This window comes from Staphylococcus sp. FSL W8-0305 (assembly GCF_037966415.1).
Taxonomy (GTDB): domain Bacteria; phylum Bacillota; class Bacilli; order Staphylococcales; family Staphylococcaceae; genus Staphylococcus; species Staphylococcus aureus.
Window position 1 is genome coordinate 1,268,772 of sequence record NZ_CP150198.1, and the last position, 57,671, is coordinate 1,326,442.

Annotated in this window: 54 protein-coding genes and 3 pseudogenes (2 of these 57 cut by a window edge); 21 read left to right on the top strand and 36 right to left on the bottom strand. The window is 32.1% G+C overall.

The features are described from left to right. From hisC to NST10_RS06320, 12 genes and pseudogenes are all read right to left on the bottom strand, one after another. On the bottom strand, window positions 1-955 hold the 5' portion of the coding sequence (gene hisC, locus NST10_RS06265) for a histidinol-phosphate transaminase (protein ID WP_000663016.1). 104 nt of this gene lie to the left of the window's left edge; only the first 955 of its 1,059 coding nucleotides appear in the window; it begins with the start codon at window positions 953-955; its stop codon lies beyond the left edge, outside the window. Between the two features lie 239 nt (window positions 956-1,194). After that, window positions 1,195-2,709, bottom strand: coding sequence for an ABC transporter permease/substrate-binding protein (locus NST10_RS06270; RefSeq protein ID WP_000180987.1), 1,515 nt, complete (start codon window positions 2,707-2,709; stop codon window positions 1,195-1,197). Further along, the gene (locus NST10_RS06275) at window positions 2,702-3,679 is read right to left on the bottom strand and encodes an ABC transporter ATP-binding protein (protein ID WP_000589241.1); all 978 of its coding nucleotides are present in this window, start codon (window positions 3,677-3,679) and stop codon (window positions 2,702-2,704) included. The genes NST10_RS06270 and NST10_RS06275 overlap by 8 nt, the downstream gene beginning before the upstream one ends. Before the next feature lie 220 nt (window positions 3,680-3,899). After that, complete coding sequence (gene recQ / locus NST10_RS06280) at window positions 3,900-5,681, bottom strand: DNA helicase RecQ (protein WP_000983677.1); 1,782 nt, start codon at window positions 5,679-5,681, stop codon at window positions 3,900-3,902. A gap of 11 nt (window positions 5,682-5,692) precedes the next feature. Further along, the gene (locus NST10_RS06285; RefSeq protein ID WP_000525101.1) at window positions 5,693-7,576 is read right to left on the bottom strand and encodes an ABC-F family ATP-binding cassette domain-containing protein; all 1,884 of its coding nucleotides are present in this window, start codon (window positions 7,574-7,576) and stop codon (window positions 5,693-5,695) included. Window positions 7,577-7,847: 271 nt separating this feature from the next. After that, complete coding sequence (ltaS, locus tag NST10_RS06290) at window positions 7,848-9,788, bottom strand: polyglycerol-phosphate lipoteichoic acid synthase LtaS (RefSeq protein ID WP_000098285.1); 1,941 nt, start codon at window positions 9,786-9,788, stop codon at window positions 7,848-7,850. Between the two features lie 473 nt (window positions 9,789-10,261). Continuing rightward, a complete protein-coding gene (locus NST10_RS06295) occupies window positions 10,262-11,266 on the bottom strand; it encodes a biotin-dependent carboxyltransferase family protein (RefSeq protein WP_000022329.1) in 1,005 nt (334 codons plus the stop codon). After that, window positions 11,250-11,959: pseudogene (locus tag NST10_RS06300) on the bottom strand (allophanate hydrolase subunit 1). The gene NST10_RS06295 and the pseudogene NST10_RS06300 overlap by 17 nt, the downstream one beginning before the upstream one ends. An 87-nt stretch (window positions 11,960-12,046) precedes the next feature. Continuing rightward, window positions 12,047-12,253 carry a hypothetical protein gene (locus NST10_RS06305; protein ID WP_001793677.1) on the bottom strand — a complete coding sequence of 69 codons (207 nt, stop codon included), beginning with the start codon at window positions 12,251-12,253 and terminating at the stop codon, window positions 12,047-12,049. 65 nt (window positions 12,254-12,318) lie between these two features. Beyond that, window positions 12,319-12,927, bottom strand: coding sequence for an aminotransferase class IV (locus tag NST10_RS06310; RefSeq protein WP_339211923.1), 609 nt, complete (start codon window positions 12,925-12,927; stop codon window positions 12,319-12,321). Beyond that, window positions 12,927-14,078: an anthranilate synthase component I family protein gene (locus NST10_RS06315; RefSeq protein WP_001217804.1), complete on the bottom strand. Its 1,152-nt coding sequence runs from the start codon at window positions 14,076-14,078 to the stop codon at window positions 12,927-12,929. The genes NST10_RS06310 and NST10_RS06315 overlap by 1 nt, the downstream gene beginning before the upstream one ends. Continuing rightward, window positions 14,062-14,655, bottom strand: a complete 594-nt coding sequence (locus NST10_RS06320) for an aminodeoxychorismate/anthranilate synthase component II (RefSeq protein ID WP_000604508.1) — start codon at window positions 14,653-14,655, stop codon at window positions 14,062-14,064. Before NST10_RS06320 ends, NST10_RS06315 begins: the two co-directional genes overlap by 17 nt. A gap of 350 nt (window positions 14,656-15,005) precedes the next feature. On the opposite strand from NST10_RS06320, the gene queC reads away from it, so the two are divergent. The 8 genes from queC to saeS all read left to right on the top strand — a co-directional run bounded on the left by queC (window position 15,006) and on the right by saeS (window position 20,746). Next, a complete protein-coding gene (gene queC / locus NST10_RS06325; protein WP_000446724.1) occupies window positions 15,006-15,674 on the top strand; it encodes a 7-cyano-7-deazaguanine synthase QueC in 669 nt (222 codons plus the stop codon). A gap of 1 nt (window position 15,675) precedes the next feature. Further along, the gene (queD, locus tag NST10_RS06330; protein WP_000941336.1) at window positions 15,676-16,095 is read left to right on the top strand and encodes a 6-carboxytetrahydropterin synthase QueD; all 420 of its coding nucleotides are present in this window, start codon (window positions 15,676-15,678) and stop codon (window positions 16,093-16,095) included. A gap of 3 nt (window positions 16,096-16,098) precedes the next feature. Then, the gene (queE, locus tag NST10_RS06335) at window positions 16,099-16,812 is read left to right on the top strand and encodes a 7-carboxy-7-deazaguanine synthase QueE (protein ID WP_339211932.1); all 714 of its coding nucleotides are present in this window, start codon (window positions 16,099-16,101) and stop codon (window positions 16,810-16,812) included. Window positions 16,813-16,910: 98 nt separating this feature from the next. After that, entirely contained in the window at window positions 16,911-17,495 is a 585-nt protein-coding gene (locus tag NST10_RS06340; RefSeq protein ID WP_000637686.1) for a hypothetical protein, read from the top strand. A gap of 279 nt (window positions 17,496-17,774) precedes the next feature. Beyond that, on the top strand, window positions 17,775-18,215 hold the full coding sequence (locus tag NST10_RS06345; RefSeq protein WP_001093552.1) for a DM13 domain-containing protein: 441 nt from the start codon (window positions 17,775-17,777) through the stop codon (window positions 18,213-18,215). Window positions 18,216-18,556: 341 nt separating this feature from the next. Further along, window positions 18,557-19,030 (top strand): DoxX family protein, encoded by a 474-nt coding sequence (locus tag NST10_RS06350; RefSeq protein ID WP_001037807.1) that lies wholly within the window; start codon window positions 18,557-18,559, stop codon window positions 19,028-19,030. Then, window positions 19,005-19,691 (top strand): response regulator transcription factor SaeR, encoded by a 687-nt coding sequence (gene saeR / locus NST10_RS06355; RefSeq protein WP_000149344.1) that lies wholly within the window; start codon window positions 19,005-19,007, stop codon window positions 19,689-19,691. Before NST10_RS06350 ends, saeR begins: the two co-directional genes overlap by 26 nt. Next, the gene (gene saeS / locus NST10_RS06360; protein ID WP_000244416.1) at window positions 19,691-20,746 is read left to right on the top strand and encodes a two-component system sensor histidine kinase SaeS; all 1,056 of its coding nucleotides are present in this window, start codon (window positions 19,691-19,693) and stop codon (window positions 20,744-20,746) included. The genes saeR and saeS overlap by 1 nt, the downstream gene beginning before the upstream one ends. A 71-nt stretch (window positions 20,747-20,817) precedes the next feature. Here saeS and csbB read toward each other — a convergent pair whose 3' ends face one another. The 10 genes from csbB to norA form a co-directional block, all read right to left on the bottom strand. Further along, window positions 20,818-21,801 carry a lipoteichoic acid-specific glycosylation protein CsbB gene (gene csbB / locus NST10_RS06365; protein ID WP_000702776.1) on the bottom strand — a complete coding sequence of 328 codons (984 nt, stop codon included), beginning with the start codon at window positions 21,799-21,801 and terminating at the stop codon, window positions 20,818-20,820. A gap of 131 nt (window positions 21,802-21,932) precedes the next feature. Continuing rightward, window positions 21,933-22,772, bottom strand: coding sequence for an aldo/keto reductase (locus NST10_RS06370; protein WP_000931237.1), 840 nt, complete (start codon window positions 22,770-22,772; stop codon window positions 21,933-21,935). Between the two features lie 213 nt (window positions 22,773-22,985). Beyond that, window positions 22,986-24,335 carry a hemolysin family protein gene (locus NST10_RS06375; RefSeq protein WP_000450253.1) on the bottom strand — a complete coding sequence of 450 codons (1,350 nt, stop codon included), beginning with the start codon at window positions 24,333-24,335 and terminating at the stop codon, window positions 22,986-22,988. A 220-nt stretch (window positions 24,336-24,555) separates the two neighbouring features. Next, window positions 24,556-25,737, bottom strand: coding sequence for an N-acetylglucosamine-6-phosphate deacetylase (nagA, locus tag NST10_RS06380; RefSeq protein ID WP_001292237.1), 1,182 nt, complete (start codon window positions 25,735-25,737; stop codon window positions 24,556-24,558). Between the two features lie 302 nt (window positions 25,738-26,039). Continuing rightward, window positions 26,040-27,998, bottom strand: coding sequence for a fructose-specific PTS transporter subunit EIIC (locus tag NST10_RS06385; RefSeq protein WP_001266540.1), 1,959 nt, complete (start codon window positions 27,996-27,998; stop codon window positions 26,040-26,042). Between the two features lie 5 nt (window positions 27,999-28,003). Further along, complete coding sequence (gene pfkB / locus NST10_RS06390; RefSeq protein WP_000640738.1) at window positions 28,004-28,924, bottom strand: 1-phosphofructokinase; 921 nt, start codon at window positions 28,922-28,924, stop codon at window positions 28,004-28,006. Then, on the bottom strand, window positions 28,921-29,685 hold the full coding sequence (locus NST10_RS06395) for a DeoR/GlpR family DNA-binding transcription regulator (protein WP_001574605.1): 765 nt from the start codon (window positions 29,683-29,685) through the stop codon (window positions 28,921-28,923). Before NST10_RS06395 ends, pfkB begins: the two co-directional genes overlap by 4 nt. 249 nt (window positions 29,686-29,934) lie before the next feature. Then, a complete protein-coding gene (gene ybaK, locus NST10_RS06400) occupies window positions 29,935-30,417 on the bottom strand; it encodes a Cys-tRNA(Pro) deacylase (RefSeq protein WP_001107240.1) in 483 nt (160 codons plus the stop codon). Window positions 30,418-30,590: 173 nt separating this feature from the next. Continuing rightward, on the bottom strand, window positions 30,591-31,043 hold the full coding sequence (locus NST10_RS06405) for a hypothetical protein (protein WP_000216727.1): 453 nt from the start codon (window positions 31,041-31,043) through the stop codon (window positions 30,591-30,593). A 296-nt stretch (window positions 31,044-31,339) separates the two neighbouring features. Continuing rightward, window positions 31,340-32,506, bottom strand: coding sequence for a multidrug efflux MFS transporter NorA (gene norA / locus NST10_RS06410; RefSeq protein ID WP_001041284.1), 1,167 nt, complete (start codon window positions 32,504-32,506; stop codon window positions 31,340-31,342). A gap of 209 nt (window positions 32,507-32,715) precedes the next feature. Between norA and NST10_RS06415 the strand changes: the two genes are divergently transcribed. From NST10_RS06415 to NST10_RS06425, 3 genes are all read left to right on the top strand, one after another. Beyond that, window positions 32,716-33,138 (top strand): PPC domain-containing DNA-binding protein, encoded by a 423-nt coding sequence (locus tag NST10_RS06415; protein ID WP_000776010.1) that lies wholly within the window; start codon window positions 32,716-32,718, stop codon window positions 33,136-33,138. A 186-nt stretch (window positions 33,139-33,324) separates the two neighbouring features. Then, entirely contained in the window at window positions 33,325-33,942 is a 618-nt protein-coding gene (locus NST10_RS06420; protein ID WP_001191871.1) for a DUF1361 domain-containing protein, read from the top strand. After that, window positions 33,939-34,223 (top strand): hypothetical protein, encoded by a 285-nt coding sequence (locus NST10_RS06425; RefSeq protein WP_000154465.1) that lies wholly within the window; start codon window positions 33,939-33,941, stop codon window positions 34,221-34,223. The genes NST10_RS06420 and NST10_RS06425 overlap by 4 nt, the downstream gene beginning before the upstream one ends. Before the next feature lie 154 nt (window positions 34,224-34,377). Here NST10_RS06425 and NST10_RS06430 read toward each other — a convergent pair whose 3' ends face one another. From NST10_RS06430 to NST10_RS06450, 5 genes are all read right to left on the bottom strand, one after another. Next, complete coding sequence (locus tag NST10_RS06430; protein ID WP_000952030.1) at window positions 34,378-35,751, bottom strand: deoxyribodipyrimidine photo-lyase; 1,374 nt, start codon at window positions 35,749-35,751, stop codon at window positions 34,378-34,380. A gap of 85 nt (window positions 35,752-35,836) precedes the next feature. Further along, window positions 35,837-37,390 (bottom strand): DASS family sodium-coupled anion symporter, encoded by a 1,554-nt coding sequence (locus tag NST10_RS06435; protein ID WP_000005632.1) that lies wholly within the window; start codon window positions 37,388-37,390, stop codon window positions 35,837-35,839. A 282-nt stretch (window positions 37,391-37,672) separates the two neighbouring features. Continuing rightward, window positions 37,673-37,960: a hypothetical protein gene (locus NST10_RS06440; RefSeq protein WP_000180420.1), complete on the bottom strand. Its 288-nt coding sequence runs from the start codon at window positions 37,958-37,960 to the stop codon at window positions 37,673-37,675. A gap of 34 nt (window positions 37,961-37,994) precedes the next feature. Continuing rightward, window positions 37,995-38,903 carry an aldo/keto reductase family oxidoreductase gene (locus NST10_RS06445; protein ID WP_000435104.1) on the bottom strand — a complete coding sequence of 303 codons (909 nt, stop codon included), beginning with the start codon at window positions 38,901-38,903 and terminating at the stop codon, window positions 37,995-37,997. Between the two features lie 102 nt (window positions 38,904-39,005). After that, window positions 39,006-39,932 carry a GTP-binding protein gene (locus tag NST10_RS06450; protein WP_000794424.1) on the bottom strand — a complete coding sequence of 309 codons (927 nt, stop codon included), beginning with the start codon at window positions 39,930-39,932 and terminating at the stop codon, window positions 39,006-39,008. A 226-nt stretch (window positions 39,933-40,158) separates the two neighbouring features. Between NST10_RS06450 and mgrA the strand changes: the two genes are divergently transcribed. Continuing rightward, window positions 40,159-40,602 (top strand): HTH-type transcriptional regulator MgrA, encoded by a 444-nt coding sequence (gene mgrA / locus NST10_RS06455; RefSeq protein ID WP_001283444.1) that lies wholly within the window; start codon window positions 40,159-40,161, stop codon window positions 40,600-40,602. Between the two features lie 126 nt (window positions 40,603-40,728). Here mgrA and NST10_RS06460 read toward each other — a convergent pair whose 3' ends face one another. Both NST10_RS06460 and NST10_RS06465 read right to left on the bottom strand, forming a co-directional pair. Beyond that, window positions 40,729-42,402: an amino acid ABC transporter ATP-binding/permease protein gene (locus NST10_RS06460; protein ID WP_000857616.1), complete on the bottom strand. Its 1,674-nt coding sequence runs from the start codon at window positions 42,400-42,402 to the stop codon at window positions 40,729-40,731. Next, window positions 42,399-44,030 (bottom strand): ABC transporter ATP-binding protein/permease, encoded by a 1,632-nt coding sequence (locus NST10_RS06465; protein ID WP_000737163.1) that lies wholly within the window; start codon window positions 44,028-44,030, stop codon window positions 42,399-42,401. Before NST10_RS06465 ends, NST10_RS06460 begins: the two co-directional genes overlap by 4 nt. 218 nt (window positions 44,031-44,248) lie before the next feature. On the opposite strand from NST10_RS06465, the gene NST10_RS06470 reads away from it, so the two are divergent. The 4 genes and pseudogenes from NST10_RS06470 (at window position 44,249) to NST10_RS06485 (ending at window position 47,007) form a co-directional block, all read left to right on the top strand. After that, window positions 44,249-45,124, top strand: coding sequence for an undecaprenyl-diphosphate phosphatase (locus NST10_RS06470; protein ID WP_000469883.1), 876 nt, complete (start codon window positions 44,249-44,251; stop codon window positions 45,122-45,124). Between the two features lie 171 nt (window positions 45,125-45,295). Continuing rightward, window positions 45,296-45,978 (top strand): annotated as a pseudogene (locus NST10_RS06475) (hypothetical protein). Between the two features lie 2 nt (window positions 45,979-45,980). Beyond that, window positions 45,981-46,439: a YaiI/YqxD family protein gene (locus tag NST10_RS06480; RefSeq protein WP_000148821.1), complete on the top strand. Its 459-nt coding sequence runs from the start codon at window positions 45,981-45,983 to the stop codon at window positions 46,437-46,439. Between the two features lies 1 nt (window position 46,440). Next, window positions 46,441-47,007: a TIGR00730 family Rossman fold protein gene (locus tag NST10_RS06485; RefSeq protein WP_339211955.1), complete on the top strand. Its 567-nt coding sequence runs from the start codon at window positions 46,441-46,443 to the stop codon at window positions 47,005-47,007. 94 nt (window positions 47,008-47,101) lie between these two features. Here NST10_RS06485 and NST10_RS06490 read toward each other — a convergent pair whose 3' ends face one another. The 4 genes from NST10_RS06490 to NST10_RS06505 all read right to left on the bottom strand — a co-directional run bounded on the left by NST10_RS06490 (window position 47,102) and on the right by NST10_RS06505 (window position 49,060). Continuing rightward, the gene (locus tag NST10_RS06490; RefSeq protein WP_000638614.1) at window positions 47,102-47,644 is read right to left on the bottom strand and encodes a GNAT family N-acetyltransferase; all 543 of its coding nucleotides are present in this window, start codon (window positions 47,642-47,644) and stop codon (window positions 47,102-47,104) included. A gap of 79 nt (window positions 47,645-47,723) precedes the next feature. Then, window positions 47,724-48,023, bottom strand: coding sequence for a hypothetical protein (locus NST10_RS06495; RefSeq protein ID WP_000545116.1), 300 nt, complete (start codon window positions 48,021-48,023; stop codon window positions 47,724-47,726). 137 nt (window positions 48,024-48,160) lie between these two features. Next, entirely contained in the window at window positions 48,161-48,550 is a 390-nt protein-coding gene (locus tag NST10_RS06500) for a hypothetical protein (protein ID WP_000733427.1), read from the bottom strand. Window positions 48,551-48,616: 66 nt separating this feature from the next. Continuing rightward, complete coding sequence (locus tag NST10_RS06505; protein ID WP_001259673.1) at window positions 48,617-49,060, bottom strand: GNAT family N-acetyltransferase; 444 nt, start codon at window positions 49,058-49,060, stop codon at window positions 48,617-48,619. A 126-nt stretch (window positions 49,061-49,186) separates the two neighbouring features. Here NST10_RS06505 and NST10_RS06510 point away from each other — a divergent pair, with 126 nt between their 5' ends. Further along, entirely contained in the window at window positions 49,187-49,876 is a 690-nt protein-coding gene (locus tag NST10_RS06510; protein ID WP_000842865.1) for a DUF1129 family protein, read from the top strand. Between the two features lie 154 nt (window positions 49,877-50,030). On the opposite strand, the pseudogene NST10_RS06515 reads toward NST10_RS06510, so the two are convergent. Next, window positions 50,031-50,477, bottom strand: a pseudogene (locus NST10_RS06515) (transposase); the annotation flags it as partial. Window positions 50,478-50,538: 61 nt separating this feature from the next. Next, window positions 50,539-51,213 carry an IS6-like element ISSau6 family transposase gene (locus tag NST10_RS06520; protein ID WP_001105942.1) on the bottom strand — a complete coding sequence of 225 codons (675 nt, stop codon included), beginning with the start codon at window positions 51,211-51,213 and terminating at the stop codon, window positions 50,539-50,541. 94 nt (window positions 51,214-51,307) lie between these two features. On the opposite strand from NST10_RS06520, the gene NST10_RS06525 reads away from it, so the two are divergent. The 4 genes from NST10_RS06525 (at window position 51,308) to NST10_RS06540 (ending at window position 56,470) form a co-directional block, all read left to right on the top strand. Beyond that, complete coding sequence (locus NST10_RS06525) at window positions 51,308-51,685, top strand: DUF6262 family protein (protein ID WP_000361064.1); 378 nt, start codon at window positions 51,308-51,310, stop codon at window positions 51,683-51,685. Between the two features lie 237 nt (window positions 51,686-51,922). Continuing rightward, entirely contained in the window at window positions 51,923-52,288 is a 366-nt protein-coding gene (locus tag NST10_RS06530; RefSeq protein WP_000159128.1) for a metalloregulator ArsR/SmtB family transcription factor, read from the top strand. Next, the gene (gene cadA / locus NST10_RS06535) at window positions 52,281-54,461 is read left to right on the top strand and encodes a cadmium-translocating P-type ATPase CadA (protein ID WP_160199962.1); all 2,181 of its coding nucleotides are present in this window, start codon (window positions 52,281-52,283) and stop codon (window positions 54,459-54,461) included. The genes NST10_RS06530 and cadA overlap by 8 nt, the downstream gene beginning before the upstream one ends. Before the next feature lie 362 nt (window positions 54,462-54,823). Further along, window positions 54,824-56,470, top strand: a complete 1,647-nt coding sequence (locus NST10_RS06540; RefSeq protein ID WP_061641398.1) for an IS1182-like element ISSau3 family transposase — start codon at window positions 54,824-54,826, stop codon at window positions 56,468-56,470. A gap of 66 nt (window positions 56,471-56,536) precedes the next feature. On the opposite strand, the gene mco is transcribed toward NST10_RS06540, so the two are convergent. Further along, on the bottom strand, window positions 56,537-57,671 hold the 3' portion of the coding sequence (gene mco / locus NST10_RS06545; protein ID WP_000277154.1) for a multi-copper oxidase Mco. It continues 299 nt past the right edge of the window; only the last 1,135 of its 1,434 coding nucleotides appear in the window; the start codon falls outside the window, past its right edge; it ends in the stop codon at window positions 56,537-56,539.

Consider the following 57,671-nt stretch of genomic DNA (forward strand, 5'->3'; position numbering starts at 1 on the left):
CTACATTTAAAAGTGCTTCATAAAGTTCATTTACCCGCTTTGTTTTTACAAATATAAAATTCGTTTGACTTGGTAAGAAATGCTCACTTTGAGGTAATTGATAAAATCTTTCACGTTCAACACTATTTTTATGTGTTACCTCTTTTAAATATTGTTGATCTTCAAGTGCTGCAACTGCTGCGTATTCAGATATACGTGTCACATTAAATGGTGGTCTAATGATGTTCCATTTTTCAATCGCATGTTCGCTTGCTACCACATATCCTACACGTAAACCCGCTAATCCATACGCCTTTGAAAATGTACGTAATAAGAATGCATTGTCATATTTTTGTTGCAAAGCAAGTGTATCCGGGTAGTCCTCTGCTGTCACAAATTCAAAATAAGCTTCATCTATGAGTACCGGAACATGTGATGGTACTTGAGATAAAAACGAATCTAAGCTCTCATGATTAAAATACGTACCTGTAGGATTATTTGGATTACATAACCATACCAATGACGTGTCATCATTAACTTCTTTTAAAATGCCATCTAAGTCGAAGCCACCATCTTTTAAAGGTACCTGTATCACATTAGCTGATTCAACAATCGCATTGTGATAATATTGACCGAATGTCGCTTCACTTGTAACAATAGTGTCCCCTGGCGTTAATACTGCTCTAGAAATCATTAATATAACTTCATCTAATCCCGCACCAAATAAAATGCGTGATTGATCTACATTTAAATGTTTACTAATCGCCGCTTTTAATGTCGGTGATCCTGTTTCAGGATAATAATATAACTCATCTAAGTGTGCTGATATCGCTTCTTTAACTTTAGGCGATGGTCCATACAAATTTTCATTTGATGCAAGTTTATATAAATCTCCTTCAATGCCATACTTTTCTTTCAATGCCCTTGGTGATAAACCAGGCTGATATGCTGATAGTTGATTAAGTTGTTCTTTCATAATAAAAACAACCTCCTTAGAATTAACTGAAATTTTAAAAAACTTATATTCATTATATCGCTCTATGTTTCTAAAATGCAATGCTACTATTTTCACACATTACTAGCTTACATTGTGTTTAACATGTCATATTTTTTAATCAGTATTGCATGTTTAAATTGAACATAAACATAGATGTAAATATAGCAACGCCACATAAGATATAATGGCGTGCCCCTCATCTTATGTGGCGTTGGTCGTTATTTGATTAACCCTTTTGCTTTTAAATAATCTTTCGCAACTGTATATGGGTCTTCATTTTTAACTGTTACTTTATAGTTCATCATTTGCATATCTTCATCAGATATTTTGTTTTCTAGTTTGTTTAACGGTTTCTTAATTTCTGGATGTTTCTTTAAAAAGCTTTCTTTAAATAATGGTGCTCCTTGATATGGTGGAAATACGTGCTTATCATCTTTTAACACAACCATATCATATTGTTTTAATTCAGCGTCAGTTGAATATGCATCAATTAAATTAATATTACCTTTATTAATCGCTTGATATCTCAACTTAGGTTCCATTGTACGTATGTTATCTAAATTTAAATTATAAGCCTTTTGAACAGCTTTGTACCCATCTGGACGATCATTAAATTCCAATGTAAATCCTGGTTTAAGTTGATCTTTAATCTTATTTAAATCACCAATTGTACGTATATTATGTTGTTTAGCAAAATCACGTTTTACAGCTAAAGCATACGTATTGTTATATTTCATTGGTTTTAACATAGTCATTTGATATTTCTTTTCAAGACTTTGCTTAGCTTGATCATATACTTTTTTCTCTTCTTTTGACTTCAATGGTTCTTTTGTTAATTCACCTAAAACTGTTCCAGTAAACTCTAAATACCCATCTATATCGTCAGATTTTAAAGCATTAAATAAAAATGCTGTTTTGCCCATACCATCTTTCACTTCTACAGTATTTTTGGTCTCTTCTTCTATTAAAATTTTATACATATTTGTAATAATCGAAGGCTCGGAGCCAAGCTTTCCAGCTAACGTAATTTTATCACCTTTTTGTGCAAACATAGGAATAGCGATGGCCAGTATAATAATCATCACTATAACACCTAACGTCATCAATAACTTTTTATAAGATAATTTAGCCATAAATCTTAAAATTAAATCAAATATAATTGCCAATAAGGCTGCTGGAATTGCACCTAATAATATCAATGATGCATTGTTACGGTCTATACCTAATAAAATTAAATCTCCTAGTCCGCCTGCACCAATTAATGCTGCTAGTGTTGCTGTACCTATAATTAATACCATAGCCGTTCTTACACCAGCCATTATAACAGGCATTGCTATTGGAAGTTCAACTTTAGTTAAACGTCTAAATGGCTTCATACCTATACCTTTAGCCGCTTCAATGAGCGATGGATCAACTTCTTTAATTCCAGTATACGTATTCCTTAAAATTGGTAACAATGCATACACTACAAGTGCGATAATTGCTGGCACACGACCGATACCAAATAAAGGAATCATTAAACCTAATAATGCCAACGATGGTATGGTTTGAAGAATTGCCGCAATATTCATTACGATTTCAGATATCGTTTTAGTCTTCGTCAATAAAATACCTAATGGTACCGCAATAGCAGTTGCAATCAATAATGCGATAAATGATATTTGAATATGTTCTATCATTGTCGAAAATAGTTGCCCCTTACGCTCACTCAATATGTCGAAAAAGTTAGTCATGTTGAGCTACCTCCTTTTTCTGGGACAAATATTTGAAGATATCTTTCCTATCAATAACATATTGACCTACGCCATCTTCTTGCATGACAATGACACGCTCGCTCTCTGATAAATGTTGATACAATACTTCAATTTGTTGATTGTCATAAACAATTGGATAAGCGCTCATAGATGTAACCTCATCGATTGGTTTCATAATATCCAAGTCACGGATAATCGCATTCTCTTCAACACATGGCGCATCATCTTCTAAATGACTACCCATAAATTGTTTAACAAATTCACTTTGAGGATTATTTTTAAATCCTTCTGGTGTGTCAATTTGTTCAATATGACCTTCATTCAAAAGACAAATCTTATCACCAAGTTTCATCGCCTCTTGAATATCATGTGTAACAAATATGATTGTCTTCTTAATTTTAGTTTGTAATTCAATTAAATCATCTTGAAGTTTTTCTCGGCTGATTGGGTCTAATGCACTAAACGGTTCATCCATTAAAATAACTGGTGGATCAGCTGCTAACGCACGTATAACTCCTACACGTTGTCGTTGTCCCCCTGACAATTCATCAGGTTTTCTGTTTTTATATTTTTCAGGTTCTAATCCAACCATTTCAAGTAATTCATCTACTCTTTTATCTATATCTTTTTCTTTCCACTTTTTCATTTGTGGCACTTGTGCAATATTTTCTTTGATTGTCATATGTGGGAATAATGCAATCTGCTGCAATACGTATCCAATATCCCAACGCATTTCGTATACTGGATAATCACTTATTGGTTTATCTTTAAAATAAATATAACCTTCACTTAAGTGAATGAGTCGATTAATCATTTTTAATGTCGTAGTTTTTCCACAACCTGAAGGTCCAATTAGTACAAAGAATTCACCCTCATTAATATCGAAACTAATGTTATCGACAGCAACATGTTTGTCATAACGCTTAGTTACATTTTTAAACTTAATCACTTTGCCACCTCTTTTTTTCTCATAGCATAAAACCGAGATTATATGTATGTATTCCCTATTTAACCACGTTTATTACAATTTTCAAATTTAAATGATTTATCCTTGAACTTTTTTAACAAAATAATGAATAATAGGTAATCTCAAGTTAAGAAATAGTGTTATTTTACTTTAAATTCAAAAAACACCCAGTAAAACAAGGAATGTTTACTAGGTGCCTTCATTATACTTTGGCTTTATAATTTTGAATCGTTTCTAAAAATGCTGGACAATAATGTTTTAATTTATAACTACCTACGCCATCAATATTAATCATATCTTGTTTCGAAGCAGGCTTACGTTTAGCAAATTCCTCCAACGTGTAATCAGAAAATATACTTACAGGTGCTATCGTTAATTTGTCACTTAACTTTTTACGAACTTCTACCAATTGACTGAATAATACTCGGTCAACCCCTTCAACCGTATTTATAAATACTTTTTCAGTCGCTTTTTGCTTAAATGGTGTTGTGAATACTTCTACTTCATTACTGAGTAATTTTTTAATTGAAGTATCACACATTAATATTTCATCATTTTCATTTAAGAACCCTTTGAATCTTAATTCATCTATTAAGTGACTTAATTCTGATGTTGTGTAGCCTTTCATTAAACCATGGGTTGAAATTTGATCATAACCTTTATACTTAATATAATCTGTTGACTCTCCTCTTAGCACTTGAATGATAACACTATAACTCTCTTGTTGTTTCATACGAGCGATGCAACTAATAATCATCTTAGCTTCTTGTGTCATATTATATGATTTATCTTGTTGAACACAATTACTACATTGTTCACATTCTTCTAATTTTTCATTCGGTTCAAAATAATGGACAATTGTTGCTTCTAAACATTTTTTTGTTTTTGTATATTGAATCATTTTAGTTAACTTTTCGCCCATTTTATCTTTATAGTCATCATCAGCTTGAGAGACTGTTATAAAATACTCGTGTAAATTGATATCGCGTTCACTAAATAACAAAATACATTCACTTTTCAACCCATCACGACCTGCACGACCCGCTTCTTGATAATAAGATTCTAAATCTCCAGGCATATTATAATGAATAACAAAACGTACATTGGATTTATCAATACCCATGCCAAAAGCATTTGTAGCAACGACTACTTTAACACGATCAAATAAGAAATCATTCTGCGCTTCTTCTCTTTCTTTATTGCTCAAACCTGCATGATATATAACACTTTCAATTTTCTGGCTTTCTAAGGCTTCTTGAAGCTCTTCAACTTGCTTACGTGTAGAACAATAAATAATGCCTGCATCTTCATCGTGTGTTTTAATATAATCCAATATAAATTTTTGACGTTGATAAGTAGGATTTACTTTAAAAATTAAGTTTCTACGCTTAGTACTCGTTTTAATTTGATCAGTTTGAGCGATATTTAACTTTTCTCTAATATCTTGCTGTACTTCAACCGTGGCAGTTGCTGTCAACGCTATTATTGTAAAATCTTGAGGTAACGTAAATACTTTAGAAATAACGTTTTGATAACTCGGTCTAAAATCATGTCCCCATTTAGATATACAATGCGCTTCATCAAACGCGACTAAATGAATCTTTATACGCTGAAGCATATTTAAAAAATATCGGTTTTCAAATCGTTCTGGTGCAACATACAAAAATTGAATTTCTCCATTTGATAATGCTTTTTCAATACGTTGTTGCTCTTTTTGAGTCAAACTACTATTTAAAAAAGCAGCTTGAATTCCCATCGCTTTTAATTGATCCACTTGATCTTTCATTAATGATATTAGTGGACTTATTACAATTGTTGTACCACCTAACAATAAACCTGGTACTTGATAGCATATAGACTTACCTCCACCAGTTGGTAAGACACCAAGCACATTACGATGGTCTAATACTTTGCTAATAATTTCTTCTTGTCCTGGTCGAAACGTTTCATACCCAAAGTAATGCGATAATGTTTGTTGCATCATAAATTGACCCCTTATTGTTGTTCTTTAATTTCTTCTAACTCACTCCATCTTGTGATGTCTAAATCATATTGAATTTCAAGTTGTTCTTTTTCTTCGTTTAATTCTTTAATTTTCCCATAATCTGCACTTGCCTCAATCATGAGCACATCAATTTCTTCCATTCTTACTTCCGCTTGTTCTATGCGTTTCATCAATTGTTCATATTCTAATTTTTCTTTATATGATAAACCATTTTTCTTACGTACAGTTGTAGAAGATTTAGAGTGTTGCTTCAATGTGGATTTATTTTTATCTAATGATTTTTTATAACTTTCATAATCTTCAAAAGTTCCGATAATCTTTTCCATCTGACCATCATGAATAAACCAATATGACTGTGCAACTTTATTTAAGAAGTAGCGATCATGGCTTACGGTAATCACTGTACCACCGAAAGTATGAATATAATCTTCAAGTATTGTTAAAGTCTCAGTATCTAAATCATTTGTCGGTTCATCTAACAACAGAACATTTGGCTGGTGTACGAGTAGACGTAATAAATACAAACGCTTTTGCTCTCCACCAGATAATTTATAAACTTTTTTACCATGAGTTGCACTTGGAAATAAAAATCGTTCAAGAAGTTGTGTAATAGATACCGAGGTTCCATCTTTTTCTTTTGCAATCTCACTTTCTTCTCTTAAATAATCAATCATACGAATATCTCTATCCAGGGTCTCATCTGTTTGCTTAAAATAAGCTACTTTAACCGTCTGCCCAGTCTTCAATTTACCTTCGAATTGTTGGTCTTCTCCACTCAAAATATTTAAGAGTGTTGTTTTACCAGCTCCATTTGGCCCAACAACACCAATACGCTCACCTTTTTGAATAATTTCCGTCAGATGTTCAAATAATACTTTATCATTAATAGCCTTTGATAAGTCTTCTAATTCGAACACTTGCTTACCTAATCTTGAATAAGCAAGATTCAATTCACCTTTATCGTCTTTATATTGCTGGTTAACTTCATTTTCTAGGTCATTAAATCGATTAATTCTAGCTTGTTGCTTTGTAGTACGTGCCTTAGCTCCAGCCCTCATCCAAGCAAGTTCTTCCTTATATAAAGCTCGTTGCTTTTGTTGTTGCTTTTGAAGTGTTAGTTCTCTTTCAGCGCGCATTTCAATATAAGATTCATAGTTACCAGGATATGACGCTAACTTACCTCTGTTTAGTTCAATAATTCTAGTGGAAACTTCATTTAAAAAATATCGATCATGGGTTACGAATAAAACTGTATGAGGATATTGCTTCACATAATTGATCAACCAGCTGATTGATTCGAAGTCTAAATGGTTCGTAGGTTCATCTAATAACAATAAATCTGGTTGTTCTATTAATGTTTTAGCAAGTACAACACGTTTTTGTTGTCCGCCGGATAATTCTTTAATGTATTTAGTAGTATCATGTATACCTAGTTTTGAGAGGATCGTTTTAATTTCAGCGTTATAGTCCCAAGCATCATGTTGATCCATAGCATCTTGCGCATCCATCATTCGCTTGAACAATTTATCACTTTGATCATCCGCATAAGCTTGTACTGCCTGTTCATATTGCTTGATGATGCGTAAAGTTGTTGTATCAGAACTTAATACTGCATCAAAAACAGTCATATCTTCATTAAGATCCTGTTTCTGAGACGAATAACGAATTCGATATTGATTTGGATGCATAACATTGGCTGTAAAATCATCATCAATACCACCAATTACTTTTAACAACGTACTTTTCCCTGTACCATTTATGCCTACTAAACCTATTTTTTCACCTTCTGAAATTGATAAATCTAGATTATCGAATATAATCTTATCGGCATAAGATTTATTTAAATGTTCAATTTTATATGCTTCCATACCCATCTTCCTTCTTCTGTTGAAATCTCTACGTACTTAAATCAGTTCTATACATTATACACCTTTTTGAAATCAAAAGAAATCGATACTGTTAAGTGTCATAATTTAATATATTGTTGCTTCAACTCTAAATAAAACTTGATAAGGCTTTGATGACTATGCTAATGATTTTTATAATATACCTTTTTATCAACACATATAATGTAAAACATAATATAAAAGAACATAAATAAAAACCCGGATTGATATTTTATCAATCCGGGTTCATGTTTAAATATTATTTTTTAGAGTTTGCTTTAGGTCCTGTTTCATATTTATACTTCGAAGGATTTACCTTTTTGAAGTCTGGATTTTTGTAGAATCTAAATAAATCACCATTAAGCACGTTGTCACTCATTTCGAGATCCTTTTCAACTTGCTTTTTATTCTTTTCGAAATCAGCTGGTTGAGTAGTTATGAGTTCATTATTTTTATTAGAATAAATCTTACCATTAACATATTTATAATCTTTTGTTATAAAGTCACCATTTCTGAATGGAACTACTTGATTATGACCTTTAGAGAATAAATCAGTACCGAACATTAAATAGTTCTTCGTATCTATACCAGCCAAATGTAAAATTGTTGGCATTACATCGACTTGACCAGCATATTCATTATTGATACCACCAGATTTACCAGGGATTTTAATCCAGAAACCAGTTCTGTTTAAATCTGTAAATTTAGCTGGTGTGATTTTTTCACCTAATAGTTTTTCCATGGCATTGTTATGGTTTTCAGAGATACCATAGTGGTCACCATAAATCATAATCACTGAATTGTCATATAATCCTTTTTTCTTCAAGTCATTAATATATTCTTCTAATGCTTCGTCTAAATAACGTGCTGTTTGAATATAACCATCAACTGTTGCATCACCTGTGTTTGACTTCTCAATAGTTGCATCCTTTTCATCTAATGTGAATGGATAGTGGTTAGTCAATGTAATTAAATGAGAATAGAATGGTGATTTCATCTTAGCTTGATAATTAGCAGAATCTTTAAAGAAAATTTTGTCTTTCAAGCCTAAGTTTACAACGTTTTTATCTGACATGTCATAGTATGTTGCATCATAGAATTTATCGATACCAAAGTGTTTATATACTTGGTCTCTGTTCCAGAATGTTTTATAGTCACCGTGCATGACATCAGATTTGTAGCCTTGCTTTTGATCTAAAATTGCTGGTAATGACTGATACGTATTATCTCCTTTTAATGAAAAGGCAGAACCTTGCGGTAAACCGTATAAACTGTTATCCATTGTAAATTCAGAGTCAGATGTTTTACCTTGACCTGTTTGATGGAAAAAGTTAGGGAAGTATGTGAATTGCTCTTTCCCACTTGATAATTTGTTTAAAAACGGTGTTACTTCTTTACCATTAACCTTTTTATTAATTAAGAAGGTTTGGAAACTTTCTAAGTGAATCTTAATAATATTTTTCTTCTTTGCTACCCCATAATATTCTGGGTTAGGCTCTGTTTGACGTTGTTTCGTATAATTTAATACTTTTGTTAAGTCATCTTCAGATGCTAACGCTTTTTGTTGATTATTTTCGATAGTTTTAACACCATCGTATACTGTAAAGTTATACGGTCCTAAATATTTCACTAAATATTTATGGTCAAATGTACGTGTTAATAATTCTGGTCTGTCAGTTTCAGCAAAAGCTAAGTTTAAGAAGAATAATGCTACTGAAGCCGCCATTACGACAGGAACAAATTTCTTACTAAATGCTTTTGTGTCTAACCATTTTGTTTTAAATATTAAAATGAATAAGTAAACTAACGTATCAATGAAATAAACAAAGTCATACCATTTGAATGATGCACTAACCGCACCACCCATAGATTCTACGTTACCTACTTGGTTTAAAGTACTAAACGTTAAAAAATCCGAGAAGAATCTAAAGTACACAACATTGGCATATAATAGGAACGTCAATAAGAAGCCGCCTATGAACATAAACCAAAATGCTTTTTTGCCTTTAAAGAATAGGAACACACTTAAAACCAGTGCTACTAAACTATAAGGATTCATCAATAATATTAAGTTTTGTACTAAACCTTTAACACCTAAAGAAAAATCAACATAATAAGAAAAATACGTCTTCAAGGTAATCGTTATTACGGTTAATAAGAAGAACGCAAAAAGACTAATTTTCTTTTTTTGTGAACTCATGATTCTTTCCCCCGTTATTTAGATAATAAATCTTGCGAAAGTACTTGAATAAATTAGATATTAACATTATGTAGTTAATTAATAAGTGCGTTTAAAAGTTAACATTGTCATAATTATAGTAATTACTTTCAGATTCAAGTTTATAATTTTCATTATTTGTAGCTTTCAACTTTGATTTAACAAGTATTTTGGGCTACAACTCATATTTGCTTGTGTAAGTTTCTTTATTTAATATTATCATTCAATTAACAAATTTAAAATTTGTAATCAAATTGTAATAATAAGCATAGCTCAATTAATAAATATAGAGTAATTTTAGTCAAAATTCAAGTAAAAACACACTTTATCTTTTCATTTTACTGTGAAACGAATTAGAATATAATACATTTCGCAGATAAAACACAGTATTATTTCATTATACATTAGGAGGAAATTATTTGCATCGGACTCTAGTATGAGCTACGTACCAAATATTATTTCATCATTTCTAATTGCATTCTATATTCTATTCCATGGAATAATTGGTTTAACCAGTTACTATACTTAACGAGGTTCTTTTCAGCCGTTAAAATATCTATAAATTGAAATTTCAAACGTGATCCTTGCGGTTTTTGTGCTAATTTCGTTAAATGATAACTTGCGATTGTACCGATTTGCGGGTAGCTACCTAACGTGTAATGATCATTTAATAAGATAATAGGTGTGCCATCACGCTTAATTTGTATCGTTCCTTTTTTGACAGTCTGATACGGTGGCATATCTTCATAAAAAGCTTTGATTTTTTCACCTTCAAGCATCATCCCCATGCGATTTGCTTTGCTCGTTACTTTATAATCATGTTTCACAAATCTTTGAATGGCATCTTCTTTAAAATCTTCCGTACCTTTATTTTTAACGACATGAAATACATCAGACATATAATTAAATGACAAGGCGTACCCATCAATACCCCAATCTGTTTGTTTCGTGTGAGCAAGGTTTTCAAATAACTTATGATGACGAGCTGTATAATCTCTCTTAAGCTTTATTTCATCGCCATCTTGTAATGTTCTTCCTTTAAAACCACCAATTTTTACATTAAAGTCGGTTGAATTAGATCCTAACCATGCATCTAATTCAAATCCACCTCCCACAGCTAAATACACTCGCGATGTATAACTTGTTTCTCTAAACTTTAAAACATCGCCTTTATCTAACAAATACAATTTATATGGAGATATAGTCATTTGCTCAGTGTAAGCTTTGACATTACCCCCTGCTAATGCAATCAGCGTAGGTTCTGTAAAACGAATCGTTGCCATTTTATTAGTCATTTCCAAAGTTGCTTCATTCTTGTCATTTGCAACTAATCGATTAGCAATTTCATGTGCTAAAGTATCAAGTGCACCACATGGAATTACACCATCATGTTCATATCCCCTTCTACCAAAGTCCTGAAAGCTACTGAATAAGCCACTTTTTTCAATTATGATTGACATCTTTAAACGCTCCTACTTCTAATTCATTTTCATTGATAGGTCTAAATTTAATATTATCGCCTAACTTTAAGCGTGCGAAATCTGATTCTTTCGGATTAAAAAGTGATAATGGTGTATAACCAATAACTAACCAATCATTAATTGTATCCGTAGTTACAATACCGCATTTTTCCCTTCAAGTACTACAGAACCAGCTGGAATGAATTTTTTCTGTTTACTCGTGTGATTAATATACAATTTCTTATTTAATCCAGTTAAATAAGGAAACCCAGGTGAATATCCCATCATCGAAACAAAATATTGCGCCTTAGAATGTAATTCAATAAATGTTTCTAGCTTGATTTTGTAATGTTTTAAAAGTGATTCTAAATCCGGACCATATTTCGAACCATACACAATTGGTATTTCAATCAAATCTTGCTGGTTAAAATCATGTTTTATGTTTAAATGAATCGATTCTATTAGTGCTTTCATGTATAAAAAAGGTGATTGTATATTATGGTGTTTAATCATATCCCTTGCGTCGTAGACAATCATCATGTCTGATTCTGATGGCACAATTTCTATAATAAATGGATAATTTTGTTCAATTAAATATGAGCGAAGTGTTAATAAATCTTCGGTTAAACTTTTAGATACTTCTTTTTCAATTGCTACTACAATGGCTTGGTCACCTTGACTATATATTTTCATTTGTACACCTCTTCAATATTTGGTTACTTTACTTTGATTTTTAATTATAGAATCGATTGAATAGTTCATTTTACCTACTCATTAAATTTACTGGTGATACAATAAATCCATTGCTCGCACAACAAAAGGCATGAGTTCGTGAATTAATGCGTATACAAGGATAAAGCTTATAACAGTAGTAATTGTTGCTATCAAACGAACAACATATATTCTATTTTCAGATAGCAATCGATTCACTAATCGATAATTTACGTATACAAGAATTAACAACAGCACAATATAAACAATAATCATATTTGGCCCCATTTAATTTTTAAATTTGTTTTAACTTCATTTTCTACATTATTATCATACTAATTTTAAAGGCAAAGGTGGACATCGGCAACCTCTCGTAAACTATTTATCAAAAATATACGTATCTCATTGTTATGATATTTATAAATCAATTCGTTTTTATTAAAGTCTTTTTCAACAAGTTTGTCACTATCTATTAAATAATCACGCATGCATCCTTTTAAGAAATCATCTTTATAACTTGGTGTGTACCATTTTCCATCCTCTTCAATGACAATGTTGCCAATATCAAATTCAAGGACCTTGCCGTCCTCTGAAGTTAGCAATATTAAATCTGTTTCATGATTGTGTGCTAAATGCTTTCGTTCTGTCGTTTTATTATTTATAAAAGTTGGATTAACTGCTTTGGGCAACACTTGAAATTTTGCTGTAAAACTACTTTTCTCAGGTAAAGGTGACACTATCGTTTCGAATTCGCTTTCAGCATGTAATACGATTTTAAGTCTACATTGGCCATTGTGATACTTTGTTGTTACATCGTTTAATTCATTTCGCCATGCATGTTCATCAAATTTAAAGTTTAATCGCTCAGAAGAACATTTTATGCGATTAGTATGATAAGTAATTCTAGGGATATGTCCATTATCAATTTTCATTGTTTCAAATAATTGCATTATAACATCTCCAAAATCTTGGTTTTTGCGTAAAATTCATTTACTTCATCTTTTGGCTTAGAATCAATTGTAATACCTGCTCCGACTCCATAAATCGCTTGTCCATATTTATACTCAATAGTACGAATTGGAATATTAAAAATCATTTTATCATCTTCAGTTGGAAGTAATAGTCCAATTGCTCCGCAGTATATACCACGAGGTGAACTTTCTAATTGTTTAATATATTTCATTGTATTCAGTTTCGGTGCACCTGTAATCGAACCACAAGGAAATAACGATGTTAAAATTTGAGTTAAGTCTGTATTAGTTTTTAAAGTTCCACTTACCATCGAAGTCATTTGAAATACAGTTTTATATACCTCAATGAAAAATAGTTTATACACCTTAATTGAGCCACTCTGTGATATTCTCCCTATATCGTTTCTTAGTAAATCAACAATCATGACATTTTCTGCACGATCTTTCGAAGAAGTTTGCAATGTTTTATAATACTGTTGATCTTCAGCTTCCGTTTTACCTCTAGGCATTGTCCCTTTCATCGGTTTGCTTATGATAACGTTATCGACATTGTTAAACTGTCCTTTTTGAAAAAATAATTCTGGTGAGATAGACGCTACTTGGATTTCATCTGTTTGTAATAACGCAGTATAATTACCATTACTAAATTGAGTTAATCGTTCATATAAAGTACTAATAGGATAATAAATGTTGTCCGTTAAGCGCGCCGTATAGTTCACTTGATACGTTTCGCCTTCAACAATTGCTTGTTGGACACGTTTAATATTAGTCATCATAACCTCAGAAGATTCAACAAATGAAAAATGATGCTTTGATACATAAGTAGTTTGATGTTCATATGTTGAATTTATGCTTTCCGCATTTTCAAAACTATAAGCTACTGCATAAATATCATCTTTAGCTAATGAATGTGTACACATAACATGATTAAAATACTTTGCCGCTTCGTAACTTAAATATAACGAAACATATCTACCTTGTCGTTGCTGCGCTTGTGCAAAGTGTATCACTTCTCCCACATCAGCCAACTTAGTGGCAACATACTTCTTTATAAATCCCTTTAATTGAATATGGTATTGCTTATATTCATTTTCAGTTAAATAGTAGCGATAATTATATTCTATTCTCACAGTAATCACCTACCTTCGATAAAAATAATTCAACTTGTCGATAACCGTATTCACTCAAAATAGATTCAGGATGATATTGCACACCAAAAACCGGAAATGTAATATGCTCAAATGCCATAATAATTGCTTCATCGTTTTTTGCTGTAATCTTTAAGCAATTTGGAAAAGTCGCTCCGTCAGCAATTAATGAATGATAACGCATTACATTGAAATTTTGAGGCAGTCCTTGAAAAATACCTTCATTGGTATGGCGTAACTGTGTAGTATGTCCGTGTACAGGATGATAGCCGTGAATGATATTTCCACCAAAATAAGACACGATACATTGAAATCCTAAACATACACCTAGTATAGGTACACGCTGATAAAATTGTTCTAACACTTCATTCAAGATAGGATAATCATCCGGATTACCCGGCCCAGGTGAAATAACAATTGCTTTTGGCTTCATATTAATGATGTCTTCTATCAGCAGATTATCAATACCAACAACTTGAACTGTTAGTTTCGTTTGAGTCTTAATATAGTCTATTAAATTATATGTAAATGAATCATTATTATCTATGACTAGAATCATTGTATACTCCGTTCTAAATGTGTTTTATTTTTATAATATGTATTGGATGTAGCTAAAACTTTAAAGGCATTGTCATTATCCTGACCTTGATTTTAACTACTATATGGTATATTCTATTCATCGTACATAAATGAATATCAGAGGTTCCTAGCTGAAACCCTCTATAAAAAACTAGACATTGAAATTTCAAACATTCGTTGGTAAACCTTTAATATATATTATAGGAGCAACCCATTTCTTTCGTCTATCTTTTATGGAGATAGGCTTTTTTTATTTTATAAATTAAAAACGGGCTTATCAATGCCATTAACCTCTTTATTAATATTATTAATGATAGGAGCAATTACAAAATGGAAAGTGTATTAAATAATGAAAAAGCCATCGTTGTCTTTAGTGGTGGTCAAGACAGTACAACATGTCTCTTTTATGCAAAAAAACATTTCAAAGAAGTTGAACTCGTAACGTTTAATTATGGTCAAAGACATGATACTGAAATTGAAGTCGCAAAACAAATTGCACAAGATCAAGGAATGAAACATCACGTTTTAGATATGTCATTATTATCACAACTTACTCCAAACGCATTAACACAACATGATATGGAAATTACTAATAATGAAGATGGTATACCTAATACATTTGTTCCAGCTAGAAATTTACTTTTCTTGTCGTTTGCAGGTGCTCTAGCTTATCAAATTGGGGCTAAGCATATTATTACAGGCGTATGTGAAACAGACTTTTCAGGCTACCCAGACTGTCGCGATAGTTTTATAAAATCAATGAACGTAACATTAAGCCTAGCTATGGACAAAGATTTTGTTATTCATACTCCTTTAATGTGGTTAAACAAAGCAGAAACGTGGAAATTAAGTGATGAACTCGAAGTTTTAGATTATATTCGTACAAAAACATTAACATGCTATAACGGTATCATTGGGGATGGCTGTGGTGAATGTCCAGCTTGTCATTTACGTCAACGTGGACTAAATCAATATCTTGAAAGTAAAGGAGCGCTTTAAAATGTTACAACAAATCTATCCTAGTACAACGCATCCATATCAATTCGAATTAAATAAAGATTTTAATTTTTCAGCTGCACATCACATTCCGTGTGAAGAAGCAGGTATTTGTCAAAATGTCCATGGTCATACTTACTTTGTTAATTTAACAATTGTCGGTGATAAACTAGATGACACTGGCTTTTTAGTGAACTTTAGCCATTTGAAAAAGATGATACACGGTAAATTTGACCATCAACTGTTAAATAACTTACCTGCTTTTAAAAACAAAATCCCTTCAACTGAAATCGTAGCGGAAACAATTTATCAAATTGTTAAAGAAAATTTGGCATCGCTCGAACACCAACCAAAATGTATTCAAGTATTTGTAAGAGAAACACCAACAAGTTATGTCGTATTTAGACCAAAGGAACAGGTGTAACTAATGGCTAAAATTCCTGTACTCGAAATATTCGGTCCAACCATTCAGGGTGAAGGTCGAGTAATCGGTAGAAAAACGATGTTTGTGAGAACAGCTGGATGTGATTATCGCTGTAGCTGGTGTGATTCTGCATTTACTTGGGATGGTAGTGCTAAAGGCGATATAAAACTCATGACCGCTGAAGAAATTTATGATGAATTAAAACGAATTGGTGGCGATTTATTTAACCACGTTACAATTTCTGGTGGTAACCCAGCATTAATTAAAGGTATCCAAGAGTTAGTTGACTTATTTCAAGATAAAGGTATTTTCAGCGCACTGGAGACACAAGGCAGTAAATTCCAACCTTGGATGACACAAATTGATGATTTAACGATTAGTCCAAAACCACCAAGTTCAACTATGACGTCTGATTTAAAAAAGTTAGATGAAGTGATTGCACAATGCGTACCTTCCTCATTAAACTTAAAAGTAGTTGTATTCGACGATAAAGATTATGATTTTGCCAAAATGATACACCACCGTTATCCAGATATTCCCTTCTATTTACAAGTTGGTAACCCATATTTATCAGACAGCGTAGATAATCATACCGAAAAGTTGTTAGAACGCTACGAGCAGTTGGTAGATTTAGTTATGCAAAGTAATGATATGAATCACGTTTATGTGTTACCACAACTTCATACATTACTTTGGAGTAATAAAAAAGGTGTATAAAGGATAACTTATTTTACTTTTTACAAGTCATATCTAATGAATAACAATATATTAATTGATATAATAGTTGATTGAAGTATAACGAACAGGAGTCCATCATGATTGTATATATATTAATTAATATTGCTATCGTCGTACTTATAACTGGATTCAATTTATATAGGCATCAAATGCAACATTTATCATTAAGTGCAATGTTGTTATCTATTACTATAAACGCCTTTATAAATACATTCATAATTGATAAATATAACTTTATTACTCTGTGTACTATAACGATGTTTATCATTTGGACGATACTACAGTTTTACATTGATAAAAAATTAAAACCTGTATACATTACAGACCAAAAATTTATTGCTATCATATTAACGATTGTTGTCAGTTTAACGCAACGTGTTACCGACTTTTCAAGTACACAATCAATATATATGTCTATTCCATTTTTAGCCCCTGCCATTTTCATCATTGGTGGTATTATGTTATTTATTTCAACATTTAATAGCTTAGATGAATCTGCTGAAAATAATAATAAAATAAAGAAACTAATGATTAAAGGACTTATCATTATTAACATTTCATTTATCGTTATGATGGTTTTAACACCATATTGGTACTTGTATTTAATCGTCTATCTTATTTTCTTGTTGTTTTTATTGTGGCAAAAGGTTTATAAATTTTAATACCAAAACTAAAAAACACTTCTGATATTCTTAGTTCGCTATATCAGAAGTGTTTTATAGTGATAACTAGTTTAGATAAATATTTTCTCACTTAAAAAACCGCCCTCCTCTTATTTTGACTCCTATTTATTTAAATCAGACAATTATTTTCATTTTCAAATTATTCTTTCTTCAATATTAGTTAAGCGATATTTAAACGAAGTTAAGAATTAGTTAATGGCATATTATTTGCCTTCATTTTAAACTTAACTTATCAAATTGAAGAAATGAGGAGTTAGCATGAATACAAAATATTTTTTAGCAGCTGGTGCTATTATCACAACATTAGCTTTAGGCGCTTGTGGTAATTCTAATTCACAAGATCAAGGTAACAAAACTGAACAAAAAACAAAGTCAGAAGATAGCAATGTTAAAACTGATAAAACAAAACACCTAACAGGTACATTCAGTTCTAAAAACGGTGAAACTGTTGAAGGTAAAGCTGAGATTAAAAATGGTAAATTAATGCTTACTAACTACAAATCATCAAAAGGTCCAGATTTATACGTCTACCTAACAAAAAATGGCGACATTAAAAACGGTAAAGAAATCGCAATGGTTGACTACGATAAAGAAAAACAAACATTTGATCTTAAAAATGTAGATTTAAGCAAATATGATGAAGTAACAATCTATTGTAAAAAAGCTCACGTCATCTTCGGCGGCGCTAAATTAAAATAATCAATTTCTGAGTTAAACTTTTATTTACAACATACTATTACTATACATTACAAATTTTAAAAATATACATTACACTCATTACTCAATGGAAAGCGTATGATTTCACAGCCCCCCTAGCTTGTAGAAATCATACTTTCCTTTTTTCAATATATATACAACTATTAAATCCCATAAGATTGTAGAGCACATAAGTAAATTTTTTTAGAGCTTGAGGTTTGTTTAGCTTAAGCAACCCATGAGCTCAAACACTTCCTGTTCACATAACACTACAAATCACATTATGTTGCTAAATCTTATGTTTATATAAATTACACACAATAAATAGAAAGAATGTGAACATCATGAATAAATTATTGCTACTCGTTACATTTATCATTCGTGTGGGTTCAGGTATTGTTATGTTAATGCAAGGTTACGAAAAATTAACGGGCGGATTTACGCTGAAAGGTTTAGTACCAGTCATCGCTAACAATACTGATTCACCAGAGTGGTATAAGTGGTTTTTCGCAAATATAGTTGCACATACGACGTCATTATTTGATATTGTTGTCCCACTCGGAGAGATTGCAATTGGATTAGGTTTAATTTTTGGAGTTTTTGCATATGCTGCTAGTTTCTTTGGAGCCTTTGTTATGATAAATTATATCTTAGCAGATATGATATTTACGTATCCTCTTCAATTAACTTTCTTTATCCTTTTATTAATGAGTCACTCATTGTTAAAACAGATTTCACTTAAAGAAATCATTAATTACTTTAGAGGTCGTAAGAACAGAGGTGAAAAAATAGATGACCCACTTACTGATCGTGGATGATGAACAAGACATTGTAGACATTTGTCAAACCTATTTTGAATATGAAGGTTACAAAGTAACAACGACAACTAGCGGTAAAGAAGCAATTTCTTTACTATCAAATGATATTGATATCATGGTACTTGATATCATGATGCCAGAAGTTAATGGTTACGACATTGTCAAAGAAATGAAAAGGCAAAAATTAGATATCCCCTTTATCTATTTAACTGCCAAAACACAAGAACATGATACCATTTACGCCTTAACTTTAGGTGCAGATGACTATGTCAAAAAACCATTTAGTCCAAGGGAACTCGTTTTACGTATTAATAATTTACTTACAAGAATGAAGAAATACCATCATCAACCAGTTGAACAACTGTCATTTGATGAATTAACACTTATTAACTTAAGTAAAGTTGTGACTGTAAATGGTCATGAAGTCCCTATGCGTATTAAGGAATTTGAGTTATTGTGGTATTTAGCTTCTAGAGAAAATGAAGTTATTTCTAAATCAGAATTACTTGAAAAAGTTTGGGGATATGACTATTACGAAGATGCTAATACCGTGAATGTCCATATACACCGTATTAGAGAAAAATTAGAAAAAGAGAGCTTTACAACATATACCATCACAACTGTATGGGGATTAGGATATAAATTTGAAAGGAGCCGATAATGGTGTTATCAATTAGAAGTCAAATCATTATTGGCGTCGTATCGAGTATACTATTAACTTCAACTATTTTAGCAATTGCATATATTTTAATGTGGTTTAACGGCCATATGACACTAACTTTGACCTTAACGACAATAATTACAAGCTGTTTAACCTTATTAATATGTAGTATTTTTATTAATCCACTTATACAAAAAATTAAGCAGTTTAATATAAAAACTAAGCAATTTGCTAACGGAAATTACGCAAGCAATGATAAAACGTTTAATTCACCAAAAGAAATTTATGAATTAAATCAATCTTTTAATAAAATGGCTTCTGAAATTACGCAACAAATGAATCAAATTAAATCCGAACAACAAGAAAAAACAGAACTGATTCAAAACTTAGCCCATGATTTAAAAACACCTTTAGCAAGCATTATTTCATATTCTGAAGGACTACGTGATGGTATAATCACAAAGGATCATGAGATTAAAGAGTCATACGACATATTAATTAAACAAGCAAACAGATTATCAACATTATTTGATGATATGACTCATATTATCACTTTAAATACAGGTAAAACATATCCCCCAGAATTAATACAACTAGACCAATTACTTGTATCAATATTGCAACCATATGAGCAACGCATCAAACATGAAAACCGCACATTAGAAGTGAATTTCTGTAGCGAAATTGATGCATTTTATCAATATCGAACGCCACTTGAGCGTATTTTAACAAACTTACTTGATAATGCGCTAAAATTTTCAAATGTTGGTAGTCGCATTGATATTAATATTAGTGAAAACAAAGATCAAGATACTATCGACATTGCTATTAGCGATGAAGGTATTGGCATTATACCAGAACTACAAGAACGTATATTCGAACGTACATTCAGAGTAGAAAACTCTCGTAATACAAAAACGGGTGGTTCTGGATTAGGCTTATATATAGCTAATGAACTCGCGCAACAAAATAACGCAAAAATCAGTGTAAGCAGTGATATAGATGTAGGAACTACGATGACTGTAACATTACACAAATTAGACATTACGACATAATCCGATTTATTTATAAAATAAACTGCAAAGACTAAAAAGAAGCTCCCATTAATGAGGGCTTCTTTTTTTGTTTATTTAGAATAAACTTTATGGGTATCCTTCTCATCATTTTCAATACTTGAAAGATTTGTAGCTTGAATAATGTATTTAGGACGTGCCTTAACTTCATAATATATCCTGCCAATATATTCACCTACAACACCAATTGAAATTAACTGTATGCCGCCTAATAATAAAATAGCTGCAATCGTTGAAAAATATCCTGGGATATTAACACCAGAAATCATAATATTGATGAATAAATAGATAATATATAACACGCTTATTGAAAAAATAAATAAGCCAAGATATATCATCATTCTCAAAGGTTTACTATTAAAGGAAATCAATCCATCAATACCATAATTAAATAACTTTTTAAAGGACCATTTAGATTCTCCTTTTTGTCTCGCAACATTTTGATACGTAAACACTTTAGTATTATATCCTATCCATTCAAATAACCCTTTTGAAAATCGATTATATTCTTCAAGTGATGCAATGGATTTAACAGCTCTTTGGCTTAAAAGTCTAAAATCACCAACACCATCATCAAATTGTACTTCTTCTACAAAGCAATTAACTAACTTATAGTACAAATGGCTTAATGTTTTGCGACTAAAATTTTCACCACTTCTATCACGCTTTGCAATCACTTGATCATAGCCTTCCATAAAACCTTCAACCATTTTCGGAATATATTCAGGTGGATGTTGCAAATCACAATCTATCATGATGACTGCATCAAATTCAGTACTATGCTGGTAACCTGCAATCATAGCTGCTTCTTTTCCAAAATTTCTACTAAAAGAAATAAAGCTGACATGTCTATCTATTGTGGCAAGATGTTGCATTTCATCTATAGTGGTATCCGTACTACCATCATCTATGAAAAGCATATTATAATCATAGCCTTTCACACTACTATCTTGTGAAAGTATTTCAGTTAATTGTTGATGTGTTTGTGTAATGACTTCCCCTTCATTAAAACAAGGAATGACGACTCTAATTTTCATCTATGTCCATCCTTTTTATTTAAAAGATTTTGAATGTACCTGAGTATTGTTTTATCAAATAGTAAAAACCAACTCATTTATTTTAATGTACACATTAAAAGGCATTCATAAACGTAAAATTTAACATCCAGTTATTTTAAATCCCCAATTTTCACATCATCTGGATTTTTACCTTGTCTTGCATTTCTATTTAAAGCATCAATTTCAGCTACTTCTGTTAATTCTAAATTAAAATCTAAAATATCTATATTTTCTTGAATGCGTTTAGGTGTCTGAGATTTTGGAATAATAATTCTATTGTGTGCTAAATGCCAACGCAATACAACTTGTGCTGGTGTTTTATGATATTTTTCAGCAATTTTAACAATGACAGGGTCGTCTAGTAGTCCTCTATTTCTCATCAAAGGCATCCATGCAGTCACTTTAATATCGTGACGATCACAAAATTCTTGTAATTCTTGTTGGTTAAAATATGGATGTACCTCAATTTGATTCACCATTGGTTTGATACTTGATTGAGCCATTAATTTTTCTAGATGATGAACATTAAAATTACATACACCTATTGCTTTTACCTTACCTTGCTCGTAAAGTTCTTCCATAGCTTTATATGTTTCTAAAAATAGACCATCTGCTTCACAAGGCCAATGTATTAGAAATAAATCAAGATAATCAGTTTGTAAATTTTCAATCGATTTGTTGAAATATTCGAATGTTTTCTCATAACCTTGATAGTCATTCCATAACTTCGTTGTTATAAACAAATCTTCTCTATCGACGCCATTATCCTTTAATGCTCGTCCTAGTGAAGCCTCATTATCATAAAAGTATGCTGTATCAAACGCTCTATAGCCTGCGTCAATTGCAGCATTTACAACTTTAGTCATATCTTCGTCAGAAATTTTATAAACACCTAACCCAACTGAAGGCATCGGGTATCCATTATTTAATATTTGTATCTCATTCAACATCTTTATATCTCTCCAATCTATGTATCTTTTATATCTTTACATTACCCTAAATTTTTCAACAAACTCAATTAATACGAATTATCGCTTTCAATAAAAAATATTCATTAAAGATATTGAGTTCCAATACTATTTTCACTTTTCATTAATTTTAGTCAAAAAAATAACCAACCAAAAATGAATTAAATCATTCTTAGTTGGTTTATATATTATTATCTATTCTGATTTTTCATCTTCATCAGACTGTCCGATAGTAGGTCTCGGTTCATTAAATTCATAGTTTAACATTACCCAAATAATTTGGTGGTTATCGATTTCTGAAACAACCCAGCGATCATACGTTGTATCCACGTAATCATCTTTTTGTAAGTTTGTATTGCGAGATTGTAACCATCCACCTATCGTATCAATATCCTCAGAGTCATCAAATTCTATACCGAACTCTTCAGTTAAATCATCCAATAGTACTCTACCATTTACTTGGAATGTCTTATTATCAATTTTAACGATATCATTCACTTCATCATCATCAAATTCATCACGAATTTCCCCAACGATTTCTTCTAAAATATCTTCCATCGTTAAAATACCTGCCGTTCCACCATATTCATCTATAATAAGACTCATATGTACATGCTCACGTTGCATTCTAATTAATGCATCACTGATACGTGTTGTCTCTGAAATCATTGGCAACTCGTGTATATAGTTTGCTATTTTAATCGTTTTTCCAGAAGCATATTCAGTTAAAAATTCTTTAACGTTGATAAATCCTTTAATGTGGTCTTTATCACCATCATCAGTAATTGGATAACGTGTAAATTGATGTTCTTTTATTGTATCAAGTAATTCGTCTACATTAAAAGGTTCATTTAGTGTAATCATTTGCGTTCTAGGTACCATTATATCTTTTGCATGTCTTTCATCGAATGAAAAGATATTTTGCATATATGCCAATTCAGTTTGGTTGATTTCTCCACCATTATAACTATTGTTAATAATAATTTTGATTTCTTCTTCTGACATTGCATCAGTTTGGGCATCAGGATTTACACCAAACATTCTAATAATAACACGTGCAGAACCATTCATCAGCCAAATCAATGGTTTCATAATGTTACCGAAATAGAACAATGGTCTTGCATATACTAAAGCAAGCTTTTCAGTATGTTGAATCGCTATAGATTTAGGCGCTAATTCACCAAGTACTACATGCAAATACGTAACGATTATAAATGATACTGCAAACGAAATCGTCGTCGTTAATGCAGTTGGTAAATTGATTGCTTCAAATATCGGGTGTAATAGCTTTTCAAACGTTGGTTCACCAAGCCAACCTAACCCTAAAGATGTTACAGTTATACCTAACTGACAAGCAGAAAGATAATAATCTAGATTAGCAATCATCTTTTTTACTATTTTAGCAGGTTTATTTCCTTCATCTGCTAGCTGTTCAATTCTTGTTGCTCTAATTTTTACTAATGCAAATTCTGAACCAACAAATACTGTGGTTAATGCAATTAATAGAATAAATATAATCAAACTAATTATGGTCGAAGTTTCCAATTAATTCCCTATTTCTAGGGATTCACCTCCATGTTATATGTGTCACTCATGGGTAACACGCATTCAAATTTATCACTATGACTTAAATTACAACTACATGTTATCGCCTTCCCATTTAGACACCCCCAGAAAAAAATGTTATTGCCTCTATTTTATCATAATATAAAGTGCTTATGTTAACAGATTAAATCTATTGCATACATTTAATTATGATTATCTATTAGCTAAATGTGTGAACCTTACCTTGTTTTATTGTAGATTTTACATTCATGTCATCATCTAGAATAACAAGATCTGCATCCTTATTTACTTTAATACTACCTTTTCTATCATCGATACCTAATGCAATGGCTTGATTTAAACTTGTTACACGCCATAAATGATCTAATGTATCACCTGTAAATGATATTAAGTTACGTAACCCATGATTCATTTTTAAAATACTACCAGCAAGTGCACCATTTGTAAGACGTGCTTGTTGCGATTGAACAGTTACTTTTTGACCACCCAAATCATATTCTCCTTCAGGCATACCTTTTGCACGCATTGCATCGGTAATTAAATAAAAACGTTCATTACCTTTCATACGGTAAGCAATTGCAACCGATGCCGGATGAGAATGTGTGCCATCAACAATCATTTCGGTATGTAAAGCATCATTCAACCATGCTGCTCCAAAAACACCTGGTTCTCTATGTTGGAATGACGTCGCTGCATTATATAAATGCGTGACATGTTTAGCTCCTCGCTCAGCAGCTTCAACTGCTTCTTCGTATGTTGCCACTGTATGACCAATTGAAAAAATAATGTCATCTTTATACGTTTCAAGCGCTTCTTTTGCACCTTCAACTTCAGGTGCAAACGTCATAATCTTTATTAGTCCGTTAGCAGTCTCTTGAAAATGTTTAATTTTATCGATAAATGGGCGTACAACGTATTGCGGATGTTGAGCACCAACTTTATTTTCAGATATAAATGGCCCTTCCAAATGTATACCTACAATTTCCGCTGCATTGTGAACATCTTGCTCCACTTCATATTTAGCAATATTTATAAGTGCTTTATCTATTTTATCAGTCGATTGCGTCATTGTAGTGGCCAAGTACGATGTCGTCCCTTCAGACAACAAATTTTCGGATAGATATTTTAAGCCATCGTATGACCCATCCATTGCATCCTGTCCATAACCACCATGAATATGTATATCGATAAAACCTGGTAATACATGATGACCTTTTGCATCAATCACTTGAATTTTATTTGTCGTATCATTATCAATCGCTGCTTTATCATCCACTTCTCCAATTGCAACAATCTGTCCATCTTTCACATGAATGTAACCATTATCGATTTTGTCATCTTCAGTATAAACTTTGCCGTTATATATAATTAATTCTGACACGTATAAACCCTTCTTTATTTATAAATTTTCACTTTAAGACACTCATATTTTACTATATCTGCTTCGTTTGGCATAACTTTTTGCAAAAACTTTAAAAACTATATTTATTTTTGTAATGACTACATTCACATACTAAAAATTAAAAACACCTTCGCATCCATTCATAAAAACTGAATTAATGGAAGGTGTTTTAATAGTTTTATATAAACTACCGTTAACACGATATATTAAATTAACATACATTCAATCGACTGACAAATTGATGTAACGTCATTTCTAACAATCATTTTAAATCATAAAAGTTATTCGTCCATTGATTTTGAAGCTTCGATTTCTGTTTCAGTTAACTTTGGTTTAATAAGTCCATAAATTAATGCTGAAACTAATGTACCTACTACAAGTGCAATAAGTGTTTGTAGTAAATGTGCACCATCCGTACCAACAATTACGATAATACCACCGTGTGGCGCAGTAATTCGAGAACCTAAACCTAAAGCGATTGCGCCACCTATACCTGACCCAATCATCATTGAAGGGATAACACGTAATGGATCGGCAGCCGCGAATGGGATCGCACCTTCTGTAATAAACGACATACCCATCACATAGTTAGGGATAATTGAACCACGTTGTTCTTTTGTAAATTTACGTCTGAAAATTAACATCGCTGTCGCAATTGCTAACGGTGGAATCATACCACCAATCATTGCAGCTGTAATTGGTGCTGCATTACCTTCAATCAACGCACCTGTTGCAAAAACATATGCCGCTTTGTTGAATGGACCGCCCATATCAATCGCCATCATAGCGCCAATGACTAAACCTAATAATACAATATTAGAACCTGATAAATTATTTAATCCATCTAATAATAAATGATTTAACCAAGATGCTGGTGGATTAAAGACATAAATCATCAATAAGCCTGTAGCTGTCACTGTTAATAATGGGTAAATTAATGTTGGTTTTAATCCTTCTAATGCTTGTGGTAACTTACGTGTCATCACTTTAACACCTTGTGTTAAGTAACCTGCTAAGAAACCTGCAATAATACCACCAATAAATCCTGAACCACCTGAAATTGCTAACATACCACCTACAAGACCTGAAGCGAATCCAGGTTTATCCGCAATACTACGTGCAATGAATCCAGATAAAATTGGAATGATTAACGCGAATGCACTTTTACTACCAATGTTCCAAAGCTGCTCTGCAAACGCATTGTACTCTGAGCTTTTTGGATCAAATGAGTTTGCACCAAATAAAAACACGATTGCCATTAAAATACCACCAGATATTACAAGTGGCAACATGTTAGAAACACCGTTCATTAAGTGTTTATAGAAAGCTTTACCTGGGCTTAATTTTTCTTGACTGTCATTTGAGTTACCTTTTCTTTGACCATCACGGGCAACAAAAGGTTTACGACTTGTATCTAATGCTTTATTAATTAATTCTTCTGGGCGTTTAATACCATCTGCTACTGGTACTTCTACGACATTTTTACCATCGAAGCGATCCGTCTCAACATGAACATCAGCAGCAACAATGATACCTGTTGCATTTTTAATATCTTGTTCCGTTAAATGGTTTTTAATACCACTTGAACCGTTCGTTTCAACTTTAATTTTAATGCCCATTTTATCCGCTTGCTTTTTCAATGCATCACGTGCCATATATGTGTGTGCAATACCTGTTGGACAAGCAGTTACAGCTAATACATATGGCTCGTTAGATTGTTTAGATGATTGTTCTGCAGTTGCAACTTGTTGTGCTTCAGCTTCTGCCTCTTCTTCTTTTGTCGCTTCATCATCAGCATGATCAATAATTGCTAACACTTCTTCTGGAGACGATGCATGTAATAATTTTTCACGTACATTTTCATCCATTAAAATACCAGACAACTTAGCTAAAGCATCTAGATGTGTTTGTGCGCCACCTTCTGGCGCTGCAATCATAAAGAATAAGTGTGCTGGTTGCATATCCAAACTTTGATAATCTACGCCTACTTTAGATTTACCAAATGCAATAGCTGGTGACTTAACTGCGGCCACTTTGGCATGTGGAATAGCAATACCTTCACCGATACCAGTTGTACTTTGTGATTCTCGATTGTGAATCGCTTCCTTAAATGACGCGATATCACTTAATTTACCTGCTTTGTCTAATTGATTTACTAACTCATCAATAACACCATTTTTGTCATTTGCCATTAAATCCATTGCTATCGTATCTTTTGTTAATAACTCTGTTACTCTCATTATTTTCACTCCCCATCAAGTACGCAAATCGTAACTTGTGATTTTATTTTTTCTATAGCATCCCGTGTTGCTAAGTCCTCATCAAATGCCGTGGCAGTACCGCATGCGACTGCTTGTTGAAATGCTTTTTCAATCGATAAACCTGAAGCAATTCCAGCCACCATGCCTGCAACTGTACTATCACCAGAGCCAACTGTATTAACCACTTTCCCTTGTGGATTAACTGCTTTAATACTGATTTCTTTATCAATATAAATAGCACCATCACCGCCAAGTGAGACAATAACAGATTGCGCACCTTTATCAACTAACAAACGACCATATTTAATAACATCTGCGTCTGAGTTCACTGTTGTATTAAACATCACTTCTAATTCATCTTTATTAGGTTTAATAAATAGTGGATGATATGGTAAAACGCTTTCAGCTAATTCTTTTTCAGCGTCGACTACTAATTTAGCACCTGTCTGTGCTGTAATTTGTGCAATTTGTGCATACGCATCGCTTGGAATACTACTTGGTACACTTCCAGCAACAATAACTATATCTTCGCTTGTTGTATTTTTAATTTGTTGCAACAGTTGTTCAAATTGTGTTGACGTTATATGAGGACCCGGTGCATTGATTTCTGTTTCTTGTCCTGTTTTTAATTTCACATTAATACGTGTATCTTCATCAACTTCAATAAAATTCGATTGAATTGCACTGTTATTTAATGTATCTATAATGAATTTCCCAGGAAATCCACCTGCAAATCCCAAAGCAGTTGACTCAACATCCAATGTCTTTAAAACACGTGAGACATTAATACCTTTTCCCCCAGCGAATTTATATGTTGCTGTTGCTCTGTTCAAACCATCAATTTTAAAATCATTCGTAAAAATGACATAGTCAATTGAAGGGTTGAAAGTCACTGTATAAATCATAAAGTCCCTCCTATAAAGTGATACTTTTGTTTGTATTCTTTTAACGATTCTTGATTTAATGCTTTTTCAGATGTGATGATTGTCGTACTTTCTAGCAAAGGTACACGAGCAAAATATACTTTATTAAACTTAGAATGATCTATAAGTACAAATGATTGATTGGCTAATGACATTGCTGTTTGTTTAACTAATGCCTCTTGCTCATCGGGAGTAGTTAATCCAAGTTCAATATCTAATCCATTCATCCCGATAAAAGCTTTATCGAAACAATATCGTCTTAATATCTCCATGGCACTTGAACCAATCGTAGCAAGTGTATTTTCTTTAACTTGACCACCTAGCATAATTGTTTTAATACCTTTTTTAAGTAAAGCTTCTACATGTGTTAAACCATTGGTTACCACAATGATATCTTTCGCTTGAATATATTTAATTAGCTCCAATGTAGATGAACCAGCATCGATAAATAAGCATTCATTATCGTTGATTTGATTAGCTGCTATTTTAGCAATCATTTTCTTTTCATCGAGATTAGTTGCTAATTTTTCAGTTAAATTCGCCTCAACCATACGATTTTCTTTTAACATTGCACCACCATGCACACGTTGTAATTTCCCTAATTGTTGTAGTTTAGATAAATCTCTTCGTATTGTTGAAGCACTGCAGCCAGTTCGATCTATTAATTCTTGTAAAGTCAAAAAATCTTTGTGCGAAAGTTCTTCTAATATTAACTCGTGTCTTTTTTCTGTAATTATCATCATCACCCCATCTCACTCTGTATTATAATGAGTACGCTTTCACTTTTCAATCATAAATTACCAAAAACAATCACAAACAATCAAATTGTGACGATAAAATTACATTTTTATGTTCAAATACTCAATTATCATGACTGTTTATGATCGTAAAATGCTATTTCAATCAAAAAGGAGTGTAACAGAAATGAATTTTATAAAAATTTCATCTCTGTCGCACTCCTAATCTTGCCCCATACTTTTTGTTGTTATTAATCATTCATGGATAACTGCTCCAATTTTCCCTTTAGTTATTGTAATCAAATCCTCAACAGCTATCGTGATTTGCATTGTTCGAAGCCCACCACTCACACTGATATGACTATAATTTTCACAGGATTTGTCAACGACTGTTGGAAACAATGTTTTCATACCAACAGGTGAACACCCACCACGAATGTATCCCGTTACATTTTTTAAATTATCTAAAGGCATAAGTTGCAATTTCTTCTCTCCAACCATAGCAGCTGCCTTTTTCATATCTAAAGTTTCACTTACTGGGATAACAAATACAAAATGTTCATGTTTTGCATTTTCTAGAACAAGTGTTTTAAATACTGTTTTAACATTTGCTTGTATGAGTTCTGCGACTTCTTGGCCAGATAAATGTTCTTCTGGTACCTCAAAGCTATGAACTTCGTATTTAATTTTTGCACGATCAAGCATACGCATCGCGTTAGTTTTCTTATTTTTAGCCATTTCAACACCTCATTTATACTTCTTCAGAACTATATTAACATTTTAAAATACATTACGGATTGGTTGATTTTGACATAACATTTACATCATTTTATAAGTTGATTTCACCTTTTTAAATTAAAATATTGCAAAATAAAAACAGTATATCCAATTAGAATACACTGTTCCATCTATTATTTCGTTATTATGCCTTGATTTGAAATACTTACATGTTGCTTACTCGTTGAATTATCATTGGAATAAACATAATTATATCCATGATTTGTCTTAGAAATTCTTTCTAAACCATAATTATCATTGATATGCTTATCTGCATAACGATCAGCAATAACTTGGCACTCTTGTTCGTTAAAAGAATTTGATTTATTTGCATTCACACGATGCTTAAAATGATTTTGCTTTTTCACATTTTCATTCACTTCAGATGCTTTAGCAGTATGAATATTGAGAATATCCATTTTCTTTTTATAAGTATCTTCAGTTGATACATTTATCGCGTTAAGCGTATTAATCGTTTTATGTACCTTAGCAAGCGCATCTTCATTTGTTGCTAATATTAATAAACCAATTAAACAAACGGTTAATATTACAGCAACAAAGCCTAAAAATAAATTTTTTACTGTCATCCCCTTACCCACATTTCCTTACTCATTTTTTATCATCTTAACACATTAACGTTAATGAATTAGGTATGTGGATTGCAATTTAAAAAGAATGTAATATTTGTAACATGTTTATTACTCAAAATCATTTTTTGTTACATATAACATTTAAATATAAAGACTAAAACATTTAAAAGTTTTTAATCTTTATAAATTTAAAGCATCGACTTTTCTTCACTATAATTGTAAGAAAATCGATGCTTATTTTGAAATGCTTTAGTTGTCGAAATACATTAATCGAATGACAACCATGTGCGATATTACAAATCTTGTTGTTTTAACTTAGCTCTATGTTGCTTTTCAATTAAAACAATAACAACACCTGCTAATGACACACCTATAGCCATATAAATTGGTGCTTCAATGTGTACATCAAATAACGCACCTGCGATTAAAGGACCTATGAAATTACCCATACTAGTGAATGTCGAGTTTAACCCACCTGCAAATCCCTGTCTATCACCAGCAATATTTGAGAAATAATTTGTAATAGCAGGTCTTATCATATCGAACCCGATAAAGACAACAAAGCTAATTACCATAATTGTCCAGTAACCATCGGCAATAACTAATAGCACTAATACAATAACTGAATATATTAATGACCATGCAATAAATGTTAACTCAGAGAAGTATTTCATAAATTTATCAAAGAAATAAATTTGGAAAAGTGCACCAAAGATACCGCCACCCGTAATCGCAATCGAAATATCTTTAGGTGAATAATTTACTTTATACGATGTATATAAAGAATACAGTGTTTCAAATGCCGATAAACCGAACGCTAAGACGAGCGTTAAAATTGCTGGCGTAATAAAGACTTTCCAATTAATTTTTGTTAATAATTGGGGCTCAAGTTTTTGGAAGCCGCTTGTCGTAGACTTTTTCGGATCATGAATCAATACAACTGACATTATGAAAGCTAAAATGCCTAATGCACCTGCAAAATAAAATGGCATACGATGTGAAACTTCTGCCATAAATCCACCAATCCCTGGTCCTAAAATGAATCCAGAATTGATAATCGCTGACATGTAGCCAAAGTTTTTTGCTTTTTGATGGCTTGGTGAAACATCTGCAATCAAACCTGTCACACCCGGCATTACCATACCAGCACTCATACCACCAATCACTCTCGATAACATCAATACCGAAAAATTGTGGCCAACTGCAAACATAAATTCTGACACTGAGAATAAAATTAACCCTATACATATAATTAATTTCTTCCCTAATTTGTCAGCTAGCGTACCACCAAACGGCGATATAATCATTTGAGATAACGCAAAAGCAGCAACAAGTAACCCTAAATCACTACCAGTTAATCCCAAATCTTTTAAATAAACAGGCAAGACTGGTATTACTAAACCGATACCTAAAAAAATCAAGAAAATATTAAAATATAAGACAAAAATCTGTTTATTCATATGCTCACCTCTTTTTTCTCCATGTCATTCTTAAATCTGTTATTCTTCTTTTCCACGACAAATTGCAATTCATGCTAAATATTCGTAAAAAGTTTCTATATTGTATTACAACATTGCTACATTTGACAATATTTTTTTCTTTGTAATTATCACTATTTTCCATTTAATTGTATAATTAATGACATATTAAAATAAAGGGGATTGATCATATGAAATTGCAAAAAAGTAATCATACTATACTACTAGTGTTAGAAAAAGGAGAAGATATCGTTGAATGTATAACAAACTTTGCAGATGACCAAGACTTAACATTTACATCTGTCAGCGGCATTGGTGCATGTGATGACGTCGTTTTAAAATTTTTCAATTTAACAACGAAACAATATGAAGAAAAACATATTACTGAGCCACTAGAATTGACGAGCTTATTAGGTAATATTTCTCGTCTAGATAATGGACATTTTGCACATTTGCATGCTACTTTCGGTACTCAATCATATGAAACTTTTAGCGGACATCTCGCTAAAGCAATTGTTTCTGCAACTGCTGAAATCATTCTTACTGTAACTGATTGGGACATTCAACGTTCATTCAACGATGCAGTCGGTTTAAATTTACTTGATCTTCAATAGCACTTTACTTTTTAGTTGAATCAAATTTTATTACAAGTTATCATAAGTGCTTAATCATAAATGCATTCTCGTTTATTAATATACTTCAACGAGTTAAATTAAATTTTTAATTAGGACTTGAATGCGTTTATAACTATCACATTTGAATGAATAACTTTTTTCATTAGAAAGTAGTGTTTATTATTGATGCAATCTCGATACATCGCTAGAATTTACTTTTTAATATTATTTATCGTCTCCCTTTTTGAGACTAAAATTTTTCAATTTATGACTTTAAATTTGTTTTTAGCATATATACCTTTTGAGCTTAGTCTATTATTACGATTATTCAAACCGAATAAAAAGTATGAATGGCCACTCTTTATCATATATAGTTTTATATTTGTGTTACTTTTACCAAATACATTTTATATGGTAACTGATTTAATCCATTTGAACCAATTTCAATTCAACTTTTACGCAGGACTAAATTTAGGTGAGTGGAAATACTTTACCTATTTACTGCTTGGTGTCTTCTTAGCGGTTTATGTGATGATTTTAATCTATTTTGAAATACTAACATTGACTTCTCACCGTTGGCTTAATAGATTAATTGTTGTCGTACTAATGTTTTTAAATGGATTCGGAATTTATATTGGTCGTTTCTTACGCTTACATTCCGTTTATTTCTTTAATGAACCCTTACATGTTCTAAATCACATTCTAGAAAGTCTAACGCTTAAAACTGCTATGTTTGTATGTTTTATGGTTGTGATGCAAGCAGCAATTCTATTATTTGGAAAAGGAGTGCGTTTGAACAAGTGACAATAAATATAATCGTTTTAATAGTATCTATCATTGTCTTTCAATTGATTATTGGACACATATGGCATGATATTGGTTTAAGTTATTTAAGAAGTATCTTACTCATGATGCTACCATTTGGACTAGGTGTATTTATACAACAAGTGTCGTATTACGAACGACAATATCCTAAATGGCAAGTGCCTCAAAACATAAAAGTTAGATTGAAATATATCTATCTCGCTACATTTTTAGAGTATGTCGTACTATACCTCACTTTATTTACGGACATACTAAGATAACACCAAATTAATAAGAAAACTAAATACAACTTATATATTTGAGCAAAGCCAATTTCTATCACATCAATAATAGAAATTGGCTTATTTATATTGCTTAAGAACTTTAAATTCTGCTCCAGATTTTACTCATGCCTGATCTATCAATTCAGCCGAATTAGTCTAGCGCTTTAAATGCAGCTAAAACTTGTGTACGTTTTTCTTGATGATCTACCATTTGTCTTGGATAATGACGACCTAATTCAATCCCCAGTTCAAAAAGGTTGGACTCATTGCGTTGTGTATCATGCAAATATTTAGCATCAATTTGATTAAAAATCGGAAGATATGTTTTGATATACAAAGCTTTAGGATCAAAGCGTTCACTCTGTCTTATTGGATTAAACATTCTAAAATACGGCACTGCATCCGTACCTGTAGAAGCAGACCATTGCCATCCATGAATATTTGATGCTGCATCATAGTCAATAAGGTGCTTTCTAAAGAATTTTTCTCCCCATGTCCAATCTATAAATAAATCTTTGGTTAAAAATTGCGACACAACCATTCTCATTCGATTGTGCATAAAACCAGTTTGTGTCAATTCCATTATTGCTGCATCAATGATTGGAAATCCTGTTTGCCCTTCGCACCATGCATTAAAATCCGCTTCATTTTGCGACCATTTTATCTGTCGATATTTAGATTTGAAAGCTTGGTATGAGGTTTCTGGATACTGTGTCATTAACACATAATAAAATTCTCTAAAAATGAGTTCACGTATAAATGCTTCATAGTTTGCCTCATCCTCATCATAACGCGCCAATAAATCATTAAAAATTTCAATAATATCTAATAATCCATATGCTAAAGCAACACTTAGCTGACTTGTTAACACTTCAGGTAAATAGTCTCTTCCGCTTTCGTAATTCTGTATATCTTGATCTAAAAAATGTTGCCATTTATTCTGTTCAATTATTTGTGAGGATCCAAATGCTATGTCATCAAACACTAAATCATCAGGTGATGCAATGACGAAGTCTTCGAATGATTTTAAATCATAGTGATATACGTCTCTATGCCTCAAGTAAGGTCGCCATTTTTTAGAGAAACTAGTAAAAACTTTGTATGGCTCCCCTTGTTGATTCATTGTTTTACTCGCTTTAAAGTAATGATTCCCACGTATCAAAGTAACGGCAATGCGTGCTTCATTGAATAAAGAGCGTTGATGTAAAATATCATATTCTTCAAGGTGATAACTCATAATATCACCTGCAATCACTACTTCAGAGATATTGTTTTCTTTACAAAATGAAATGATATCGTCATAAGACATGACATAAGGTGTGAGCTTTTCTGCGTGCAACGATTGGTAAAAGCGCTGCAAAGTACCGCGATAAAACTGTGCTTTCAAATCAGAAGCTGAAGACATGTCCTCTTCCGGAATGATAAAATAACATGCATCAATGTCTTCTTTTTGTTGATAAATATATTCAAATAATGGATTGTGTTCCATTCGAAACATTCGATTTAATAACACAGCTATTGCCATAAACAAAACACCCTTCAATTATCTTTTTATTTTATTAAACTTTTTGTCACTTTAAAATAACCTAGATTCTTATTTATATTTTAAATTAAAGCAAACCTAACCATTTCCAATAAGTCATACTAAAAACTATCACTAGAATATACCCTACAATTGTCAATGGTATACCTGTCTTCAAGAAATCTTTCACAGTAAAAGTACCAGTGCCATAAGCCAACATATTTTGAGGTGCACTAACAGGTAATAAGAAACCAAAACTAATAACAAATTGTTGAATTAAAACAAATCCTATAGACTGGTCTCCTAAGTGTAACGTAGAGGTTAGCGAAATAAAAACAGGTATTAACGCTGATGATAAACTTGTTGCACTCGCAAAGCCCAAATGAATCAATATATTAAAAAGCGTGATAAGTGCAATTGTCGCGATAATAGGTAAATGTTTTAAACCTAAAACACCAAAAGTTTGATCACTTAACCATTGAGCTGCTCCTGTTTTCAAAAGAACGTTACCTAGTGAAATACCTACACCAAACACGATAATTGTTCCCCATGGTATTTTATTTTCAACATGTTTCCATGTCATGACACCAATTTTCGGCATTAACATAACACCTAAAGCAATAATAGTAATGGATGCAGAGTCAATCGGATGTAATACTTTTTCAGTTGACCAAAACAGTAATAATAACATCGATATAACAATTAAACGCCATTCACGTGCGCTAACGGGGCCAAGTTTATGCAATTCTTCTTTTATTAAATCTTTGCCACCTTCTATTGTATTAATTTCTGGAGGCATCACTTTAATCATGATGAAATATAAAGCTATAGACATAACTATGGACCAAGGCGCTGCATATAAGAACCACTCGCCCCATGAAACATCAAATCCTAATTGATGGTTTATAAAATTAATCGCTACGATATTTTGTGCTGCCGCCGTTTTGATACCAATATTCCAAATTGACACAGCTTGTACTGAAGTAATTATTAATAAAGACGCTAACTTGCTATCTTTAGAAACTTTAAATGCTGCAATCATACCCAGCAAGATTGGTACAACTGCCCCTGCTCTAGCTGTTGCAGAAGGAACGAAAAATGCAAGTACAATTGAAACAATAATTGCTCCAATAACTATATTTCTAGTTTTATTACCAACAATTGATAGCACTAAAAGAGCTAGTCTTTTATGCAAATTCGTTTCTTGCATAGCAGCAGCCAAAAATAATGCGGCTGCAACGAGAGCTACAGCTGATGTTGCAAATCCACTAAATGCTAATGATAATGCATGATTTGTTCCTAGAAGATCACTTCCAGCTAAAACAGCACTGCCACTTTTCGGATTACCTAGCTTCTCCCCTAAATTTTGAACTGGACTAAATCCTAAAAGTAATATCATTAAACCAATAATTAAAGTTGCTGACACCGGATATGATACAGCTTCCGTTACCCACATAATAACTGCAAAAGCTAAAATAGCTAGTACTGCCTTAGCCATTATTGGCAGACTTGAAGGTGCCGGGAGTAATAGTACAACTATAAGTATTATAAAACTCATAACAATCCAAAATGGCTTGTATTGCTTTTTTGTCTTTTCTTTCTTTTGTTGTTCATGTTTAACTACCTTTTTTACTTCTGACATAACAGTCACCCCTTTGTTTAATCTTAATTTAATTATAACAATTTTTATAAACATCCTTTTTTGATTTATGCAAAATACACAAATTTATCGAAATATTTTGTAAATAATATTGCTAGGTGATGAGTTATCTCGGTTAATTACAAAACGATATCTAGGTTTAAATATTAGATCATAAAAAAACTATCTACTGAATATCCTCATAGCATCATTTTTCTAAGCAAAAGTTAAACTTAGTTAGATAAAATGCAAATGAGATTATTGTAGATAGTCTCTTTTTAATATTTAAAAATGATTAATGCCATAAACATAAATAATTCCAAAGAATGCCGCGCCACTAAGCACTGTTAATATAAGACTTAGTAACAATGTGCGTTTATAATGTTTAATAAATGCTATGAACAAAATGACTACATTATACGCAAAGAAAAGTCCGAATAATGTCATTGTTATTTTCAAATCAGAATAGAAAATATTTAATAGTAATACAATGACTGCATAAATTACATACGGAATAACTATAAATTTGCGTTCAAATCTTAATTGTTCGAAACGTTTATCTTCGTTTGTCATGATATGCTCCTTTATGATTTAAAAGTAAATAAGTTTACGGAATATCTTGTCCGATAATAGCGGTGTAAATGTCAAACCACGACTGATCATCTAAATTAAGTTGCAGCCCTTCGATTGCTTGATCAATACGCTTTAACTGACTTGTTCCAAGTATCGGCATGATACGATGCGGTATTTTTACTAACCATGCTATCATCACAGCTGTGTCACTCACACCATATTTGTCAGCTATTGATTGAATAACTTTCATAATACGTTGCGCTTTAATATCTTCCTTGTCGAAAATTTTACCGCCTGCAAAAGGACTCCAAGCCATGATTTGAACATGGTTTTGATACATTGAATCCATTGTTCCATCTTGTAAACTATCAACGTGATATGGCGATAATTCTAATTGATTGATGCTAATATGTAGTCTTTCTTTCATAATATATTGATTTAACAATTGGTATTGTGAATGATTAAAATTCGACACCCCGAATGACTTCAACTTACCTTGTTTAACAAGTTTAGTTAATGCATCAGCAACTTGTTCTGGATCCATCAATGGTGAAGGACGATGAATGAGTAGACTATCTAAATAATCTACATTCAAATTGATTAATGACTGTTCAACAGATTTCACGATGTGCTTACTACTCAAATCATAACGATGTCCATTTGTAAAATCAAATTGCTTAGAAGGCAAAATGATACCACATTTCGTAACAATTTGAATTTTATTTCTTAATTCGGGTGATAAATCCAAAGCATTACCAAACAGTGATTCACATTGATAATCCCCATAAATATCAGCATGATCCATCGTTGTAATCCCACGTTCAACTAATTCATTTATAAAATAATTTAACTCTTTCGCAGTCATCTTCCATTCATTTGCACGCCAAAAACCTTGTACAAGCCTAGAAAAATGAACATAGTGATTAATCATTATTTGTTCCATATCTCATCCACTCCATCCCTCAATGTCACAAAATATTCACAATAAAAGTATTAAGAAATTAATGTGCTATTTCCGTTAAATTGAAACAACACATTTTCTGATTTACGTAAATTGTAGCATATCCAATTGATTACGTATGTGATTTGTATCTAAAGTTTCACCAATAATAACAATCGTTAATGGTAATTGCATGCCAATTATTCCATAATCTGGTAAACCATAAGCATATTGAAATTCATAAATTGCATTTGGTTGATCTCTAAATGATACATAACCTTTCAAACGTAGAACAGATTCCGATAATTTCATTATAAATTGATAAAACAATTGACGATCAATCGGACCTGTAAATGTGTAAGTCATACTTTTAATCCCATGATGATGGTGATGATGCGACGATATCTCTCTGTCTTTACCAGGTAAGTCCAATTCTTCCAACGAAACTTGTCCATAGGTTGTTTTATAAGTTGGAATACTTGCACAAATCAAACTTAATTGCTTATCAATTTTCTCAATACTGTCATCAGTTACAAGATCAATTTTATTAATAATAATCATGTCACTTAGTTTCAACTGATCTTCCATCAGCGAAACTGTATTTTCGGTATATTGATGACGTTCCAAAAATCGAGTCGCATCTAATACACCATAAATAATTGGCTTTTCAAAGAAATTAACGATTTGCGGATCTTGACATGCAACTAGTAATTCTAAAGGATGCGCAATGCCTGTCGCTTCTATGATGACATGATTAACGTCCCCTTTTAAAGCAATGGCTTTTAGTTCATAGACAAGTTCTTGTTTAAGATCGCAACAAACACAACCATTAATCAATGAATGGACTTCAATTTCATTTGAAATACTATTGCTATCGATATCAACAGTACCGAATTCATTCATGATGATTTTAATTTTCTCATCATTTTTTAATAATTCACTAATATAATGTGTCAGTAACGTGGTTTTACCACTACCCAAAAATCCGTTAATTATGGATATTCTTATTTTTTCATCTTTATTATTTTTCATTTTATATTCTCTTTTCTATTACAGTTATTTTTAAAAATGATAACATATATATTAAATTATCTTTTTGCTTGATTTAATCAAAAATATCTTCTAAACTTTAAACATACTTTAATTTTAGCATGGCATTGAATCAAAGAAAGTTGTGAATTAATAAACAATCAACTTTTTAATGATTACCAATCCGAAAAGAGAAAAAAACGGATAGTATGTCTGGAGGAGAACTTTAATGTCTGATCAACATAATTTAAAAGAACAGCTATGCTTTAGTTTGTACAATGCTCAAAGACAAGTTAATCGCTACTACTCTAACAAAGTTTTTAAGAAGTACAATCTAACATACCCACAATTTCTTGTCTTAACTATTTTATGGGATGAATCTCCTGTAAACGTCAAGAAAGTCGTAACTGAATTAGCACTCGATACTGGTACAGTATCACCATTATTAAAACGAATGGAACAAGTAGACTTAATTAAGCGTGAACGTTCCGAAGTCGATCAACGTGAAGTATTTATTCACTTGACTGACAAAAGTGAAACTATTAGACCAGAATTAAGTAATGCATCTGACAAAGTCGCTTCAGCTTCTTCTTTATCTCAAGATGAAGTTAAAGAACTTAATCGCTTATTAGGTAAAGTCATTCATGCATTTGATGAAACAAAGGAAAAATAATTAACTTTTGTCATGACAATTAAAGTAATGTTTAGAATTTATTAAGAATAGAAAAACAATTAGCACGCGTAAGCTTGTTAGTTAAAAAACTGCTTGAAAGGTTTCTTAGCCTATCAAGCAGTTTTTTTATGCATTATATTGAATCATATTCCATAAAGCACCTTGATTAGCGAGTAATTGTTGATAGTTTCCCTTTTCAACTATTTTACCATTTATCATCACAATGATGGTCTCAAAACGTGACAATAAAGTTAAATCGTGTGTAGCAACAATTAATGTTTCTGCATGTGCTTCAATTAAATCCATAACTTTCAAACTATTTTGTTTATCTAATGCCGTTGTTGGTTCATCTAAAATCCACGTTGATGCAGTATCTTTTAATAACATCCTCGCAATCGCTAAACGCTGAATTTCTCCGCCAGATAATGTATGACCATCTAAGTCAATTTGACGTTCTAGTGCCAAATGTTCTAAATCTAATTGCTTAAATATTGCTTGCACCGCTTCATCTTTTTCATCGGTAAATAAATTTTGACGTATTGTACCATCAAATAATTGTTGAGATTGTAGCAAGACATTTAACGCTTCAAACTTATCTTTGTCATCTATTTCAAACATATCCATATTTTCGAAACGAATAGAGCCACTATCTAATTGATATAACCCTGCCATAATTTGTAGTAATGTACTTTTTCCTGAACCAGAAGGACCCACAATCGCAATCTTTTCGCCTCTATTAACATTAAAATTAATATCCGACAACACATACGTTTGCTGGTTCCAATACTTAAAACTAGCGTCCTTAACTTCATAAATGTTCGTTGCATCATACTTATCATTAAGGCGTTTATTTCCATTGGTAGAAGGTACAGATATCACTTCATTAATATCGTGCAATGCTTGGTCAGTATCGGCTTTATAATACGCGACATTTGTCATTGGTACAGCTTGTTCAAATAAAGTTAAGACCATTAAAACTATACTCGTCATATAAATAATATTTAGTTGGCCTGCATTAATTTGAATTAATCCTAGAACTAAACTACCAAAAATCGAAAGCATAGCAATAATATTTAATATAAAATCATAAATCGTTAAAAAGCGTTGCTCTTTAAGTTGTAATTTATCAAAATGATTTAATTTAGCCATCAAATTATTTCGATAATGATTAATTTGATTAAATCGACGTAGTTCATCCATACCAGCTTTATAATCATAAAAATGATTTAAAAATCGAGCCTGTTCATTAGCTGCATGTTTCTTTAAAGTACGTGCTTTTTTTGAGCTTAACCAAGGAACAATGAGTAAAGTAAACAACATGCTAACCATAATCAATAGCGCATGGCCGATTGAAATGAACGCCAATACTATTACTGTAACTAGCGCTGTCAAACCGATGACGACTGGTGGATAATAAACACGTAAATAAATATTTTGTAACGCCTCAACACGACTAATCATACGTGAAATTAAATCACTAGAACTCAGTTTACGGTAAACATTAGGAATGACATTTACTAATTTACCGAAAAACTGTACCCGAATATCACGTAGCATTGTAAATGTAGCTTTATGAGAAATAAGGCGCTCTACGTATCGAGTAATAGCTCTTAAAAACCCAAACAATTTTACTGTAACGACTAAAATCATCAGAGCGTATAGTGGCGCACCAAGTGCACTTTGTGTCACCATATAACCACTTAAGAAAAACATGGCGAGCGCAACTAAACTTCCACAAACACCAACAACTATAGCTAACAATAAATCCTTATCTACTTGAAATTTTAGTCGTGTTTTCATAAGTCATCACCATTTTCTGTTATATTTACTGAAATATTGCGATCATCAGCAATCAGTCTTCCATTTTCTATATACAAACGTCGTTGTAAATGGCGAATTGTATTATCTCTATGTGCAATGACAATCATCGTTGTACCTTTAAAATGTTGAAACAGAACGTTCTGAATCATGTGTTCTGTTTGAATATCTAAACCAGTTGCAGGCTCATCAAATATAACGAGATCTGGCTTCATAACTAAAAGACGGCAAAGTTCTATGCGTCTCATCTGTCCACCAGATAACATTTCGCCTCCTTCACCTATTATTGTATTAATGCCTTGTGTGAAAGATTGAACTTTGTCTAATAAACCTACTTCGTCTAGCACTTCTTCAACAGTATTATTTTCTATATCTTTAAACATCGTAATATTCTCTTTTATAGAAGCACTGAAAATATATGGCTGTTGACTAAGTATTCCTATATTTAAATCACGCTGGTTTATACTTATAGTACCTATTGTTGGCTGATAAACACCTGCAATAAGATGTGTCAAAGTTGATTTACCTGCCCCGCTTGGACCTACAAGTGCAATTTGATCACCTTTAAATATTTCCAAATTTAAATCATTTAATACCAATCTATCAGAATCATCATATCGAAATGATATGTCTGTTAACTGAATAAATGGTTTTTGATTTTCCTCATACTTTAATAGAAATTCATTATTATTGTTCGGTTGTTCTAAAAACTCAAACACAACGTCACTGGCACCTTCACTTTGTTTTCCAGTATGGAATGCTTGTCCTAAGTCCTTAATTGCATTATAAAATTCAGGCGCTAAAATAATCGCAATTGCCGCAGTTTTAAAATCAATATTATGAAATACTACTAAGTTTAGCGTTGCTTCCAATGCAACCAATCCAATACCTAACATACTTATAAATTCGAGCATTAATCCCGATAAAAAAGCACTGCGTAAAATGCGCATTGTTAAAGTTCTAAACTGAGTACTATCGTCGTAAATATGCTTCTCTGTTTGCTCTGTACGATTAAATAGCTTTAACGTCACTAAACCTTTAGCAATATTTAAAAACCGTTGACTAAATTGATTCAAATAAGTCATTTGATCTTTTGACTCATCTCGCGTTTTCAAACCGAAAATAATATAAAACAAAGGAATAAATGGTGCAGTTATTAACATAATTAATGCGGTATTGATATGGATGAAAAACATTGCAATGATTATGATGAGCGGAACCATCATTGATTTGAACACTTGAGGCAAATAACTCTTATAAAAAGGTGCTAGACCATCAATGTTTTCTGTGAGTATAGTCATTTGTTCACCGATTGGATGACCATTATTTTTATAAATAACCCGCTGTCTAAGCATATGCTTAACTTTAAATGCTAATGTATCACCTAACCATTGATTTAGAAATTGCACAGTCGCTCTTAAAAGTAAAACACCTAATAAAATAAATAATACAATCCATAAACCTTGAAATTGATGTCTTATAATTTTAGCTAAAAAATCTGCTATTAAAATATTTTGCGTTATAACGAGTATGCCGAGACCAGTACTGACCAAGAACATGAGTACCGGAAAAATTTTATATTGAAACAGTATTGTTGTTAATTTTTTCACAATTATATCACCTAAACCTATTATAAAAGGTTTTCCTTAAAATCAAATTAAATAGCTCAATAAAATATTGTAGTTTTACATGTAAAAGAAAATGAATATATACATCTTTAGTCTAGTATTATAACTATAACTAGCATGTCTTTAAATGAATATGCTATCATGATATGGTAATTTTGATATTTAAATAAATTAAATTGAGTAATGAAAGTGGGTACATTATGTTTATCATTGAATTAATAAAAGGTATTATCTTAGGGATCGTCGAAGGATTAACGGAATTTGCCCCTGTTTCCTCTACTGGACATATGATTCTAGTTGATGATATGTGGTTAAAATCATCTGAATTTTTAGGTTCTCAATCAGCATTTACATTTAAAATCGTCATCCAATTAGGATCCGTCTTTGCAGCAGCATGGGTGTTCCGCGAACGCTTCTTAGAGATTTTACATATTGGTAAACACAAACATGTTGAAGGAGATAACAATCAACAAAGACGTTCAAAGCCAAGACGTTTAAATTTATTACATGTATTAGTGGGTATGGTGCCAGCAGGTATTTTAGGCTTACTATTTGATGATTTCATCGAAGAACATTTATTTAGTGTGCCAACTGTTATGATTGGCTTATTCGTAGGTGCTATCTATATGATTATTGCTGATAAATACTCAGCTAAAGTTAAAAATCCACAAACAGTAGATCAAATCAGTTATTTCCAAGCATTTGTCATCGGTATTTCTCAAGCTGTAGCTATGTGGCCTGGTTTCAGTCGTTCAGGTTCAACGATTTCAACTGGGGTATTAATGAAATTAAATCACAAAGCTGCATCAGACTTTACATTTATTATGGCTGTTCCAATTATGTTAGCGGCTAGTGGTTTATCTTTATTAAAACATTATCAAGATATTCAGATTGCTGATATACCTTTTTATATTTTAGGCTTTTTAGCTGCATTTACTGTTGGACTAATTGCAATCAAAACATTCTTGCATCTTATTAACAAAATCAAATTAATTCCATTTGCCATTTACAGAATTGTATTAGTAATCTTTATTGCTATACTTTACTTCGGATTTGGCATTGGTAAAGGTATTTAATTTCCTTTTAAAATATAGACTGTCAATTAAGGAACCACTTGATTGGCAGTTTTTATTGTCTTCTTTGAAAAAACATCTGAAATACTTATAAGTGATTCACTACTCTCATCGTTTATATTGATGTATCATAGGGTATGTAAAATTAATAAAGTAATTATGGAGGCAAGATCTATGGATAAGAAAAAAGTCATCAAATTTATGATTAATGTATTACCAATTGTATTGGTACCGTTAATTGTTGAACGTAAACGTATCAAACAACATCCGGACGTACAAAAAGTTACAGATGCTACAAGTAAAGTTGCTTCAAAAACATCTGCAGCAATCAGTAACACAGCGAGTGATGTTAAAGAATATGTCGGCGATAAAAAACAAGATTTTGAAAATAAGCGTGAACTTAAAAAGTTTGCTAGAGAACATGATCCTGCCTATATTGAGAAAAAAGGCGAAAAATTAGCTAAACAAAATCGTAAAGACGCTGATAAAATGAATAAAATACTTCAAAAAAATATCGAAAAGCGTCATAAAGAAGAGCAAAAAGCCCGCGAAAAGAATGAAATACAACGTATTAAAGATATGAAAAAGTCACAAAAATACGAAGTAAAAGCAGGCTTAACACCTAATAAATTAGATGAGAAAACTGAGAAAAAAGGCGATAAACTAGCTGAAAAAAATCGCAAAGAAATCGCTAAAATGAATAAAAAGTTACAAAAAATATTGAAAAACGACACAAAGAAGAACAAAAACGCCAACAAGAAGCTGATAAAGCACGCATCAAGTCATTTAAAAAATATAAAGATTATGTTGCCAAAAGCGCCTCTCAACAAAATAAAGAAAACAATACAGAGGCATAATTGTGACACATATTATTATTGATGGAGATGCTTGTCCTGTTGTTGATTCTATTATAGATTTAACAACTGAGACAGGCATTTTTGTGACAATTATTCGGAGCTTCAGCCATTTTTCGAACCAATTATATCCCCCACATGTATCAACATTATATGTTGATGATGGACCAGATGCAGTTGATTACAAAATTGTTCAATTATCAACGAAAGATGATATCGTAATCACTCAAGATTATGGACTCGCAAGTTTATTAGTCGACAAAGTCTTAATTGTCATGCATCATAATGGGAAGATATACAATTCCAAAAATATTCAACAACTATTAGATAAACGATATATGAATGCACAAATTAGAAAACAAGGTGGTCGCCACAAAGGTCCCCCACCTTTTACAAAGCAAGATCAAAAAGTGTTTGAAAAATCACTATTAAGAGTCATTCATCGAATTAAGGAGCTGGATTAATATGAAGCGAATCGCAGTTTATTGTGGTGCAAGCAAAGGTCATGACCCTTCATATGTACAAAAAGCATACGATTTAGGTAAATATTTTGCTGAACAAGGTTATGAATTAGTATTTGGTGCAGGGTCAATTGGTATTATGGGTGCCATTCAAGATGGTGTATTAGATCATGGTGGCAAAGCTATTGGCGTCATGCCTAAAATGTTAGATGAACATGAAATCACAAGCCAACGTTTAACTGAATTAATTTTAGTTGATTCTATGCATGAACGTAAAAATAAAATGGCAGAACTTGCAGATGCATTTGTCATGGCTCCTGGTGGCCCAGGTTCACTAGAAGAATTTTTCGAAATGTATAGTTGGGCTCAAATAGGTATCCATGAAAAGCCTATTGCCATTTATAATATTAATGGCTTTTTCAATCCACTACAAACAATGATTGACCATATGATTGAGGAAGGTTTTATTGATCCTAAGTATCGTGCACTTGCACCGTTATGCGACACTAAGGAATCATTAATAGAATCAATATTAAATTTCAAACCTCTAGGTACTCGTTCATACGATTAATCATTCTAAGGTTAAAAAATAAACAAACACCCCTAATATTGTTATCATCAGCTAAACAATATTAGGGGTGTTTGTTACGCTTATGTATAAATTTTCACTTTCGAAGATTAATGTAATAGCGCACTTGCCTTTTTAATAAATGATACTTACTTAGATTGGGTAATTCGAAATGATCATACACTGTCATGCCAATTTTTTCCATTACACGTTGTGAAGCTTTATTTGCTTCTGCTGTAAAACTATAGACATCGTATATTTGATGTTGTTCTGCTAACTTCAACGTTGCCTTTGCGCCTTCAGTTGCTAATCCTTTTCCCCAAAATTCTGGCAACAAGCGCCAACCTATTTCATAAAGCGGTAATTCTTTAAATGGATAATCGCTTGTTTCTGGAATATAATTCAAACCTATAAAGCCTATCCATTGATGGGACTCTTTATCTTCTACAGCAAATAATCCAATGCCATAATCTTTAATAACCGCATCCATAGTTCTCATATCTAATTCTGAACGACGATAACTCAATAAACTTGGAAAATATTTACGTACGTCATAATTCGCATTCATTTTTTGAAAAGGTAACAGATCATCTTCATGCCAGTCTCTTAATATTAAACGCTCTGTTTCACAATAAATCATCGATTGACACTCCTATATAATTTCTCAATAAAAAACACAAAATCGATATTTTGATCAACTTTGCGTTTTAGATAGCAGTTTATTTTGATTTAGAAATATAGCTTATAAGTTCAACATGAACTGGCACTTCTTTTAAACGTGCTCTATCTGATTTCAGCGCAGTAAAAGTTGCATCTATAAAATCTTGTTGATGGTTTAAACGATATGTAGCAACAAAAGTATCTGTATCGGACTCAAAGTTTGGTAAATGTGCAATTACACGCTTAATTTCGCCAGTAGAATCAGCAATCGTGCGTCCTGTAATATTTTCTAATTCTCTACCTAATTCTGGCAAAGTAATATCTTGACCCTCTAAAATTCTAAAATCTTGTTCATGCATGCCGTTTCTCTCCTTTATTAATTACGTTGTCTATTTTTACGTTCTGTTTCAATCATGACCACATTTTAATTAATACATACCCTTAAAATAAGGTTTAAAACGCTGTACCTTTCATCTATAACAAGTAAGCAATTCAATTATGATTGGTGTTTGTCATTAGCTTTTTGATCTTTATCTGTTGATGTAGGCTTTTTGTGATTATCTTTATCCGATGACTTAGTTTGATCTTTTGATTGCTTATCTTGTGATGCCTCTTTATCTTTGTCTTTATTTTTGTCTTCGTCTTTTTTATCGTCCTTGTTATCTTCTTTTGAAGGTTTTAAATCTTTCACTTCTTTTTCAAGGTCTTTTTGCTTATCTGCTAATTTTTCTTTTTCTTGTTGAAGCTTTTCTTTTTTATCTTTTAATTCTTTATTTTCTTTTTGTAAATTATCGATATCCTTTTCCAGAGTGGCTTTCTCTTGGCTTTTACCACAACCTGTTAAAAATAGCATGATCGCCATAATGCTGATGATTAATTTCTTCATATAAAACTCCTTAACGTCATTAAATCTTTTTTAATTTTAACATGAATTAGCAACATAATCCTAATTCTAATCAATATCTTTATACATTTTTACATGACTCACTTGATAACCTAAATCTTTATTCAAAGATATCATTGGTAAATTACTTTTATGAATTGTACTGCTTATTCGCTTTGCATTCATAGTTTTTGCCCATTTTTCAAGCGCAATCTTCAGTTGCGTAGCTATTCCCAGTTTGCGAAATTGTGGTTCAACATATAGCAGTTCAATGTTAACCATACTTTTTTCATTACTAAAATGTCCCCAAATAAACGCTATTAATTGACCTTCATTTTCATATATATAAATTTTATCATTTGTATGTTCTAATCTTGAACATATCATCTCGTACCTAAGAGCAATACTCAGTTTAGTACATTTATAGTTGGATTCTGCTTGCGACAATAATGTCTCATGTATATTAGCTATTTGCTTGATATAATTATGTTCATCTTTATTAAGTGTCCTCATTTTCTTCTCCAATATTAATCGTTATATTTATGCGTTTAATATGATATGATTGACCTTATTAATACTATAAAATCATTTCCATTTTAGTTTGGAATTAAACATTTTTAAAGGAGCGCTTTAGTAACAATGAAAAGTACTGCGCAATTAACAAAAGAAAATAATGTTAAATCATTAAGATTAAGCAATACTGATAGAGAAATCTTCGAGAATTATATGACTTATATGCGCTCTGACTTTCGCGTCAATCCTCATGATACAGAGTTAATTATTAACCGTATACTTAAACAATTATTAAGCGCAGAACAACATGGTTTATTAGCCTTAGATTTTTTCAATCACGACCCAAAAGCACATGCAATAAAAGAACTAAAAGCGATGCCTAATGAAACATTTAAAAATATTTTTAAATATATATATCAGCACATCGTTCTATTAATTGGTATTGTTAGTTTTCTCAAAGGATTTTTAGGATTTTTCATGGAAAAAAGTGGAAGTAATTTATATTTTGTTTCATTCCCGTTTTCAGTAGTCGTTGGATTCTTTATTGTCTTTTTATTTATATGGTTTAGTTTTAAAACAATTCAACTGCAGTGTTTTAACAATTCAAATTGGATATGGATATTCACCTATTTAGCAATCATTCTACTAATTGTAGGATTTTTCTATGTATTCTTTATTCCACAATCATTACTTGCCTTTGGACCATATATTCAGGTAAGCAATTGGGTATTTATTATATTTTCATTTATAGTTATGCCTATTGGATTACGCATTGAAAGAAATATTTCGAAAAAACATTCTCATACATTTTTATAAACAAAAAGCTTATTACATCATATGCTAATTTGGTACTGTTAATGATAAAATCACTAAATTACAGTTACCTAAAAACATATTTTGCAATAAGCTTTTTATTAATTAATCAATAAAGCATCTATAAAGAACCATACGAGCTTGGGACATTAAGTTCTTAGGCAATGTAAAAAAGCTGATTTCTATTAATTATTTGATAGAAATCAGCTTTTTTTAAATGTATTTGATAATATACAGCTCGTCGAGCTACTATTTTCCTTATATTAAGTGCCATTAATACAAAACCTAGCTCTCGTTTAACTTTATTTATTCCTCGAACTGACATTCGAGTGAAACCCAAAATAGCCTTCATAAATCCAAAAACAGGCTCTACATCAATTTTTCTTTGACTATAGATTTTTTTCGTTTCTGGTTCAGAAAGCTTTTGATTAATTTGGGCTTTAAAGTATTCCCAATTATAATTCTTCATGATTTTCTTATTGGATTTCGAATTTGGCTTCATGCATTGTTGCCTCAAAGAACATGCTGAACAGTCATCGCATTCATATAGTTTGAAGTCACGTTTAAAACCATATCTATTATTACGGTATGCATATCTTTTAAAAGGTTCTGTTGCAAAGTTAAAAAATAAGTGTCTAACCTTATGTTTAAAATAATACTTCGTATTAACTAGCTAGCATGATGCTAATTACACGGCATGGCGAAAACCCGTAGATCTGAAGAGATCTGCGGTTCTTTTTATATAGTCCATAAATACATTCAATGCCTTTGATCGTATTCTTTGCCGTATTGATACTTTGATAACTTATTTTCCTTACTTTGATATGACGATGATCTTGTTCAATGAGATTATTTAAATATTTAGAGGTACAATGACAGTTGGGGGTAAGTTTAAAATCTTTAATCACTTTGGACATTGCCACCTTCGTTGAAGGGGCTTGGTCTGTAATTATCATTTGAGGTTTGCCAAATTGTTTAATAAGACGTTTAATAAACGTATATGCTGAGTGATTATCTCGTTTCTTACGTAACGAAATATCTAGTGTATGGCCATCTGCATCAATAGCGCGATATAAATAATTCCATTGCCCTTTAATTTTGATATACGTCTCATCTATATGCCATTTATAATAAGCTTGCTTATTCTTTTTCTTCCAAATTTGATACAAAATAGGAGCATATTCCTGTACCCATCGATAAATTGTTGAATGATGAACATAGATGCCTCGTTCTCTCAATATTTCAGATATATCACGATAACTTAATGCATATCTTAGATAGTAGCCAACGGCTACAGTAATGACATCTTTGTCAAATTGCTTATATCTGAAATAATTCATCCTCTGCACCTCATTTTTGTTGACTATTATACTATATTTCTAACTTTGCAACAGAACCGAACAAATCATTGGAAGTTTGACGGGGTAATTATCAATGGATAAACAAGTTAGAAATACAACAGAAATTGTACGTTTGGCGAAGCAGAAATCACAAAAGACAAGGGAAAAAGTAGACAAAGCGATTTCTAAATTTTCGATTGAAGGTAAAGCTATTAATTTTAATTCAATAGCAAAGGAAGCTAATGTTTCTAAATCATGGCTTTATAAGGAACACGATATTAGGCAAAGAATCGAATCCCTTCGTGAGCGTCAAATAACATCAAATGTAGTCTCAAAACCCAAGAAAAGTTCTCGTTCGGAGGAAATCCTTATAAAAACCTTAAAAAGAAGGGTTATGGAATTAAAAAAAGAAAATAAAAAATTACAGAACCAAATTCAAAAATTATATGGAGATCTGTATAATAAAGAGTAGTTTTAATTATTAATCTGTAGACAGATTGTGAAAGGATGCACTTAAACTAACGGGGCAGTTATGTTTAAGATACTTTAAAATTTGGTTAAAATCTCCGAAAGGATTGGTTTCTAACATTAGAAATCAATCCTTTTTAATATTAATTATATATCATTCAAACAATCATTTGACTATTTGTTTATGGTGGGATATATTATAATCATCAAACAAACAGTCATTTGAATAAGGAGGATAATTATGACAAAAGATATGTGTGAAGTTACCTATATTCATGAAGATAAGGTAAACAGGGCTAAAAAAGACCTTGCTAAACAGAATCCTATGGATGTAGCGAAAGTTTTTAAGGCTCTATCAGATGATACAAGAGTTAAAATTGCTTATGTTTTGTCTTTAGAGGGAGAGTTATGTGTTTGTGATGTAGCTAATATCATTGAATCTTCAACGGCTACGGCATCCCATCATTTAAGATTATTGAAAAATTTAGGTATAGCAAAATACCGTAAAGAAGGAAAAGTAGTCTATTATTCACTAGATGATGAGCATGTTAAACAGCTTGTAGAAAAAGCTTTCTTGTATCAAAGGGAGGTTGCTAGTATTGGATAGTTCAGCAAAAACATTAACAGAAGATAAACAGGTTTACCGTGTGGAGGGTTTCTCGTGTGCGAATTGTGCTGGGAAGTTTGAAAAAAATGTAAAACAACTAGCTGGAGTTCAGGATGCAAAAGTGAACTTTGGCGCTTCCAAAATTGATGTATATGGAAATGCATCGGTTCAAGAGCTTGAAAAAGCAGGTGCTTTCGAGAATCTTAAGGTATTTCCCGAAAAACTAGCGAATTCATCGATGCAAGCGGTCAAAGAAGACACTAAGGCTCCTAAAGAAGAGAAAATACCGTTTTATAAAAAACACAGCACATTGCTGTTTGCCACATTACTGATTGCTTTTGGTTACCTTTCTCACTTTGTAAATGGAGAAGATAACCTTGTAACTTCCATGTTATTTGTAGGTTCGATTGTAATTGGCGGATATTCACTATTTAAAGTTGGTTTTCAAAATTTGATACGCTTTGATTTCGACATGAAAACCCTGATGACCGTAGCAGTTATTGGAGCTGCCATCATTGGTGAATGGGCAGAGGCATCCATTGTTGTCGTTCTCTTTGCAATCAGTGAAGCACTTGAACGTTTTTCTATGGATAGAGCAAGACAGTCCATTCGTTCATTGATGGATATTGCCCCAAAAGAAGCACTTGTTATGCGGAATGGTCAGGAAATAATGATCCATGTGGACGATATTGCCGTGGGTGATATTATGATCGTCAAACCAGGGGAGAAAATTGCCATGGATGGGATCATTATAAATGGTGTGTCGGCTGTCAACCAGGCTGCTATAACAGGAGAATCTGTCCCTGTTGCCAAAACGGTAGATGATGAAGTATTTGCAGGTACGCTTAACGAAGAGGGACTACTTGAAGTAAAAATCACCAAATACGTAGAGGATACAACTATCTCCAAGATTATTCATCTGGTTGAGGAAGCACAAGGGGAGCGCGCTCCAGCGCAAGCATTCGTAGATAAATTTGCGAAATATTATACGCCGATCATTATGGTTATTGCGGCGCTCGTTGCAGTCGTTCCACCTTTATTCTTTGGTGGAAGTTGGGATACTTGGGTTTATCAAGGATTAGCGGTACTTGTAGTTGGATGTCCGTGTGCATTAGTTATTTCTACTCCAATCTCGATTGTCTCGGCAATTGGAAATGCAGCTAAAAAAGGTGTGTTGATTAAAGGCGGTGTCTATCTAGAGGAATTAGGAGCCATTAAGGCAATCGCATTTGATAAAACAGGAACACTGACAAAAGGTGTACCAGTGGTAACAGATTTTAAAGTGTTAAATGATCAAGTGGAAGAAAAAGAGCTGTTTTCCATTATTACAGCTTTAGAATATCGATCACAACATCCACTTGCTTCAGCAATAATGAAGAAAGCAGAGCAAGATAATATTACTTATTCCGATGTTAGAGTGGAGGACTTCACTTCTATTACAGGTCAGGGCATTCAAGGGAATATAGATGGAACAACCTATTACATTGGCAGTCCAAGGCTTTTTAAAGAATTAAATGTTTCCGATTTTAGCCTTGAGTTTGAAAATAAAGTGAAAGTTTTACAAAACCAAGGGAAAACGGCCATGATTATTGGAACGGACCAAACAATCCTCGGCGTGATTGCTGTAGCAGATGAGGTCCGCGAAACAAGTAAAAATGTGATTCAAAAACTTCATCAGTTAGGAATCAAGCAAACAATTATGCTGACAGGTGATAATCAAGGTACCGCAGAAGCAATCGGTGCTCATGTAGGCGTTTCTGATATTCAGTCCGAATTGATGCCACAGGATAAGTTGGACTATATTAAAAAAATGAAAGCCGAGCATGGTAATGTAGCTATGATTGGCGATGGCGTCAATGATGCTCCTGCACTTGCTGCATCCACTGTTGGCATTGCAATGGGCGGTGCTGGAACAGATACTGCCATCGAGACAGCTGATATTGCATTAATGGGAGATGATTTAAGTAAGCTTCCATTTGCAGTAAGACTTAGCAGGAAAACGCTAAATATCATCAAAGCGAACATCACGTTTGCCATCGGAATTAAGATAATTGCCTTACTATTGGTTATTCCAGGCTGGCTAACCCTTTGGATTGCGATTCTTTCCGATATGGGAGCCACTATTTTGGTAGCATTAAATAGTTTGCGACTGATGAGAGTGAAGGATAAATAGGTACTATATGTGTGCAATTTACGGAGAGGCTGGGACATAAATCCCTAAAAAGCAGCAGTAAGATAATTTTCAATTAGAAAATATCTTACTGCTGTTCTCTATTTATACAATACTTCGTATTGAATGGCTTCGCTTTGCCCGTCTGGCACATTACTGTAAAATTCTATAAATAGAATTTTTGATGACGGATCCCTTCCTAGGGTGCCGTCTCAGCCTTGGTCTTCGACTGGCACTGCTCCCTCAGGAGTCTCGCCATTAATACTACGTATTAACATGTAATTTTACTTTGAAATACTTTAAAAAAATAAGACACTTTCGTATAATTTAATAAATACCACTAAACTAAATTAACGAGGTGCCTTATGTATAAAAATTATAACATGACCCAACTTACACTACCAATAGAAACTTCTGTTAGAATTCCTCAAAATGATATTTCACGATATGTTAATGAAATTGTTGAAACGATACCTGATAGCGAATTCGATGAATTCAGACATCATCGTGGCGCAACATCCTATCATCCAAAAATGATGTTAAAAATTATCTTATATGCATACACTCAATCTGTATTTTCTGGTCGTAGAATAGAGAAATTACTTCATGACAGTATTCGAATGATGTGGTTAGCTCAAAATCAAACACCTTCTTATAAAACTATTAATCGTTTTAGAGTAAATCCTAATACTGATGCATTAATTGAATCTTTATTTATTCAGTTTCATAGTCAATGTTTAAAGCAAAATCTTATTGATGATAATTCAATTTTTATTGATGGTACAAAAGTAGAAGCTAATGCCAATAGGTATACATTTGTGTGGAAGAAAAGTATTCAAAATCACGAATCGAAATTGAACGAAAATTCAAAAGCATTATATCGTGACTTAGTTGAAGAAAAAATAATACCAGAGATAAAAGAAGATGGAGATAGCGATTTAACAATAGAAGAAATAGATTTAATTGGTAGTCATTTAGATAAAGAAATCGAAGATTTAAATCATTCTATTCAGAACGAAGATTGTACTCAAATTAGAAAACAGACCCGTAAAAAAAGAACTGAGATTAAGAAGTTCAAAAAGAAATTTGATGATTATTCCGAAAGAAAAAGTAAATATGAAGAACAAAAATCGATTCTTAAAGATAGAAATAGCTTTTCTAAAACTGATCATGATGCAACTTTTATGAGAATGAAGGAAGACCATATGAAAAATGGCCAACTTAAGCCAGGATACAATTTACAAATAGCGACAAATTCTCAATTTGTTTTATCCTATGACCTATTTCAAAACCCGACAGATACTAGAACTTTAATTCCATTTTTAACAATGATTCAAAATACCTTCGGTTATTTACCGGAGTATATTGTAGCTGATGCAGGTTATGGTAGTGAGCAAAACTATATGGCTATTATAGATGATTTTAATAAAACGCCACTTATTACGTATGGTATGTTTATTAAAGATAAAACGAGAAAGTTTAAAAGTGACATTTTTAACACTCAAAACTGGAAATATGACGAACTTAATGATGAATTTATATGTCCTAATAACAAAAGAATAGGTTTTAAAAGATATGCATACCGTAATGATAGATATGGTTTTAAACGTGACTTCAAACTATATGAATGCGATGACTGTTCAGCATGTTCTTTGAGGCAACAATGCATGAAGCCAAATTCGAAATCCAATAAGAAAATCATGAAGAATTATAATTGGGAATACTTTAAAGCCCAAATTAATCAAAAGCTTTCTGAACCAGAAACGAAAAAAATCTATAGTCAAAGAAAAATTGATGTAGAGCCTGTTTTTGGATTTATGAAGGCTATTTTGGGTTTCACTCGAATGTCAGTTCGAGGAATAAATAAAGTTAAACGAGAGCTAGGTTTTGTATTAATGGCACTTAATATAAGGAAAATAGCAGCTCAACGAGCTGTACATTATAAAATAAATATCAAAAAAGCTGATTTCCATCAAATAATTAATAGAAATCAGCTTTTTTACATTGCCTAAGAACTTAATGTCCCAGCCTCATCCCTAAAATATTTGGAGATGATAAAATGATCGCGACGATATAAATTATTTTGTTACTTTTATTTGTCCCATCATTCCATTATCTTCATGCTCAAGTATGTGACAATGGAACATGTATGTCCCAGTATTTTTAAAAACCACTTCTATTTTGGCTTTTTGTCCAGGTTCCAGAGATATAACGTCTTTTTTGCCTCTCATATCTTCTGAAGGTTTCTTCCCATCCACTGATAAAACTTTAAATTGCGTTCCGTGGATATGGAACGGGTGCTTCATACCACTCATTTTATCTTTGACGTTTTCAATTTCCCAAGTTTCTTTACGGTTTACCTTTTGTGTGAAATCTATTCTGTTAGGATCGAATTTTTTGCCATTAATAGTAACATTATCGTCCATACCTTCTAATTTGATTTTTTTATCTACTTTTGGAGTAGTGTCTTTGTTAGTACTTTTTTCTTTGTTAATAATTGGTAAAATTACTGTTTCATCATTATCAACAAGATTGACTTTTTCTTCTTTCATTTTAGATAAATCTATTACTATTTCTTTTCTTGCTGAAGGAGCTAAATTAATTTCTTTTAACTTTTTAGTCTTTTCTAAATGGCCGCCTTCTGAAGCAATATATTCAAAACTTTGATTATTACTTAGCTTAAGATTTAAATCCCGAGCATTGGAGCCATTTAAAAGTCTCAAACGTATTTTTCCTTCTTTTGTTGTTAATTTAGGATCTACTTTCCCATTCACAAGGACTGTATCACCTTGAGTACCATCTTCATCTTTCGTTTTTGTATAATTTAATTTTTTAGATACAAATGTTTTATCTTGGATTATTATAGGCAAATCATTTTTCCCATAATTGCTAGGATAATTATTCTTTTTGTCATCCTCTATATATAATAACCCTGATAAACCATTATAAACTTGTTTAGCTGTATTTGGGGAGGGGTGGGGATGATACCATAATGTAGCAGCCTCTTGTTTAACCTCAAATTTTATTGTTTTTTCTTTTCCTGGTTTTATAACTTGAGAAGGGCCTCCATCCACTTTTCCATCTATTTCTAACCCATGCCAATGAAATGTTGTATTTTCATCTAAGTTGTTGACTAACTTAATTTTAACCTTATCTCCTTTTTTTAATTTTAAAGTTGGCCCAAGTAAATTTCCATTGTATCCTAAAGTGTTA

Bases quoted from the DNA above. Each gene is read 5' to 3' on its own strand.
- NST10_RS06270 (WP_000180987.1), bottom strand. From the start codon at position 2,709: ATGACTAACTTTTTCGACATATTGAGTGAGCGTAAGGGGCAACTATTT.
- recQ (WP_000983677.1), bottom strand. From the start codon at position 5,681: ATGATGCAACAAACATTATCGCATTACTTTGGGTATGAAACGTTTCGA.
- NST10_RS06285 (WP_000525101.1), bottom strand. From the start codon at position 7,576: ATGGGTATGGAAGCATATAAAATTGAACATTTAAATAAATCTTATGCC.
- ltaS (WP_000098285.1), bottom strand. From the start codon at position 9,788: ATGAGTTCACAAAAAAAGAAAATTAGTCTTTTTGCGTTCTTCTTATTA.
- NST10_RS06295 (WP_000022329.1), bottom strand. From the start codon at position 11,266: ATGTCAATCATAATTGAAAAAAGTGGCTTATTCAGTAGCTTTCAGGAC.
- NST10_RS06305 (WP_001793677.1), bottom strand. From the start codon at position 12,253: ATGATTATTGTTTATATTGTGCTGTTGTTAATTCTTGTATACGTAAAT.
- NST10_RS06310 (WP_339211923.1), bottom strand. From the start codon at position 12,927: ATGCAATTATTTGAAACAATGAAAATTGATAATGGACATATCCCTAGA.
- NST10_RS06320 (WP_000604508.1), bottom strand. From the start codon at position 14,655: ATGATTCTAGTCATAGATAATAATGATTCATTTACATATAATTTAATA.
- queC (WP_000446724.1), top strand. From the start codon at position 15,006: ATGGAAAGTGTATTAAATAATGAAAAAGCCATCGTTGTCTTTAGTGGT.
- queD (WP_000941336.1), top strand. From the start codon at position 15,676: ATGTTACAACAAATCTATCCTAGTACAACGCATCCATATCAATTCGAA.
- queE (WP_339211932.1), top strand. From the start codon at position 16,099: ATGGCTAAAATTCCTGTACTCGAAATATTCGGTCCAACCATTCAGGGT.
- NST10_RS06340 (WP_000637686.1), top strand. From the start codon at position 16,911: ATGATTGTATATATATTAATTAATATTGCTATCGTCGTACTTATAACT.
- NST10_RS06345 (WP_001093552.1), top strand. From the start codon at position 17,775: ATGAATACAAAATATTTTTTAGCAGCTGGTGCTATTATCACAACATTA.
- NST10_RS06350 (WP_001037807.1), top strand. From the start codon at position 18,557: ATGAATAAATTATTGCTACTCGTTACATTTATCATTCGTGTGGGTTCA.
- saeR (WP_000149344.1), top strand. From the start codon at position 19,005: ATGACCCACTTACTGATCGTGGATGATGAACAAGACATTGTAGACATT.
- saeS (WP_000244416.1), top strand. From the start codon at position 19,691: ATGGTGTTATCAATTAGAAGTCAAATCATTATTGGCGTCGTATCGAGT.
- csbB (WP_000702776.1), bottom strand. From the start codon at position 21,801: ATGAAAATTAGAGTCGTCATTCCTTGTTTTAATGAAGGGGAAGTCATT.
- NST10_RS06370 (WP_000931237.1), bottom strand. From the start codon at position 22,772: ATGTTGAATGAGATACAAATATTAAATAATGGATACCCGATGCCTTCA.
- NST10_RS06385 (WP_001266540.1), bottom strand. From the start codon at position 27,998: ATGAGAGTAACAGAGTTATTAACAAAAGATACGATAGCAATGGATTTA.
- pfkB (WP_000640738.1), bottom strand. From the start codon at position 28,924: ATGATTTATACAGTGACTTTCAACCCTTCAATTGACTATGTCATTTTT.
- NST10_RS06395 (WP_001574605.1), bottom strand. From the start codon at position 29,685: ATGATGATAATTACAGAAAAAAGACACGAGTTAATATTAGAAGAACTT.
- ybaK (WP_001107240.1), bottom strand. From the start codon at position 30,417: ATGGCTAAAAATAAGAAAACTAACGCGATGCGTATGCTTGATCGTGCA.
- NST10_RS06405 (WP_000216727.1), bottom strand. From the start codon at position 31,043: ATGACAGTAAAAAATTTATTTTTAGGCTTTGTTGCTGTAATATTAACC.
- norA (WP_001041284.1), bottom strand. From the start codon at position 32,506: ATGAATAAACAGATTTTTGTCTTATATTTTAATATTTTCTTGATTTTT.
- NST10_RS06415 (WP_000776010.1), top strand. From the start codon at position 32,716: ATGAAATTGCAAAAAAGTAATCATACTATACTACTAGTGTTAGAAAAA.
- NST10_RS06420 (WP_001191871.1), top strand. From the start codon at position 33,325: ATGCAATCTCGATACATCGCTAGAATTTACTTTTTAATATTATTTATC.
- NST10_RS06430 (WP_000952030.1), bottom strand. From the start codon at position 35,751: ATGGCAATAGCTGTGTTATTAAATCGAATGTTTCGAATGGAACACAAT.
- NST10_RS06435 (WP_000005632.1), bottom strand. From the start codon at position 37,390: ATGTCAGAAGTAAAAAAGGTAGTTAAACATGAACAACAAAAGAAAGAA.
- NST10_RS06440 (WP_000180420.1), bottom strand. From the start codon at position 37,960: ATGACAAACGAAGATAAACGTTTCGAACAATTAAGATTTGAACGCAAA.
- NST10_RS06445 (WP_000435104.1), bottom strand. From the start codon at position 38,903: ATGGAACAAATAATGATTAATCACTATGTTCATTTTTCTAGGCTTGTA.
- NST10_RS06450 (WP_000794424.1), bottom strand. From the start codon at position 39,932: ATGAAAAATAATAAAGATGAAAAAATAAGAATATCCATAATTAACGGA.
- mgrA (WP_001283444.1), top strand. From the start codon at position 40,159: ATGTCTGATCAACATAATTTAAAAGAACAGCTATGCTTTAGTTTGTAC.
- NST10_RS06460 (WP_000857616.1), bottom strand. From the start codon at position 42,402: ATGAAAACACGACTAAAATTTCAAGTAGATAAGGATTTATTGTTAGCT.
- NST10_RS06470 (WP_000469883.1), top strand. From the start codon at position 44,249: ATGTTTATCATTGAATTAATAAAAGGTATTATCTTAGGGATCGTCGAA.
- NST10_RS06485 (WP_339211955.1), top strand. From the start codon at position 46,441: ATGAAGCGAATCGCAGTTTATTGTGGTGCAAGCAAAGGTCATGACCCT.
- NST10_RS06490 (WP_000638614.1), bottom strand. From the start codon at position 47,644: ATGATTTATTGTGAAACAGAGCGTTTAATATTAAGAGACTGGCATGAA.
- NST10_RS06495 (WP_000545116.1), bottom strand. From the start codon at position 48,023: ATGCATGAACAAGATTTTAGAATTTTAGAGGGTCAAGATATTACTTTG.
- NST10_RS06500 (WP_000733427.1), bottom strand. From the start codon at position 48,550: ATGAAGAAATTAATCATCAGCATTATGGCGATCATGCTATTTTTAACA.
- NST10_RS06505 (WP_001259673.1), bottom strand. From the start codon at position 49,060: ATGAGGACACTTAATAAAGATGAACATAATTATATCAAGCAAATAGCT.
- NST10_RS06510 (WP_000842865.1), top strand. From the start codon at position 49,187: ATGAAAAGTACTGCGCAATTAACAAAAGAAAATAATGTTAAATCATTA.
- NST10_RS06520 (WP_001105942.1), bottom strand. From the start codon at position 51,213: ATGAATTATTTCAGATATAAGCAATTTGACAAAGATGTCATTACTGTA.
- NST10_RS06525 (WP_000361064.1), top strand. From the start codon at position 51,308: ATGGATAAACAAGTTAGAAATACAACAGAAATTGTACGTTTGGCGAAG.
- NST10_RS06530 (WP_000159128.1), top strand. From the start codon at position 51,923: ATGACAAAAGATATGTGTGAAGTTACCTATATTCATGAAGATAAGGTA.
- NST10_RS06540 (WP_061641398.1), top strand. From the start codon at position 54,824: ATGTATAAAAATTATAACATGACCCAACTTACACTACCAATAGAAACT.